The following is a 53562-nucleotide window of genomic DNA, read 5'->3' as shown; positions in this document are numbered from 1 at the left end:
CATTTGCAACATCGACATCGCTTTGGACCAAATACACCTCCAGCCTAACCCAAGTCCCATCTATGTCGGAAATGTTTGTCGAGCCGTAAAGTGTTGCATTTCCAGGAGCGGGATCATCTTGGATACTGTTTCTAATCCCACCATCAGTATCAGAAGGGCTTCCAAACCCTGTATACATTTCAGGGTATGTACCGTTGGAACCGTACTGAATCCAAGGCTTGTTTTGCCGTCTCCAATTCACTGAGGTTTTCTCGTGCCTCCACCAAAAGGTGAAGTACACTGTGGTAGCTGTTGAATTGAAATATTCCAGCGATGAATTGTATGTCCCATCTGTTTCAAAATCATGAAGACTCGATAGCACTGAAACGCCGCGAGAGATCGTGTTTGAATATCTTGGAACTTGAGTGCCACCGCCGACAAAATCATCCCACGCTGTACCCACTACAGGGTTATTTGGTTTTATATTCGAGCCATTAGTGCCGCTCTCGAAATCATCGTAGAGTAGCGGCGGCGCCGTGGCCTTTGTCCCAAAGCCGCTCCCCGAAATCGTAACGCTAGCACCGTGCGACCAGCCTCCAGAAGTAGATGAGATGGACGGCTGTGCCATCACGCTCTGAGCGAACAGCAAGATCGCCATTAAAAGAAAAACAATCATTGTGGTGCCACCGCTATCGCGATATGAGATACCCGCGACCCGCCTGTCCAGGACCATGACATTGTGGTCGTTGCCGCGCCGGGTTCTGTGCTGGAGCCATCCCTCACATCCCCAACGGACCCCTGATATCGTTCCGTTTGATCTGCGCCTACAGTAAGAGCCTCAGTAACTGACTGTCGATTTACCAGATCGAAAACCAAACCGCCTGATTGCGAGGTCACATTTGTAGATATGGATGTTGCACTAGCCGTTGTGTCGGAAGTGGATTGATGATCTTGAATAGGGGTCGTTTGGTGTGCGCCAGAAATCACATACACAACGACGTGACCGCCGCCATCGATTGCAGCGCTCCATGTCACCACCACGTCCGCCGTACCCCCAGGATTGATTGCATAGTAGGAGGTTGCGGCAACGAATCCAGCGCCAGGGGCCTCAGTCCTAATATGCGTGATTCCAGCCCCGTTATACGTGACTGACGATATCGTCTGCCCGCCGTTATTGCGCCATCCGGCCAATACGAGGATAAGATCGCCAGCGCCGGCGTTAACGCTCGATACTGTAATTGAGGTGCCCGTACCTGTGTTGCTGTACACGGCCACGTAAGATGCGCCGCCGCCCGCCGCCGGAAGACTCCCGGCCCCGAGCAAAAGCATGTCGGCCCGCGCGATGCAGCCGATCGAGAGAAGCGCTATGAGGATGAAAAGATTTTTCATTTGTAGGTGATAATCCATTTAATTTCGTTTGCCGCGACTTCCGCGACATCGGAATCCGCCGCCCCGGTGACCGTCCAGCAGGTCAACGCGGTCGAGAAGGCAATACCGGCCGGCCCAAAGTTCGTCGTAAATCCGGACCCGGCCGTGTTCCCCGGAATGGCCAGCCCGAGAAAGACGGTCGATGTTCCCGGGGTCGTATTGGCCGCCGTCAGATTCGCACATCGGATATAGCGCGCCGCGGCATTCGTGTTCGTCGCCGTGATCGAGAAGAGCCGGCCAGCCGTGGCCTTAATTTCCGTCTCATCCTCAGTCGTTCCGGCGGAGGTTTTGTAATTGACCGAGGCCCCGGTTTGATCGTCATCGATCAATTGGAGCGCGGTGATCATGGTTGATTGGTTTGCGGAGGTAGACGCCCCAGTCGGAAGCGCGGAGGAAACGATATCAACCTGCATTTCCGTACCGGAAACCGCCCCGGCCACGGTCGCAAGATGGGTGACCATCGTGTCGGAGTTGAAATCCTGGGTCCACAAAGCGCCTTCGGCGGTCGATCGCGGATTTGTCCAATCCCCTTCAACCTCGGTCAGAGCTGAAAGAGCATCGTCCCGTTCCATAACGAAGGTCGCGCCGGTCGGATCGGCCGGAGCCACCCCATTGACGGTATACTCGGTGCCACCCCCGCCCCCGGTCACCCGGAGAGCCCCGTTGGCATCCACTTGAAGGCCGGTCACATCGCCATCCGTCCCCGCAAGAGAGGCCGCAGAATCCTTTCGAACAACCAGCGCGAACGTCCCGGTCGCCGTCGCAGAAGCAACATCATCGATGTTGTACTGAGTACCCCCGCCTCCCCCGGTCACATGCAGAGCCCCGGTCGAATTGACACGAAGCTGAACGTAATCGCCTTCAACGGGTGTTAAGGCTGAAAGAGAATCGTCTCGAATCGCCAGGATCGCCACACCTGTATCGGTCCCGCCGGAAGCGCCGTCAACCGCTTTTCCGAGGTTTGTTGCCCCCGTTCCCGGAACAATCGAGGCTACATCCACATCCCCGATATTGTTATTTCCGGCCGCAATTGAAGCGATATCAACGTCGCCGATGTTGTTGTTACCGGCTGGAATGGCCGGCAAACGAGTCACATCGACGTCAAGCCCGTTGGTCGCATCCCCACCGATCAAGGCACCCGCGGCCGTCAGAACGGTCGCCTGAGCGCCATTTCTAAGAAACCAGGCGTTAACCGCATCGCCGTCAGCGCTTACCGAGGTCGGCGCCGCGGCCGAGGCGAAACCACCAACAAGGACAGGATCAATCCCGGAGGCCGAAGCATCATGGTCCGTGTTTCCAGTCACATAAACGCCATCGATCGTCGGCGTCAGAGGATTAGACCAGGCCACCCAAAGAGCTCCCCTGGAATCCACCCGGCAGCCGATCGCATCGTCTTCCACCGGAGTCAACGTAGCAAGGGCGTCGTCGCGCCGACACATCGCCAGCGTTCCGGTCGGGGTCGATCCGAGCGCGGAATCTTCGGCGAATTGCGTTCCCCCGCCCGCGCCGGTCACCGCAGCGTTGATCGACCCATCCGGATTGATCACCAGCGTCGGCCCTTTGTCGTCAGTGTCCCCGCCGACGATGCCGAAATAACCCCGCGCTTCTCGTTCCGGCGACTGGGAGAGCGCCTGAATTGGAATCAGCGCCAGGAGTAGCGCCAGAAACAAGATTTTCCGCATTGATGCCTCCGAAAAAGAAAAAGGCCCCTGAACGCTGTTCTGTTCAGAGGCCTTTTGTGAGGGTGCTCTTTAATTAAATTTTATCTGCTGCAATCTCTTCGAGGATTTTATTTTGGTTTCGATTTTACATGGGCATCGGGCTCACCTCCCCAGGGTTCATCTATTTCCTGTTTAACACCCGTAATCTTACCCTGCCGCGCGGCGATGCGCAACTGCCTTGCTCTTTTGGGATCTTTTGCCACTTCTTCGAGGAATTGAAGAACGACCCCGATCAGCCTTTTCGGATCTTCGCAGTAAGCGCCAGAATACGAAACGGTGAAGGTCACTCTACACCCCTTTTAAAGTCCACGAAGCACCTGAGGATTCTCATCCGACTCAAGTAAAAACCTTTTCTTGAATACCTGATATAGCTCTTCGAGCGTCATCGAAATATGGGACTCATAAAATTTTACTGTGATCATGTGATCCCATGGAATAATTTTGTCTTCTTCCATCAATACCCCTTCCGGCTACACTTCCCGGCGTGTCGCTTGCCGCACTTCGCGCATGTTTTTGACATGATAGCTCTCCTCGATTTTCTAGATTTAAGACAATCTTCATCTTCGTTATGAGCTTCTACCAAACACCCACAACGACATCTTTCCTCCCTGCGCCGAGAAAACTCCTTTTCGATCCGATCCCGTTCGCCAATCATCCCGTACCTCAAGCGGGCCGGACACCTGCGGAGTATCCGGCCCCTCATCGTCGGGGATTACTGAATCATTGCGCCGCTTCGCCCTGATTCACCCCATCTCGTCGCGGGGGTATACGTTCAATCCTTAAACTTTCCAGATCTTCAAGCTTCGCTGAGACATCCATAAGCAGACGCTTTTGTCGCTCATCCTCTTTGGTTTTGCACGACAAACAAAGGCCATACGTTAAATTCGAAACCATCTCCTCGCATTGTAAACAAATGCCGATGCTCGGGCCTTTTTCGTTTAAAGAAGGCATGTCAACCTCACTCTACGTAAACGCTCCCGGCGGCGGCGGAGTCCTCACCGATTGCACCGCGCCACCTGCAGGAACCATCGTTTGAGCCATCGAGGGGAGCGGAAGCACCGTCCGAACGTATTGTGCGATGGCAATCGACATACAGCGGTCGTCGTTCAATCCTTCCTGGGCCCCCATCGTTCCATCGTCTTTCAACACGAAACTCAGCATCTCCCCGAACGTCTCGGCGCACTGAATTCCATGCCTACCTTCTCGCAGTATAGTTACCAGAAAGTCGATGCACAAGTGTTTTGTTGCCTTTCCTGTCAACCACCCGTATCTCTTCCTGGGCTTACCAGGCGGCTCCGGAATCAGTTCGACATAAATCTGAGGGTATCGAAGATCGACCAGCTTCTTAACGGTTGTATAACCGTGATTGTTGCGCTCCGGCGCGATCCATGCGGTACAATAGCGGACCCCCAGCCAGTAGAGAATGTTGCCAAAAAGATCCGGATCGACCCGGCCGTGCCATTGCGCAACCTGCTTTCCGGTGAGATGGTCAACCACATCGGCAGAAGAAAAATCCCCATGAATCAATCCTTCCGCGACGTCAGCACCGATGACGTATCGCCGGCCCGGGATCGGCTCTTCCCAAACGCGCAGCATCCCGTCCGGCTTCGTGATCCATTGGCCGGTTGAAACCAGACAATCGTATCGCGCGATCGGCTTCGGCGCAGCCTTCTTAAGCGCATTGATCTTGATCGAGTCGAATATCGTTCGACCGGTCGCCAAGAACGCTTCTTCCGGCGTTGAAGGATACTCTTGCCAGAAGATCATCTCCGGCGTCTTTCCTAAATTCTCCCCGGTCGGATTACATTTGTTGGCGATCGTATATCGGCGCCAGTAAAGCTGATCATTATCGACCCCATGAAGCTTCGCGTATTCGACCTCTTCTTTCGTTCGAACGAAATCGGCCGGCGCCTTCATCCGGTATTCCGGGAAGATGAACCAGGGGAAGAAGACGGAGGTATAAACATCGTTCGGATCGGCGTCTTCGTTGATCTCGAATTTTAGGACCGGCTTGCCATTCTCGAGAACCGCATAATACCGGTAGCGCGCCGTCAAATAGCGATGATGGAAAGCGCCGCCGATGCCATAGGCGGTCGACTCGTAATAAATCTCGGTGTCCAAATCGTCCGGAACGGCCTGCAGCGCCGAGGTTAACAGATTGACCTGGGTGTGCGCCGGCCACTTTGACACCTCGGAAAGATGCAGATAGTGAATCCCTTGGCCGGACCCGAAGTGCTCCTTCTCCGCGGTGCCGACGCGAAACGCTGAATCCAGCCCATCGAATTGAAGCAGCCCCTTGTTGTTGTACTTCTCGGGAGGCTGAAAGAGTGGATCGACATGATCGTGAAACCGCTTCGTCATGTTGAAAAGCGTTTCGGTCGCTTCCGGTTCATGGGTCACCGTCGCAGCATACCGGTTTTCTCGAAGGGAGACTTTCCAGTAAAACCGCCCCTCGACATACGTCGACACTCCTTCGCGGCGGGCTTTTAGGACCACCACACGAACCAGGCGCCCCGCAGCGATGATTTCATTGACGATCCGATCGAGAAGGTCTTGGGCGACGTTAAACTTGAAGGAAATGAGCTTTCCCTTCTTCGTTTGAACCTTAAGACACTTCACCGCGTAGGTTCGGAAGACCGTAAAAAGCTCCCGCTCGATTTCTTCGGGGGTCGGCTCGGATTCTTTGACTTGAACGGTCATTAAGCAGCCACCCTTTTCATTTCTTCTTTCAGCCGTTGAAGCCGCTTGGCACAATACTCGGTCCCAAGAATGAACCGCCTTTCATGGCATCCAGACGAAAGACTTTTTCTTAAACGCTGAATAATTTTACGGTCAACTTTCTCAGCCTTCACATATGCCACCGCAAGATGCTCAAAACACGCAACCCGAACGACATACGAAAAGCAGGTTTCAGACGCATACTGATAAAGCTCGATGTTGCACTTCATCAATTACTCCTTGCTCTGAGCATTCACGGCCCACATTTCTGCCTCTTCGAGCTTCGTGATGACAAGAGACCGTTCGCGCGACTTCTTCTGGCTCTTAGAAAGGGCAGAGACCATTTCCTTGATGATGACTCTGATGTTGGTCAGATCGTCGCTAATCTCGATCGGGTGCTTTGGTTCGGTTATCTGATGTTCCATTTTTTCTCCTTTAAACTAAAAAAGGCCCCTTGAACACCGATCATGCGACCGGACATTCAAGGGGCCTTTGTGGGGGTACCCTCGTAAACTTACTTTATATCGCTCAGTCTCGTTCTGAGCTTCGGAATAATAACCTTTTGACCTGGTTTAATTTTCAAAATATACCGTTGATACATATGAACCTTAAAAATCTCATCAAACGCCTTTTCAAGGCTTTTTGGAAGCAGCGGCTTTTGGTTCATATGTCCTCAACACTCCAACCTTCAAAAGGTGGCGAAGGTATGAATCCCCGAACATCTTATTGTTTTCCGGTGTTCCATAAAAAGCCAGATCCCCGCCTACGATGCCGTGAACATCCTCAGCCATACAAACAAACTTTGCTTGGCGAGGAGTTAGATTGTTTTCTCGTAGAAAACTCAGGTACTGATTATGACAACCGGCGACGACATAGATCACCTATCAACCTCTCGATCCGGCATAGGGTTCTTTAACCCAACCCTCATACCAAGCTTTTTCATTTCAGTATCGTAGAAAAATTCTATCTTGTGCTCATGCACCGCCTCAATCGCCCGAAGAAAGAGAACGGTCAAGACGATCCCGCAGATGAATGAGATTAAAGAGAAAACGAAAACCCTCACTTCTTTTCCTCCTTCTTCGCCGCGGGCTTCGGAGCGTCCACCTCGCAAATACTCGGAAATCCAGCCAGCGCCCACTCGATCGTCACACGATACTTCGGATCGTTGACGGTCGGCTCTGTGATCGACTTCAACGTCCAGAATGGGCCCGGAGGCTGATTGTTTAAAAACTTTACGAGCTCTTCCCCGGTCGGATGCTTGTCGGCCGGAAACGTCCGCATGGTCGATCCGACACTCCAGCAAATTCGGGTTTCTTTAACAGTCTCAGGCTTCTTTTCCTCAGCTACTTTTTCTTCGGCGAAAACAGGAAGCGCGGCGAGAAAGATCAACACGGTCAAGACGAACAGAATTCTTTTCATGGATTCTCCTTTTGTGGGATTTTTAGTTTATCAAAAACAATCGTCCTCATATCGGATAAATGGCGTTCAGTCGCAGCAAGCTGGCCCACCGATCCTTGCCCACTGGACGGGCGAATACCAACCTTCCAAAGCTCATCCATAAGCAGTTGCGCCTCTCCGTCCTTGAGGCTGAGCGTAGGCGCTTCGACTCTTCTTCCAGCAACATAAGAATTAAACTCGATTGGCTTTCCAGTGGCCACGATCTGCCCATTAAAATCTTCCAGACCAACCAGCAGATCAATTCCAAAAATCGAAAAGCTCCTGTTCGCCTGAAACCTGATATGCTCGTTCATCCGGCCCTCTCTTCAACACCCATTTGCTTTCTCATAAACTTCTCGAAGCAATGCGCTTCGATCATGTTACGCATCTCGCTTACCACTCCGTCATAATCGGAATAAACGGTCGCATGTGCCCTGGTCCCATGCTTTGTGCAGGTAACAGAAATAATCTTAACTTGGGTCGCTCCAACATTGACCGGATCGGTGAAGACGCACGGCGTCACTCAGCCACCTCCTTGACCAACTTCTGACCCTTTCTCTCCTCGATACACGGAGGACACGCAAGCCGCTTATCATCGCGCTTCGACGTGTACGAAGATTCCCAAGGAACCTTGTTCCCACAGAAGCAACACGACGGAAACTTCTCGAAGCAGGCATGACAGTAAACCTTTCCGCCGGCGCGCAGGAAGTTTTCGAGGTTTTCAGCTTTGCAGGATGAACAGGTAGACGCGGAGATCGGCGGCTTTGAGGTTTGGGGGAGGGATTCACGGTCAGAACGATCAGCCCCATAAAATCTCGGCATCTCCTGACGGCTGAGACGATCGACCATTCTTCGGTAGTGTTCGTTCAGCACTTCGTTTACCCGTCTCGCCTCTTCCCGCGAAATAGACGTAGCGGGCCAAACCACCCTACCCTCTTCCGGGATCGGCTGCTCATCGAGAAGTCTTCGGGCTTCAAACGCCTCAGATACCACCGCCGGATACTCTTGCTCGAAGGATGGCCGCGGCCTGCTTTGCTCATCGCAAAGCCTTTTAAGGCGCTTCTTCACTCTACTCACGACAACACCCACACCACTGGTACGTTCAGACCAATGTAACCTAAAACTAAACCCCAAATTATGGACCGAGCATTTCGCCATTACCAAGAGATCCGGAGAAGGTTGAATATGGGGCTCGAATTCTATATCCTGCTCCGAAACCTCCACCTCACAGGTACGATAGCGCCTCTCAACCACGTAGATTTTTCTTTTTTCATGACAGAACCCGACATAACACCCATGAAAGCGAACAATCGGTCGAAACTGAACGGTATGGCTATTCGCGTTAACGCCAGGAGCGATCCCTCTCCCGATCGAATCATAATGCGCGCACACAACCCGTTGATGCTCCGGAACGCGAATCACATCATAATCCATGATATTCCCGTTCGGAGTTTCTCCGGCAAACAACTCTTCCCGGATTTCCCGCTCCCGTCGCTCCGCCTCAAGTCGCGCGCGTTCCTGGATGTAGTGATCCATCGCTGAACTCACCGAGTTAACCTCCGTTGGATTATGGCTCCAATCGACAATCCCCGACGCATTGACATCAACCTGAATTTCACCTTCCCCAGGATTGCCGACCCCTATGCTCACCTTACAATCCGGCGCGACGGTCGTTTTCGTGATGATCAAATAAGGGAAGACCTGTGAAATACGCATTTCGCAAAGCCTCCTAAACCATTCACTGACCACCCCGCCATCCCAATTTCCGCTACTCATCCGGCAGCCCCCGCTTTCGAAGCTCCGCGCGAGCCACAAGAACGACACTTAAAACGCTGTCCGCAAAAAAAGAGGAATGCCCAAGATGAAGACCGACACACTTAAACTTATCATTCTCGAAAACGTATTCGAGACCGGCCGGCCGCTTCTCCAGCCACCGCCACGCCTCGATCTCGGACATTCCAGTGATGGGTTTTAACTCGGCCCCCACAACCTTTTCACAAACCTTTGGCACGATCGCCCCCCCTCAAAAAATCGGCTTCACCTGAATATTGACACCATCAAGCTTAAATAATACCTCTTTTGGCTTAACCTCTTTGGCCCCCTCGATCACCCACTCACGCGGAATCGAAACGATCGTGCCGACGATCGGATGATCAACGAGGATTCCGTCGACGGTCAAAGAAACCACGGACGCCGGACCAACTTTGCCGAGGAGCGGAGAGTCAAAATAAATTTTGTCGCCTGGGAAGAGGATCACTTCACCTCCGTCGCGGTCGTATCGATCGCCATCTCTTCTTGCCGCCTCCAAAACGCGCGAATGCGTTCAGCATACGTTTCGCCTTCTCCCTCACCTTTGTCTTTATCCGGCAACCCATGAAGCGCCAGCGCCGTCTTGATATAATTTAAGCGCGTCGGCATGTCCGGGACTTCGGCATAGTTCTGAGTTTGCTCGCTCGCATCCTGCAACTCGTTCCCGCTTTTCGACTCTTCTCCGGTTTTCTGGATCGGAATCGCAACCAGCGCAACAACCTTCGTTGCGTCCGTTCCCTCCGAAATCTTTCTGAGCAATCGATCTATACCAAGGTTGTATTGTTCGAGAAGAACCGTGAGCGCCTGCTTTACTTCGGGCCGCTCCAGCCGGCGAGTGGCAAGCGTACAGAGGTTTTTCGTTTTCGTTTTCGGCGCAACAACGTACCCCGCATAGTCGGCCGCTTCCGTTTTCGTCTTCCCCGCCAGTCTCGCTTCGATCAAGCGGCGCTCCTTAATCGACAACTTCCCAAGAATGTCCTCGATCCGTTGCGCGCGCGTTCTTCGCTTTTTCGGCTTTTCTTTCGGCTTCTCAACCTTCGCTTTCCCCATACTCACACAGCGTACAAAATCCACAGTCGATGCGCAACAAAAACACGACCTTACTTTTTTACCAATCTTTTTTATTGACTTATATTGTAGTGCAATGGTATAAATACATCATAGAGAGTGAGCAACCAACAATGGAGGAGGAGAAAATGAAAAATACAGAGACGATGACGCAGAAAGAATTCCTGGAAACGCACGTGATCGACCACGTCACCGCACATACTATGGAGACAGACCGTCATGTCGTGACCTGCATGGAATGTGGCTTTTCGGTCCGCACCAGCAATCCCGAGAAATTCGCCGGGAGAGCGTGCAAAGCTTGATCCTTCCCCCTGCTCCTGATCTCGATCGGGGGCAGGCTTGAGGGATCAACCAAACGAGGGAGGGGGAGATGAAGAAGACGAAGAAATGGGAAAAATATGAATGCCACAGCACATCGTACGGCTACCCGGATACGGGGGCCGCGTACATCACAGACGCGGATGGAAAAATCGTTGCGGAGATCGACGCCGATGGGACTCTACATGGACGGCTTTCTAAGGCGGAGGTGGCGGCGATAGTAAACGCGAATCGGGGGCTGTCGTGGTCGGATGAGGACTTCCCCGTCGTCCTCCAGCGATACTTCACTTAGAGTAATTATCGAATTATCGATATCCGATAATTTGCCAAATCAAATCCCCGTCTCTCATCGTAGGGGCGGGGGAGAAACGGAGGTAAACTTGAAAAATGGCAAGAAAAAAGAGACCCAACCAAAACCCTACGCGATCAACATTCGCTTCGATGACGACATCTCGCGACCACTTCGGATTTACTCGATCGATTCCGATAAGTCCATCAATGAAATCACCAACGATGCCGTTCGAAAGCTACTGAAAGATTTAAACCTCATTCCGAAAAAAACAGGAGAATGAAATGGTAACTCAATCCCACAAAACACCTGAAATGATTCGCAATGGAGTCTTTGATTGCCAGGTCTGCGTCCCTAAAAATTGGAGCAACAAAAAAATAACTGAATTCGCCGAACGCGAAAGCCCCTGTGGCACAAAAGCAGGATGGACTATCCGCACAGACAAGCGGCTCCTCGCTGGAGATCCAGTACGAGCACAATGCAACGACAAAGACGATTTTATTCATGTCACGCTGGACGCATAACACATAATTACTCAGGAGATCGGCCGACGAACCCCCGCGCATACCCTTGGGCCTCCATGAGACAAAGAAACCCCTCTTGGCGAGATTCCAGGCGCGCAATCGTTTGACGCTGAGATTTCACATGATTCCTCAGCGACAACACCTCCTCGCAAATCCCGCGAACAGTTGGATTCTCGTGAGTTCTCGCCATTTCTTCAAGCTCAGGCGAGCTCGGCCATCGAGAAGAACTCGGCCGATTGGCGACCATCTCCGCCATCCCATCAATGGCTTTGATTGTTTCCTTCTTCACGTTCTTCGAAACATGAACGGTGACTTTTGTTTTATTCTTGCTTCCCTTCGCTTTCGGCATTTTATTCCTCCTTTTTTGGTTTATTATCGGGCTTTTTCTATAACCCATGATCCCACGGCTTATCCGAATACCGGCCGGTCACACGATCGTAAATCAAATCGACCACGCCGACCTTTCCGGTTTCCTTCGTTTTGATCTTCTGAATGTATATTTTCGTTATCTGAGTCGACCGCTCTTGAGCGACGTCGCGCCAAACGCACACCCCGCTATCGGCCTTATTTCTCCAATGAGCCGACCCTGAAATATCGTAAAGCGTCGGAACCGGATAATTCCCCTTCGAGTCCCGATTGAGTTTTTGCGGATGAGCGACGAGAAAGACATGAACGTTTGTTCGTCTCCTAAAACGTCGCAGCTTCGACAAACTCTGTGAAATGTATTCAGTCTCAGAAACCCCGTTCGATCGCTTGTGCTCCAACTCGTTCCACGGATCAATCAAAAGCCCATTGATTCCTTTTTGAGCGACCAAAATGCCGGCTTGCTCGATGATCCAATCCAACGTCGTATGCTTCTCGGAGGGCTCCAAGAAAAAAAACCTGCCCCTTAAGAATTCTTTCCCGGCCTCAACCCGAAGTTTATCCATTCGTTGGCTCGGCCCCTTCCCGAACGGCATTCCGACAAACTTCTCGATAAGGCCGACCGAATGACGATCTGGTTTACTCTCTGCGGAGAAAATAGCAAATTTCCATTGCTTGGCCGTGACAAGATTCACCATCAACGCATCGATAAACTCGCTCTTGCCGTGACCTGGGATGCCCGTAACGATGGTTATTTGACCTGGATGAACCGTGTAGTGCGGATCGAGAGTCTTCCACCCCGTTGACTCTCCCGGGGGGAGTCCTTCCTCGTACATGGAATCGATCCCATCGGATAAATCATCGATCTCCAAAACCTCCTTGGCGTTCTCTTCTTCGTCTTCGATAACAGGGCCGGCCGTTGGCGCCGCCGGCTCTTCCGCTTTCTTCGCGCGAGCAATCCCTTCCAGCCGGTAGATGCTCAACACGGTCCGCTCGATCTCATCATGCGGAAGAGGGGGATTGTTTTTCGTGTTCCAAACAAGAGCGAATTCCAACGCATCTTGATACGGGATGTTCTTCGCCAAGAAGCCCGTCATTCTCGCCAGCGTATCGTTTCGGCTCCCCAGCTGGGCCCCCTGGAAATAATCTGTGAACGTTCCAGGAGAAGATTTCCGCTCGCCATCTCGGAGAATCCACTTCGGAAGCGGAGGAAGATCTCTCGTTTCGCCTTCCCAGGAATACACCGCGCCAGACGGATGAATCGACGGAGGCGCCACAACAAAGCCCCCATCCCCTCGAAGATCGATCCCGGGAAGATCATCCCGCTTTTGGAAGTTTCCAACGCCGGGTTCATAGGCGTAGTAAAAATGGTACCCCTTTCCGGTCTTCACGGTCGGACAGGTCGGCAATCCCTTTTTGCTCGCAAGATCGATCGCGGCCGGCGAGTCACAATCGATCACTGTAATTCCGGATATCTTCCCGGTGACAATGCCGATGTTGTTTTCCCATTTAAACCAGGATTCAATTTCGTTTACGGTCGCCTGCCGCTCCTGATATTCCTTCCAGGAGATCAACGGCTTCTTCCCCTTCGCCTCCAGGGGGACCACAGACCAACCGCGGAGTAGGTATTTTTTAGCCTCTTCCAGAAACGCCACGGAGCACCCCTTTAATTTTCTTTCTCAACGACGGCTGGATATGTTGACAAACCAACCATTCCAAATACTGCCGATCATTCGCCACGACATCGGTCAGCTTCTTGCCTCGATACTTTCCAAACCACAACATCGGATCTCCACCCTGTGAGATGAATTTCACGTATCCGCCACACTCGGGGCAAGAGGCCTTGACGTGCGGACCGGATAAAGCCAGCTTCGCTTTTAATTCAGAAAAGATCGCGCCGCACCTCGAACAAGTTAATTCTTCCACTTCGCTCATAAAATCACCCGATCCTCCGTGAGCTCCCGCTGAACAGGCCGATTGTCGTATTTACCCTCGATCACCTTCACGATGTTCTCGGTCCCGTTTTTATCTTTCCCCAAAAACCAATCGTAGTCCGCCATGAATACTTTCCCACCTGGATCTCGAGGTGGACATTTCCCCAAAAGAAAATCAGATTTACCGATCCTCAAAAACACTTCTTTAATTTGCTCTAAGGTGTATTGCTTAAGCAGCGCCGCCTCCCTTTTCTTTCTTGAACCAGATTGCTTGACTTGAGGGAGGATGTCTTTGAAGGTTTGGTTCCAGAGTTCTGAAAGAGGTGAAAGAGACTGGCTGCCTATACTTATTCTCTCCTCTGTCTCTCCTCTCCTCTGGTCAAGCGGATTGCTATCATGTTGCAAGCTATCTGCTAGCAACATGCCACATTCATCGTAGCATTCGATAAATTTGAGTTTTATTAGTTCGTCGAGGTCAACATTTTTCTTTGCTTGAATGCGTTCTGATATCCATTTTTCATCTAGGGGTAAACGGTTATTGTGGCGACTCGCTAGCAACCAAATTAAAAGCAGGTGCGCTTTGCTAGCATCTTGCAAGCATCCAAATTCGTAGCTGTCTAGCAGTGTGTTGTGAAGCTTGATCCAAGGCGGATTCCTATCTTTGTAATGCTGAAATTTTTCGAAATTTACGACTCCAAAAGTAACCCCACGGCCAGTCTTTCCAACCGGCGACACCTTGCCGTTCTCCGACATGAATCTCCCCCCCCTATCCTCGTGATGCGATTTTTTGCCCGATTAAAAGCGATGCCGCTCCTTTGGTGATATTCGCCGGAAAAGGGATCCTCATCCGACGAAGAATATTCAATTGCGCGTCCGTCGCCGGCGCCGACTTCCACCCCGCATTTTGACGCAGCAGGTTCAGCGCGTCCGGCCAGAACTCCCGAACGTATCGATCGGCCGCCTGGAAGGCGCATCCCATGGACTTTTCCTTCTGGTCGACCATCAGACGGCCCTCATCGTGAATTGTGACCGTATAATGCCCCAGGATGTCTTTTTCGATCTTTGCCTCCCGGCCCGCGCCGCAGCTCATCGTCCAACCGCCGTATCGTGAAATCCATGTCAGTTTCGAGTTTTCCAATACCTCGTCGGAGAGTTTCGGAGGCGCAAAGAAATCGATCTCCTGGGATTGAATTTCGAGTTGATCGAGGTCGGTCAACGATTCCGGATCCACCGCGGTTTTGCTCATCGGGTGCTCTTTGATAAACGCCTTGATCTTCTTTTCTGCAGCGCGAACCTCTCCCCCTTTTAAATCCAGATTGGCCGGAAGCCCAAAGAGGGAGGGGATCGTCTTGACCGAATTCTTTGTGGAGTTGTCGACCAGATCGATCACCAGGCAATGAGTCTTTCCGGTTTCCGGGGAGAGACGAAGGCCGCGGCCGATGATTTGGGTGTAGAGCAGGGAGGATTTGGTCGGCCGCGCCTGGATAATCGCCTCCACGGTCGGCTCGTCGTACCCTTCGGTCAACACCATGCAGTTGACGATGACCTTGATCCGGCCGGCCGCAAAATCGGCGTAAATTTGAGGGCGCTCTTTCTCCACGTCGGTCGTTCCAATCACCGCCGCGGTCGGGATTCCGGCAGCAAGAAAAGTGTCCCTTAAAGCGATCGTGTGCGCCGTGTCAACGGCGAAGACCAGGCAGCGCTTTCCTTCGGCAAATTCCAAATAACTTTTGACGACAAGAGCGTTTCGATTGTCGTTGTTCACTGCTTCGGCGAGCTCGTTCTCTTGGAAATCGCCCATGCTCGATCGGACCCGGGAGAGGTCGGTGCTGGTCGACACCCGCCGACCCTTAATCTCGACCAACCACCCCTCATCGATCATCTCGCCGATGTCTTTGTGGTAAACGATCTCCTCGTAAATACCGCCCAGGCCGGCGCCGTCGCCCCGCTTCGGGGTGGCCGTGAATCCAACATGAAGAATGTCTTTGCGATCGGGAAGACCAAAATGCTCGTAGATGTTCTGATACGTCTTCGCAGCTGCATGGTGGCATTCATCGGTGATGATGATGCCGTACTGTTCGGGCCAGAAACGCCCCCGGCGCTTGGCGGCGCGCTCCGGGCCCAGGGTGGCGACCGAGGCGATCACCGCTTGCGCGAACGGGGTGGAGTAGTGATCAGCCTGTTCGATCTCAACGAACATCTCCGGATTGCTGGCGATGAATTTCCTCCGGGCCTGCCCGATAAGCTCATCACGATGGGCCAGGACGAGTGTCTTTCGTTTCTCCTCCAAATGCGAAGGGAGACGCGAAAATATGACCGTTTTACCCCCGCCGGTAGGCAAAGACACCAGTAACCGGTTTTTCCCCTCCTCTTTGGCCTTCCTAATGGCTTGGAGACATTCTTCCTGATAGGGGCGCAGAGGCAGTTTCGGCGGAGACGGGTTTTCGAATAGGGATAGATTCATTCCGCGTCTTCCTCCCATCCGTTTTCCGACCAAGTAACCTTTCCTTCGATGTCCGTCTCAAATTCCTCGCCGCAGAGACCGCACACCCAATCAATATGATCGGCATACTGAGCATCCGCTAATAACTCTTGTTTTTTCCGTGTCGCGCAAAGCGGATTGGGGCAACGCAAAGTTTTTAAAATGGCTTCCTTCCGGCCCCGATCTCGCTCCGCGATCGATTCTGGATCACCAAATTTGAGAGTCAAAGTAAAACCTCCTGGCGAAGCCGGTCGACGGTGACCTTGCAGAATTTCTCTTTGATCTCAATTCCGATGGCCCGATACCCCATGTCTTTCGCTGCCCTCAACGTCATGCCGGAGCCCATATAAGGATCAAAAATCAACGATCCAGGTTTTAGATCGAACAGGCCGATAATCCATTTAATTAGGGCGATCGGCTTCTGCGCCGGATGCAGCTTCCAGCCCCTCGAGAGATTCTCCTCCCCCTCGCGGATCAAACCCCGCCATTTTTGCCGGTGAATCCTCACCGCTCCCTCCAGGTTCGTCCAAATCAGCTCCGCGTCCGAATTATTGTCGGGGGGAGTGCCGCAGCGCTTATCCCACACCAGCCACTTGCTCGATCGAGGCAGCCGATCGGCGTAGTGATTCGCCCCGAAGAGCGCCAGCCTTCGAAAAAAGAGTAGCGAAGATGGATCAAACGGCTCGTCGTCTCCTACAATCGAACCCCATCCCCTGGAAGTTGCTGTTTTCGATTCCAGCGACGGCCGGCGTATCCCCTTTCGGTCGAAAACCGCCCCCATCCCATAAGGAGGATCGGTCAACACCAGATCGACGGTCGCCGGATCGATCAAGGGAAGGATCTCCCGGCAATCCCCGCAATAAATCTGAATCCCCGGCTCTTCGTAGTAGAGATACTTACCGAGCATCCGCCCCCGCCTCCCGAGTGAGCATCGCCATCGCCTGGCGGCCGATGAATTCTGAATAAGCCGGGGGGACCGCCTGGGTCATTGAGGATAGCGGCGCCCATTCCATCTCCATTAAGATCCTTGCCTCGCTTGCACTTGCTGTTCTAATTCTTTGGCCGAGACGTCCGGACGATCCGTGACCGTAAACACCGACCGCCTTCCCCCAGTGATTGCAGGATGGAACGAGGAATGAATTGAAATTAGTCTCAAAGATGCGATGCCGGCGGAGATATCTGTCACTATGACTCTTAAGTCCAAACATTGACCCACAGAGCATGAAATAATTTATGAGCGGTGCTCCAGGAACATTCTCGATGCAATATAAAGCACCCGATTTTATAAGCCGCTCCCGAATAGGCGGAATCAAATTAGGGTGATCTTTCCTGGCGCCCGGAAGAGACTTCATCGCGGAAAACGCCTGACATGGCGGGCTCGCCCAAATAAAGTCGTATCCCTCCAGCGGAAAGGTGAGCGCGTCGGCCTGAATGAACCGAAACGGATATCGCGGCTGAGGTTTGACATCGACCCCTGTCACCTCGAACCCCGCGCGATGCAATCCCATTGATGCGCCGCCAGCCCCACAGAAAAGATCAAGCGCCTTTTTCAATCGCCCCCGCCTCTTTCTTTAAAATCCACTCCCGGACGTCCCGCGCCGCCGCGATGTATTCAGGCGATGGGTCTTTCGTGATTTCCTGCCCCGGCCGATAGGTCGCCCATATCCGATCGCGCAACGTCTTTGGAAGCGCGAACCAGTGAGCCTTACAACCCCAAAACTTCGGGGGCACCTTGATCTTGCACCCAGGCCAATGACAGAAGTGTTTCGGGTGTAGGCGGTTCCACCTTTCGGTTGCAGCCTCTTCGGTATTCCCTTCCGTCTGAATCTTGCAGCGTTTGCATCTGACCACGGCCCGAGTGACCGTATCGTCTCCGTCAAGGTATCTGGTCATTTGGGGAGAAGATCCGCAGCTGCATTGGTTTGTTAACATTTCTCCCCTGCCTCCTTCTTCTCAGAGGTCCCTACTGCTTTATGCCAAAGCCGATTCCAGAGGTAGACATCATCCGGGCCGCCTTCCTCGATCAGAACACCATCTTTCGTCATAGCCACATAAAGATGCTTCTCTCCGGCTACATTCAGATGGGTCATGGTGATGACATTCCACTCGTCAAGCGGCTTCATCTTCCAGGGTGGATTAAAGTCTGCTGGTATCACTCCCCCGCCTCCTTCTTCTCGCTCTTCTGTGAAGCTTTTGTTATTATTCATCTCCATAACTTAAGCAGAGTTGACATTCGCATGGGCCATCCCATCCTTCGGGGTGCTCTTCGAGCAGTCGCGTAACGTCAAGGCATCCACGCGCCCATTCATCGCTGTACTGACCTGTTGACCTTCTCCCCCCTAGAAGGCCCTTAATCTCTTCATAGTCTTCCGGCTTCAGGTCAAGCCATGTCGAATCGCTGATTTCAAGATTCACAAAGCCGTCTTCCGGGTAGTCCCAAAGAATTGTTCCGACCGGATAAACAATTTCAGATAGGCAGTTTCCAATCGGAGAAATCACGATCTCCCTTAATAGTCTGACCTTTTTCATAAACACCCCGCCTCCATGCCGCATCTTGTGCAGTACCAAATATCTTCCTCGTCTGCTGGCTTAAAGTTGTGGGAGCATGTTCGCCTTTCCCTGAGAGGCCACTTTTTGAACCGCTTAAACTTCGGAAGCTTTGAGCATGTTCCGCAAAGATGATGCCTACCAGCCCTTACCTCTGCCTGATTTTTACAATCGGTCGGCCTTGGGTTTGTAAAGGCATCCTCGTTTAGGGTTGGGTTCCATTCACAGAGACTCATCCCCCCTCCTTCTCGGTCCGGGAGAGGGCAGAAATAAACCCACAATCGCATCTTTGGGGCCGCGTCTGCTGTCCATAGGCTCGGCAGCTCGGCAAGTGCCTGCCGTACTTTCTCAGCGCCCCCCACAGCGATTGACTCTTTTTGTGAAGCTCAAGATATTCCATCCCCTTTTGCGCCAACCTCTCCCCCAGCCCCTTATTTTCCTCCTGAGCCGCAGCGAGGGCGGAGAGGAGGGTTCTAACCTGTCCCAACGAGACAGGGTGGGCGCGGTATTTTGCGAAAGGATCTGACAGAATTTTTCTAATCTCCTCAATCTCCGGCTTCATGCTCACCTCACTGGGGTTATTGCAAAACATCGTAAATGTGAATCCAGAACTCCTTTTTAGTCCTGTTATTTCTAACCTTGATCCTCTCGTCGTATGTTCTAATGACCTTTCCCTCTTGCCTGTAGCCGCCCCTTTTCCATGATATCGAAGCGCCGATGGGAAAGTACTTTTCGATTGCATCATAAAGATCCCTATCCGCCGATCTTTGCTGATCCCTCAACCTTTTTATTGTCTCTAGGCCTCTCATCCCCTCTCCTCCCCGCCTATGGGTTACTTATTCAAACACCTCAATTTTCCATCGGTCTGCCGGCACATTTTTCTCGCACATAATTGCGATGAATCGAAACGGGTACATCTCCGCGGCCACCTTTATTTTTACCCTCGCGTCATCTTCCCAGTGGCCCTTCACTTCATGAATTTCAATCTGCCCGTCAGAGAGCATCACCGCAAAATCAGGTTCGTAAAAAGTCCTGTCGGCCAATCGCAATTTGATTGCTTCGAAGCGATGCCATAAGATTTCCCCCGCATTCTTCCGCAGCTCCAGAAAGTTTTCGTATGCCGCTTCGGCCTTGTTTCTCTTGCCGACCTTTTGCCTTCCGCGGGCTCGCCGATTAAATTTGATCATAAGCAGCCAGCCTCCCGCCCGCATCGCGTACAAACCCAAATATCTTCGTCCGACGGCTTCCATCTGTGATCGCACGATCCCGTCATTCTCGAAAGAGGGGTCCGCCTCCAAAGCCGCTTAAACTCCGGAAGCGCCGCGCACGAATCGCAGAGATGCCACTTGCCGGACGCCCCGACGCTGACCGTTGCTTCGTTTTTGCAATCACCCTCAGAAGGAGGAGTGGTTGCCGGCGCTTTCTTTTCGGGGTTGTATTCACAAAGGCTCATCCCATGCACCTCGCCCAAATATTGTCGAGCGTTTCCTGCTGCTTTTTAGAAAGCTGATCCGGATGATCTTGAATGCTTTCCAAAAAGTTAACCTCCCACTCGGTCAACTTCTCATCGCAACGGGAGAGAAGGATTTCTATGGCGTCCTCGTTTTCGCTCATTTTTTTATTTCGGCTTCAGATAAATTTCAGCCAGACACGGAGCAACGTCGAGGATCTTGCGAATGTCAGTCTTCCTGACCCCCGTAACTGCATCATGCAAAAGGAGAACGATAAGTTCTTTTTTAGCGCGGGATTTCCCGATTCGCTGAAAAGCCTCCGAGACCTTAATGATTTCCTCGACGACCAACTCAATCGGCTCCGGATTCTCTTCGTTCGTCTTGATCTTCACAATTTGCTCGTGCTTTTCCATTTGCGTGATCTCCACTCAACTCTCTTCAACTCTCTCCCGGCGGGGCCTAACGGTGTATTGATTGTCATCACCACACTCGACCACCGTTGTCCCTTATGGACGGCCCCGCCGGAACCTTCTAATAGTAATAATGGGTTCTTTGTCTGATGTAGAGCGGAAGAATGCCGAACAGGTACCATCCCTCCATCAAACACCGCAGCCCTTTATCGTTTGGCTTCGAGTACCACTTTTTATAGACGATCAACGCTTTACACCCTTCATCGGAATTCGCCGCAGGTCCGAGGTTGTCGGAATATGCGCACGATTATAGAGAACCACCGGATCGATCGACTCTCCGCAACAAAGACAGTTGAGCATCGTCAACGATCCATCGTCGGTATAAATTGTGACAGGATTCAAAAGATCTTTCTTGCATCTTGGACACAGCATAGCGACCCTCCCCCCGTTGGTTTGCTATTTCTCGCCCAATTGATAAATATGATCCAAAGCATTGGCAGCGTCTTCGAGGATCTTAACTTCCGCCCTCAATCGTTTTGCCGTCGCGCGAAGATACGCAGCCGATTCGACCAGGTGTTTCGGCCGGCCGTTTGCTTTCGGTGTTTCCGCCATCGGCTCAGACGGAATCACCTCTTCTTTCGATTTCGGTTCAGATGTTTTCTTCACGGAGATCTCCTTTTTCACGATTGGAATTTCGGAGCGGACCTCAACAACCTTCTTCTGGTGGTCCCACTCTTTTCCGCACCGGCAATGCTTCCAGATCCAGTCAAAATCCTCTTCAACGCACCAATTATCCGATCCGCATTTTGGACAGAGCATTTATGGCGCCACTCCATTACTTTTTATTCGCCCTATTTAAATGCTTGCGAAACATTAAAAGCATGACAATCATCTCTTTTTCTTCTGGAATGAGAACCCGGTGCGCCTCTTCCAATTCACCGTGAAGAGCAAGTACCATGTGGGGATTTGTTTCAAGATATTCGATAATATCTTTTAACAGCGCTTCCAGCCTTGCGGCCTTCCGTTTTCTGAGGCTGGTTTTTTCTGTTTCCATTTCTATCTTCCTTTAAATTTCCTCGGGGAGCGCCGGACGCGCGCAGGTAGCTGTGAAACCTGCCGAGAACCAAGAGCTACTCCGCTTGGCCGGCCCATTCCGGCCGCGCTAAGGCCTATCCCGGATTCGGCCCTCTTGGGGGCACCTCGTCCCCGATTTTGATTTGCAAAATCATCGTTTCACGCCTTCTGGAAACTCGCTCCACTCCCGGCCATCGAGGAGGCGGCCGGCGTCTTTCTTGCCGACGCGAGCGCTGGCGTTCGTCCAGTAGTGATCCGCCTCGTCCCATAGGTGGACCTTGGGCTCGCCCGGGTTCGTCCAGAAGATGCGCCCGACCCGTTCGGCATTGATATCGTCCAGAGTCGGTTGGCAGACCATTTTTGATTTGCGACAATCGAACTTGCCGCCTATCCACTCCCCCCATTGCTTAAAAAAGAACGGCACCCCTGCGGCGACGCACTGATCCCGGAGCGATCGAACCCAACCCGGATGACAGGGCCGGGCACCGGGGCCGGATTCTCCGCCGGCGACGACCCAATCGAGCGATCGTTCATCGCACCAGAGACCGTGGTCATGGTCTCGATCGTGCTCTTCTTTGGTGGCAATGCACTGGGGCCAAAGGTGAGGCTCAAGGTCGATCGGCCCCAAGAGCGGCTCCGCGCTGATCCCGCGATAGGCCGCGGGGATTCGCAGGATCTTCGGAATGCGCCGATCGGCCTCCTCCTGATTCTCTGTGGTGACGACGAGCATGACGTTTGGATAGCCGCTCCCCCAATCGGACGGAAGCCGATCGGGGATGTTCTGCGGCCGCTTCGTGAAGATCAAATAGAAGAGGTGAGGGGTGCGCCGGATGATGTCCCAGGCCTCCGCTCTCCAGTCGTCTGCCTCCCGGATGAACCAGTCGGACCAGCTGGCGGTGAAGACAATCTCCGGCTCGGTCCACTTGAGAGGGGCGTTGAAGGTTGGCGGCTTAGAGCGAACGACAACGTCTGGCTCCTGTCCGTACCGAATCTTCTCCCGGTACATATAACAATTGTCACAACCAGGACTCACTTTGTTGCATCCCTGCCAGGGGTTCCACGTTTTATCCGCAAACTCAATTCCAGTTTTCTCGCCCATTGGTGAAACTCCCGATTTTTATCCCTGTGACGTCAAGTGATACCCATTGCAGCCGGAACAACGGTAATAACGCTTCTCTCTTGCGTTCTTTCTTTTTTGTGCAGCCATGAGCCCCACCGCCGCTTCGACCTCATCCCTGAAAAAGCGCTTTGAACAGGCTGTGCGGCTTAACACCTTCGTCCCGTTGAATTCCAGATCGAAGAAGCCCAACTTGCCCTTGACCGGAACGCGATGGATCGATTTCACATCCTTGAAAATCCACGAGTACAGGCCGGGGAGGTAGATACATTGAGCCTCCGCTTCGTCTTCCGGGACCATCGGCCGGCACTCCACCAGGTTGGTAATGGCGAAGGAGTGACCGGCAAGCGGCCCTTTAGGACTCGCCGACGCGCACAGGATCAACGGGCCCCGGTACTTTGTCGCCCACGTCCGGGTTTCGATCGTCTTCCCCTCGTTTAGAATCCGAGTCGCCCACGGCTCTTTGATGCTGATCGCTTTCATTCGGCGTCTCCTCCATCGCCTCGATCAAACTGATGTACTGAATCTTTACCCGCCTGGGATCGGCCACCAAGGGGATCTCCATAAACACGCGAGACTCTTTCTGGAAAAACCGCTTCCGGATATCCAGAATTTCGTACCAGCTCGGTTGAGATCCGTTGTCATGGCCGACCTGAACTTTTCGCCAGAGCGTTCCCTCTTTCGGTCGCTCCATTGTCGCCATGATTTTCAGGCTGCGATAGGGAACCTCGAAGAGAAGGACCGCCGGGAAGAGAGGAAGCGGCTCTAAAAACTTTTCAGGAAGCGGGTGAACGATCAATTTTTCTTCGGGCATTTGTTTTTCCTCACGACAGAATTTTAAAAAGGAATTTCCCGATCACCGCGTAGAGATAAATCACTCCGAGGAAGAAGGCGACCCACAGGCCAAGCTCGTAAACCTCTTCGAGAAAGTGCTCCCAACATTTCGGACAGTGACGAGCGGAAGAGATCATTCACATAATCCATACTTAGATTCACAAGCCGGATGATCATTGAGCACCCGAAGGAGATCGGTTTGACGCCCGCCCCTGGATGTCTGCGCCCACAGAATCACATCATCGATAAAATTGATTTTCATTCCAGGAACGATTGGAGCAAAATAGGTAAAGCCGAGTTCCTTCTCGAAATCACGGATCTTCTCGATCATTTCCGGCCGCCGTTGAAGCCACAGGAGAATATCGTCCTTGCCGGAATTGACGCACGGCGCGCAGCCGACGCGGGAGAATCCCATCTGATAGAGCGGATTAAATATCCCGTCATGGCGCTTTACGAATTCAAAGCACATATTCTTAGGCCAATGGCAGATTGGATGATTCACGTAACAGTCAAAATAAGTGTCCCATTCTCTAAGCGGAGTGTTTTTCCGCTTCTCGCTTTCATCGCGCCGAACGCCGGTATATCGCTCATAGTCGCCGTCGGGAAGGTTTTCTTCCACCCATCGTTTTTGTGGAATAAGCTTTAATTTTTCAGTGCAAAATTGAGCCTTCCTGGAAGGTGCCCGGCCCTTGATCTCGCACATCAGCTTATAGGTCAATTTCGCGTTTCCGTCATATCCGCGTTTCTCGGCCCATCCTGGGGTTTCCCACATATCGGAGACTTTTGATTCGACCGTAATCACCGGATGAACTGTCATCGAATACTCCGCCACAAAGGCGGGGGTGATTGGATCTTCCCACCCGCCAGCATTGGAGAAGAGAAGAATCACGTCTTCCGCGGGATAACGATTGAGCACCCACCGCGCGGTTGCTTGTGAGTCGATTCCCCCTGAAAATCCGACGATGTGTTTCATTCAGCATCCCCTAAAACAGTGGAACCACCGCCGTTCCCTTCGCGGCGCCGTTGTTCGATCCGAAAATATCGGTCGCCGGCTTCGACCGCCCCTTGGCGAGGGTGTCCTTCGGCTTTGACTCCACGCCCGGGATGTTCAAAGACGCCTCTTCCATCTTCGCTCGATTGTTCAGATAGGTCATGTTCGCTTCGATCTTGATCGCCGCGCGCGGAACCTTCCCCTCGAAGACCGCCTTGATAAGCGCCTCCAAATCGACCACTTCGGCATGGTACGTCTGCTTCTCAACGCTTTGCAGCTTCGGCAGTGTCGGCGCAATTTCGACGTGAACCGATTGAACCGGCTTCGACTCGATCTTTATCGCCTCTTCCATGAGCGCCGCCGCTTGCTCCGGATCTCCCCCCTTTTCGACGGTTTCAGCCAACCTCAAAAGCTCTTCGGCCTCTTTCTGTTTCGCCTCCTTCGCCTGCTGATCTTTGAGTGCTTGAAGTCGGTTCCGTTCCTCCTCTTCCTTTTTCTTGACCCAGGCTTTGTAGGTGAGGATCTTCGCTTCGTAAATCTCTGTCGCTTGATCGCATGGGGCAGTCAATTCTTTGATAACTGCGATCACCTTCTTTTTCTCTTGCTCAAATCCGTCTCGGATCGGGTCAAGCTTCGAGAGAATGATTTTCTTTTTTTCCCGAATCCGGTTAAACTCTTGATCGGCAAAAACGAGGGCGTGATGATCAACCACTTGAAGCGCTTTCGCCGCTTCAACGATTCCGCTGATTTCTGTTCTGACTTCCTGTGCAATCAATTCCATTGTCATTTTCATACCTCATAGTTTTCGAATGCCGTCGCGGACCTGCCGGTTGAAGCAGGTCACCGCGGCGAGGGCAATGTTTAAATCGGTTTTATCCTCAAACGGCTCCATATGTGGACGTTCGCGTCCAATCCCATCAAGAGCGAACCGCTTTACCTGGAAGGGATAAATTTTCTTTCCTAAAAGTCGTTCGGAATTCTCACAAATCAGTTGAACGTAAAGGGCGGTCTGATACTTGGCACACGCCATGGCCTTCCCGCGTTTAAAATCGACCACAACATAGGCGTTATCGCCGAAGGTGCCGAAGGCATCGAGTGTGCCGCAAAAATCGTGGATACTGGAGTAAAACCGTCTTTCCGCAAGCGGCTTCCCCTCCAAATCGAAGAGGATCTTGAACCCTTTGAGTACCTTCCATTCCGCATAGGAGACGGCTTCCAGATAGACATCCAGGTCGGTATCATCGAAATCGAAGGTCTCCATGTTGATTTCGAAACAAGCAGCATGAAGGCGGATTCCTTTCTCTCTTCCTTCGTCGGTCCAGAACGAGTTCGGCTGGATAAAGCCGGTGCCCTCTAAAATCTGAGAGACACCGGCTTTTTGCTTATTCCCCAGCCAATACCGATGGAGTTCATCGATTGTTGGTTCGAGTGCCGTGGTCGGCATGGGACTCCTTAGAATGGAACCTTCGCAGCGCTTGAACCACCAGCGGCCGCCGCGGCCGGAACCTGAGCACCGCCTCCGACCATCGCCTTATACTCATCTGAACGCATGATTAAGGCTTTCACTCCGTCCGTCAGCGATTCAAATTTCTCCTGATTCCAATCGCCGATCCAGAAGGAGAAAGACGGGTTGACTTGCGCGGGAATAGTGATGCCGTCGGGAACGCCGGTAATCGCCCCAACCTTCACCCCCTCTTTTCCACCGCCTTTTGCGACAATGGAAAGCATGCAAGGTTTCGTGAGAAGCCGATTAATATCGAATGCCTTAAGCTCTTCTTCGGTAAAAGCGATTCCGCGCCAGGTTTCCAGGTCCTTTCGAAAATCGGCATTTTTGTGAAGAGATCGCGTCCAAAATTTACTTACAACAAACGGCCGACCGTCCTGCATCAGTTTTGTGGGAAGTTCAAAAGACACGATCATCTTCCGTTTTTTCGTTGGTTCCCCCATGTATTCTCCGCGTTGTGTTCCAATGTCTACAATCTTGAAACACCGTCCAAGGGTTGTACACACCGGCGGATGTTCGAAATCTCCGCTATCATCAATACTGACTGTGCTTGCTGTTGACATTTTCATTCCTCCTTTTGGTTGTTTACCTGCTAAACTTCTCCAGCCATTCTCCGTTCGAATCGACCAATTCGATCTCTCCGGATTCGAGCAATCCAGCTTGCAGGCTAAACTCCATTGCTGCCTCGTACACGTCCGTTCCACAGTAAAGCGGCTCGGACGTGCCTCCGGCCAGTCGAACAATCGCGTAGGAAACCCCCTTGCTGACCATCCAAGCGGCCGGAATCTTCATGTCGGTGACCCGACCAAAGAAGTCTGAACGGGCTCCATCACGACAGGCTTCGGCGCTTTCTTCCTGCCGTCGATCGGACATTCCTTTTCGATCAAAGCCGGAGCCCCCTCAACAATCACAAAATATTTTCCTTTCCCATCTACACAGATCGGACATTTTCCCCGTTTCTTTCTTGGCATTGCCCCCCTCCTATTTGATTTTCTTGAACAACTTTCCCTTGATTTTTGAAAAGAAAAATTTCCCGGCCGACGGCGACGACTTGAAATCTTCATACTCCTGGGGAGTAAAATCGGGATAGTCGTAAACACCACCGCCTTTAAGCTCAATGCGAAGCGTTTGTGTCTCCGGATCGTACCCACGCGCCGCGATATTGGTCGATTCAACCGGTTCCATTTGAAAAGATGTTTCACTCATCTGGTTTTCCCTTTTCCATAAAAGTTTCGTTCACCTCCGCCGGATCTCCGCTCATCCCGAGAAGCCCCTTAACAAACTCGGAAGCATTCTCGTGGTTCACCTTCCCTTGGGCGACCGCATCGACAAACCGGAGCGCATTGTTACCGTCAAGATTTCGTGGCATGGTTCAATCAAACCTCACAAATTTAGGTGTCCCATTCGGATAAAACTCGAAAACATTCTGAGATGGATCTTGAAGGTTCACCACCTGGATCGCCCTCGATAATTCCAAAAGCCCACCATTGCAAATGGTGTATCCCTTCTTGACGTACTTCTGAACCCGTTGCAGGGTGGAGAGGGGATAGGGAAGCTTGTTGATCACCAGTTTTTTGGAAGCCAAATCCATAAAGAAAGTTGGATGGTGGTAGACCTTCTCGTGATCGACCGCCGCACACGCGACGGTAAAATCGAAGGCTTCAATCGTTTTTGCGGGATCTTCGAAGTAATGAGAAGAGATAAGCTGAATCGTGTGGCCCTTAAAGTTAAAATTCATCACCCGGCCATCATCGAATGTGGGATTCCCGGCCTTCGCCTTCATGACCAAGACGGCGATATCAAAAGCGAGATGATCCGGGAAAAACACGTCAATGTCCGAAGTTGTTCTTCCGATCGAGAAGTAATCCCGCACCGCTCCGCCGGCGACCCAACAGTAAACCCCAAGATCATCGAGAATGACGGCCTTGAAGTAAGACACCGCTTGTTCGAATTGTGGAATCATGAATTTCCTCCCGGACCGTCTTCAAGTTTTTCCATCAACCAATCGATCCCGATCATCAACAACATTCCTGCAATCATCCCCGCGAGAAAAACAAAGTAGGTCCGCATGACCGGCCAGACCATCAGAGAGATACCGGTGAAGATGAACACGACCGCCAGCCAGAAAGCGAATATCTCAATCGGAGACATCCGAAGCTGGTACCGTGTTACATGAGCACCTAGGAAGAACGGTTGTTTTTTCATCGCCAGATTCCTCCGATGGTGAAGCGGTTCATGGGCTGCCCATAGGTCGGCAGATCCTCATCCACCTGATACTTGTAGTCATCGATGATCGTCAGGGCGATTTCGGCAATCTTGATCTGCTCTTCGAATTGAGCCTTCCCACCCTCAACGCTCCGGATCTGCGCTTCGAGCGACTGAATAAAAATGTTCTCCTGGGATTTCTTCTTGTGGGAAATTCGCTTCATGGCAGATTGGTATTTTCTGATCTGATTTTCCCCTCTCTTAATCTCACCCTTGAATTTCGAAATGTTGTTATGGACCCTCTCTTTCATCACGCTGAAAATGTCGGTGTGATTCTCGTCTACCTGCTCGATCACCTGAGAGAAGAGGTTCATCACCGCATGAACCGCCATATCCCGCGGCGTCTTCATGTTCCTCATGGCGTCCGGATCTTCGCCGGCGTCGTACCGCTTCCGCTTCTCTTCATCAATGAGGATGTCGTAGGCTTTTGTTAACTCGCCAAACTTCTCCGCCGCCTTCGGATCGTCCGGGTTATGATCCGGATGAACCTGCTTCGACTTCTTCCGATAGGCTTTTTTGATCTCTTCCGGGGTCGCTGTTTTTTCCACTTCGAGCTCTTCGTAGAGGGTCATGGTTATTTCCACAGAAAGAAGGTTTTGCGGATTGAGCGGGGCACGAGTCGGGCGAGGTCGTCACTCCCCTTCCCTTCTCGTGTCCCTGGGCTATTGTTGACCTCACTGTGGGAGCCAGGTAGCCCTATGAGGTTCAGGTTTCCACATCTGGATGACGGGTCCATGTGGTTATCTCCCCCCTCAATCCGCAAAACACTTTTCATCTTCGTCCCACCGCTGCCATCGGCACACCGCGCCGATCGGCTTCATCCCCCGGATACGTTCTCTTGTGCAGCCAAATTCGAAACCGTTCTTCGATGATCCGGACCGGGGAAGACTTCCCGGTGCCAACTTTTATAAACTCCCCCTCACCCCCAGGAACGGTGATCCGGCGAAGAATCTTGCGCTTGATGAAGTACCGAAGAGTGGCGGGTTTATAAAGCCCGTCAGTTAGTTCAGCCGCCTCCTCGATTGTCAATTTCTTCATGGCCGCACCTTTTCCGCTTCTTTAACCAGACCGATCTTTTTTAAATCCACTTCTCCGACAATTTTGACTTTCTTACATCGGAACTTCCCGTCTGTTCCGGTCGGAATCGCGGCGATATCTTTTGCTGTAAATTCGGCTATTAGAATCTTGTACCCTTCTCTCCATTCCTTCATGCACCAATCGAGCGTGGCAAGATTAATCCCGGCTCCGCAATGCTTGTTCGGATCTGTGTTCGCTTTTTTCTCTGAATATTCACCGTCCATCTCGTATTTGATCCCGCCGTTGTATGGCCCCTCACCATCGGCATTAACGAGTTTGTAGGCCCTAATCTTTCCGGGTTGATCCAACAACATCAAAAGAGGAGTACAAAGAAACGGGGAAAGGTTTTTCGCATAGCTGAGGTCCGCAGAGCTGAGGTCCGCAGAGCTGAGGTCCGCAGAGCTGAGGTCCGCAGAGCTGAGGTCCGCAGAGCGGAGGTCCGCAGAGCTGAGGTCCGCAGAGCTGAGGTCCGCATAGCTGAGGTCCGCAGAGCTGAGGTCCGCAGAGCGGAGGTCCGCATAGCTGAGGTCCGCAGAGCTGAGGTCCGCAGAGCGGAGGTTCGCATAGCTGAGGTTCGCATAGCGGAGGTCCGCATAGCGGAGGTTCGCAGAGCGGAGGTCCGCATAGCGGAGGTTCGCCCTTGCTTTAAGGGCCGCCTCAACAGCCAGCCTCCATGATTCCGTTTCAATCGAAAATAGTACCGAGCCGTCCCATCGTGATTTAATCTCGAATTTCATTGCCTCTATCCCCCACTCACCGCGTATCGGTTGTTATCTTTTTCACGCTCGTCGCCTCTCGTATGCCACCTGTCCGACAAAACCACGGCGCCGCTCCATAGGTGTCAGACGCTCGTCCGAAAATGTCTTACTCGACGTGGATCGAACGTGCATGTTAGAGATAAACCCTTGAAGCATTTTTTTCATTTCGGATAAAACGTATTCGGCTTCGGTGATTTTGGATTGAAGTTCAGGAAGAAGTATCAGCGCTTCGGGACCCTTTCGAAGCGCATCAGATTTTTGGATGGACAGCGCTTTACAGGCGTTGGCGAGAATTTGTTGTTCAGCGCCATTGAAGCGCGCCGTCTCGCGGGGTCCGTAGATTTCATCGTTGGAGTGCATTTAGGCGGCCTCCTCCAATTCCGGCCAGAGGGTCTTGACCTTCTTTCCTACAAGCTCGGCGACCGTGTTCATGATCGCTTCCGCTTTTGGGCCGGAAAGAAGTTTGCCGGAGATCACTTTCATGAAGGTCTGATACTTGACCGTCATTTTCAGCTTTTTCTCGACGGCTTCGTGCAGCTGCTTGTATTCGAATATTTCGACAGCCACCATCGCCTTAAATACTCTTTCGTTCGAGGTTTTTGTCTTTTTGGTTTGCAAAGACTTTCCCAATTTGCTACCCTCCATCTATTTCTCTATTTTGTAGATAAAACTGTTTGATGAACTGACTATATTCTAAATTGAGAATGTTGTCAACAAAAATCTTTCTTTTTTTAGAAAGTTTTTATTGTGCAGATTATTCAAGGGCTTACAGAAAGGCTAAAACTTCTTATCGCTGAAAAGTTCAAAGGAAAGCCGGGTAGACTCGCGCGTCTTGCCGGGATAAGCCCAGGAACTTTTCAGCGGTATATCGATGGAAGCAGCATCCCAGGAGGGGAAACTCTTTTTAAAATCCACGAAGCATCAGGGGTTTCGATTGATTGGCTTCTACTTGGAAAGGAGGTGACGCCCGAGGCAATCGACACGGAGGTCAAAGAGATCGCGGATCTCGTCTCGGAAAAAGGAAGGCGGGAAGAGTGGCTATCCTACGGCCGATATCTCGCCACAGGTGAAAAACAGATCACGCTTAGTCCGAATTTTTTGATGTTGCTTGAGAAGGTCCCACCAAATCAGCGACCGGAGGTAATAAGCGGATGGATAGAACAAGCGAAAAGAGCAGAAGAAGCGTTACGTTTGAGGGGTTTCGGACAGCCACAGCCCACCCCTCAGAAATCGAATCAGCCGAAGAAAGACAACGAAAAGAAGGCTCGATAAACCAACTTATCGAATTGGCCTCCTTTCTAAAGGCAGACGAGCTTGACCTATCTGTTGACCAGCTTCGACAAGATTTATTAAGGGCATATACATACTCCGGAAAAGTCTTTATTTCTTCAAGGTTTTTCTCATACGGTCCGGAAGCAAAAATTATCCAGTTTCCAAACACTCAAAAACAAAGACAATATACTGATGCAGAATACGCACTCCTAGAATCTCCGTACAATCGCCTTACGGAAATCTCCGATTTTTTCATGGTGGATATTATGAAGCAACCCATAAATATACGTAGGATGACGCTCGAAGCCTACGACATCATCCGGGGAGCCCGCCGGCGGGAGCCGCATGGAGGGAAAAGATGAGGTGGCAGGTTTTTGCGAATCCAAACTTTTACTAAGGGGAGGATGATATGCGTAAAGTGGTTTTTATTCTTGTGTCGATTATCACTGGGTGCGTCACCTCTGAATGGAATACAAGGGTAGAGAGAATCAGCAATTACCATAATGAATTAGCTTCCTCTGGTATACCGGAAGCGGTAAAGCAGATAAAGTATTGGGAAAGAGTTAAAGAGGAATTTCCGGAGCACAACGAAACACTGACCGGCTATATCGAGCTTTTAACCACTTTTGCTGAACGCGGAAAGGGCGGCAAATTTCTTTCAGAAGACCAGGCTTTGGCAAATGGGTTCGCCCAGCGTTTTTGGGATATTGCTTATGCTAGATATGAACTTAGGGAAGAAAGTAATAGGTATTCAACCAGAGACAATGGCCGGGCACTCATGGAGGCATCTGGAATGTTTCTCCAAATGCAGCAGCAACAACAAAGATCTTACGACGATTTAAATCGCTCCATCCGAGAAAGCGGGCCGATAAATTGCTATACCAAGCAGTGGCATCCAGACGGCATAATTCACACAACCTGTGACTGAGTAAATGGCCTACCTCGTCCTCAATCATCATGGTTTTCTCTCGATCCGCTTCCGCGTGAAGGTCGCCGGTAAGCTGATCCAGTGTTGCGAGGGAACGAAGATCCGCGCGAAGAAATCCGGCGACACCTTCATCCCCGACGATCCTCGCGCGTTCGAAGCGCTCGAGAAGTGGGTCCGCGATATCACCCATGAGATCGATGCCGGGGAGTTTTCCTATCTTCGCCACTTCCCCCAGGGGAACAAGGCAAAGCTGTTTAAACCGGGGGGCCCGCGGGTCTTCCGGGATCACGCCGAGGAGTGGCTGAAAAAGAAAGCGCCGCCCGAGCTGCGTCTCTCCACCCATCAATCCTATACCTCGATCACAAACTTTTACCTGATTCCGCTCTTCGGAGACTCCCCCCTTTTCCAGTTTTCAGAGAGTGTCGACCGGATTACCGAAGCGCTCAAGAAAAAGCTCGTTGACCAGAAGGCTTCTCCCAGGACGATGAAGTACACCTTTGTCGTTCTTCGAATGATGTTGAAGACGGCAAAGATCGACTTCCCGATTCCCCGCTTCTCAGGGGCCAACCGGCGCCGTCCGTTGGCCTTCTGTACCGAGGCCGAAAGAGACCTGTATCTTTGTACAGTAGATCCGTTTTACGAACCCTGGTTCTTTATCCAGTTTCACACCGGAATGCGGCCGTCCGAGCAGCTTGCGCTCCGGGAGAAGAATTTCGATTTTGCTTACAAGAGGATCGAGGTTTACAATGCGATCGTCCGCGGCGAGGAGGGGCCGACCAAAACGGACGGCGGACAGCGAACCATCGACATGGAGCCGGGGGTCGAAGCTGCCCTTTTTCGATGGATGAAGATTCGAAAGAAGATCAAAGCCGACCACGATCTTTTTTTCTGCCGGCCGAACGGTTTACCCCTCGATCAGGAATATCTCTCAAAACACGTCTGGCACAAATGGATGAAGAAAGCGGATCTCCGCCGGCGGGAGATGTATTCCACCCGGCACACCTTCGCCACCATCGCACTCACTCAGGGACGCTCCCCGGCCTGGGTCGCACAAACGATGGGGGACCGGATCGAGACAGTCTTAAAAAACTACTTTCACTTCCTGCCGGACCTGGGAAAAGTGGTGAACCGTTCACCACAACCCGATAAAAGACACCCATAAACCCAAAAGGTTTTTCGATATATTGTGGTCGAATTGATTGAAAATCTACAGGTAGTACGAGGGTTTAAAGAAAATTGGACGAAGAAGACTCTTAATCAGCGGGTCGAAGGTTCAAGTCCTTCACGGCTCACCAGATTTTAAACTACTTCGCCGGGCATCCTTCCATATAATAAGGGTGCCCGGCGATTTTATGATCCGGCCGTTTTCCTCCTGTTTCGGACCGCTGGAACGAACATTGATCTTTGGAGGTAAGGATGGTTTTTAGATGGTTCTTCGCCCTGCTCGCACTGATCTCTTTTCCCCTGACGGCGCACGCCCGGGAGGAGCCGTCGATCCGCTCGCTCCTGGAAGCGCTCAAGATCCCCTTTTCCGAGGAAGCGTTCCTCGAAGAAGTCCGGAAAGGAAATTCCGAAACGGTCTCCTTGTTTCTGGAAGGGGGGATGGGTCCGAACGTCCTTGATTCGAACGGCCGGTCGGCGCTGGTTTGGGCGGCGGGAAACGGACACGCGGCGATTGTGAAGCTGCTGCTTCAAAACAAGGCCGATCTTTGCGGCGGCGGCTCGCAATCCCCTTTGCTCTGGGCGGCCGCCAACGGCCGGCGGGAGGCCGTCGCGGCGTTGCTCGGGTCCGGCGCGCGGGCGTGCGAGCAAGATAAAACACGGATGACCTCGGTGGTGGCCGCCGCGCAGAACGGCTACGTCGATACGGTCGAGTTATTTCTGGAGGAAACCGCCGACGTCACCGAGGCGGAGAAGACCTCCGCGCTGGAGCGGGCCGCCGCCAACGGCCATCTCGACGTCATTCACCTGCTGCTCCACCACGGGGTCGCCGCCGATGCGAAGACGGCGCCTGAATTCAATCCGGTCGGAAGCGCCGCCTTCCGGGGCCACACGGAGATCGTGAAATTTTTCCTTGATCGCGGCGCCGATCCCAACGGCCCGGTCCCGGTCTACGGCGCCCCGCTCGGCGCCGCCGCGGGCGGGGGCCATCTGCAAACCGCCAAGCTGCTGCTGGAGCGCGGGGCGACGCCGACGGCGACGGCCCTTCGGTCGGCGGCCCAAGGAGGGCATCTGGAGATCGCCCGGTTGTTGCTGGATAAAGGGGTCGATGTCAACGCCGTCGACGCCGACAAGACACCGTTGATCGCCGCGATCGCCGGAAGAAAAACAAACATGCTGCCGTTGTTGATCGAACGGGGGGCCGATTTAAACGCCGGCGTCGGGTTCGTGGAGCCGCCGCTCCTTCTCGCCGCGCAATCGAGCGAGGCGGAGATGGTCCGGCTGCTCCTCAAAGGGGGGGCGAACCGCGACGTCCGGGGAAGAGACGGGCGCACCGCGCTGATGTGGGCGGCGATCAGCGGGCAATTGGAGATCGCCCGGGCCCTTGTTGAAGGGGGCGCCGATGTCCGCGCCAAAGACCAGATGGGGAGAACCGCGCAGGTCTATGCAAAAGAGCGGGGATTTGCGGAGGTGGTAAGGCTGCTGATGGAGGCGGAGAAGAAGAAGGCAATTACGGATTAGAAATAATTTGTCCCTCCCCTTCTCGAAGCGCCATCATCCCGGCGATGAACAAGACCGTCGAGGCGAAGGCCGAAAGCATGCAGTAGGGGCAGATTGCTTTGATCACGAAGAGCTGAAGATAGACGAACCAGACCGAGGCGACAAAGCCGACGGCGGTAAAGCCGGCGGTCATCCGGAGGATTCCGGGGCGGCGTGTGTCGAGGTAGGCGATGACCGAGAGAAAAACGGCGAGATAGTAGACGGCCCCCAGCAGCGCGAGCGGGACCCCGGCAATGGTAGCGTATTCGCTGGTGGTCACCGTCTCGCACCCGCCGAAGCGCCCGCAGGGGGGCGGGGCGCCGAGATAATGCTTGGCGGTCAGATACGCGGCGTCGACAAAGCCGATCAGGCTCGCCGCCAGCAGCAGGGCGACGATGATCCGCTTAGGAGGCATCGGTCATCGCTTTCTCGATCAGATTCTTGAATGGATTGTAGCCGCGCGGGTTTTGGATTTTTACCCCGTTGAGAAAAAAGGTCGGCGTCCCATCGACCCCCAGCCGGTCGCCGGAGCGTCGGTCGGCTTCGACCGCCTGCCGGACCTCTTTCGAATCGAGATCGGCTTCAAAGCGTTCCATGTCGAGTCCGAGCTCCCGCGCGTAGCCGACAAAGAGCGGCCGGGCGCTTCCGACCTTCTCGGACCAATCCTTCTGCTGATTGAAAATCAGGTCGTGCATCTGCCAGAACTTTCCCTGCTTCCCGGCCGCCTCCGCCGCCTGTGCGGCCAACTCCGCATGGGCGTGGAAGCCCAACGGATAGTGGCGGTAGACGATCCGGAGCCGGTCATTGAATTCGCTGTTCAGCTCTTTGAGCAGAGGATAGTAGGTCCCGCAGGAGGGGCATTGAAAGTCGCTGTATTCGACCAGCGTCACGGGGGCATTCGGATTCCCTTTGATCCACTCGTCTTGTGAAATCTCGGTGAGGGTTGCATCGGGGCGGCCCGCCACTTCGCCCGATGGCGGCGCCGCGATCCAGACGACGCCGATCACCACCGCCATCACGCCGGCGATCACCGATGTCCAGAGCGCCATCCGGGAGCGGGCCCGTTGCGCCTTGCGTTCTTCTTTAGACACCCGCGCTTTTTCTTTTTGCTTTTTGTTTGCCATTCCTTCCCCTTTATTTCAGTTCCTAACTCTTCATTCCTAATCGACTGATTGCCTCTTCCAGATTCCTAATTGAACGATTCCTAATTGATCATTGGTCCAGTATACCCCAGGTTTTTTTGTTCTTAAAGTGGGCCATGACGGGGTGAAATGTTCCGGGTTTTGACTGATAGGCGCTCGGCTTTAGAAATATTTAAGGCTTAGGGACAATGAGTGCCATCTATTTCCTTGCGCTTTTCTTTCCGATTTTCTATATTAAACCATTCGTTTCATCCCCCAGAGAAATACCAGGAGCGGCAAATCCCATTATGACGAAACCTGAAGAGCAGGCGCGTCAGCGGATCGACGCCACTTTGAGGGCCGCGGGATGGTTGGTGCAACGCCGCGATCAGGTCAACTTGTATGCGGGCCCGGGCATTGCGGTCCGAGAATTCCCTTTGGCTTCGGGTTATGGATTTGCCGATTATCTTCTGTATGTCGACGGGAAAGCAGCCGGCGTGATCGAGGCGAAGAAAGAAGGGAGCACCCTCACCGGCGTCGAAATTCAATCGGCGAAGTACAGCGAGGGCCTTCCCGCCGGTCTCCCGGCGCATTGTCGGCCGCTCCCATTTCTCTACCAAAGTACCGGAATCGAGACCCGCTTCACGAACGGCCTCGACCCGCAGCCACGCTCTCGCCCGATCTTTGCCTTTCACCGGCCGGAGACGCTCGCCGCATGGTTGACCCAGGAGAAAAAAGATCCATTTCAAAAACGGGCTGACCAGCATGGAAACAGTCTCGCCGCCGAACCTGCTGCAGCCGAACAGATTGAAACATTTCTCTCGCGCGTTCAGGAGATGCCGCCGCTGATCACCGACGGCCTCTGGCCCGCGCAGATCAAGGCGATTGAGAATCTGGAGCGCTCGCTCAAAGAAAATCGCCCCCGCGCCCTCATCCAGATGGCGACCGGCTCCGGAAAGACCTTCACCGCCATCACCTTTATCTACCGCCTCATCAAGTTTGCCGGGGCGCGGCGCATCCTCTTCCTGGTCGATCGGGGCAACCTCGGCGATCAGACCCTCAAAGAGTTCCAGCAGTATGTCTCGCCCTACAACAACTTTAAATTTACGGAAGAGTTCATCGTCCAGCGGTTAGCCAACAATACCCTCGACACCACCGCCCGAGTCTGCATCAGCACCATCCAGCGCCTCTACTCGATGCTCAAGGGAAGAGAGCTTTCGGAAGAGGATGAAGAAACCTCGGTCGCCGGACTGGAGCGGATCTTCAAGAAACCGGAGCCGATCGAATACAATCCGGCGATCCCCATCGAGACGTTCGACATCATCGTCACCGACGAATGCCATCGGTCGATCTACAACCTCTGGGCGCAGGTGCTCGAATATTTCGACGCCTACCTCATCGGCCTCACCGCCACGCCGAACAAACAGACCTTCGGCTTCTTCCACCAGAATCTCGTGATGGAGTATCCCCACGAGCAGGCGGTCGCCGATGGGGTCAACGTCAACTACGATGTCTACCGCATCCGCACCGCGATTTCCTCGGCGGGGTCGAAGGTGGAAGCGGGCTATTATGTCGAGAAGCGCGAGCGCGAGACGCGCAAGACCCGGTGGGAGCAGTTGGAGGATGACTTCGCCTACAACCCCGACCAGCTCGACCGCGATGTGGTCGCCCCCGATCAGATCCGGACGATCGTCAAAGCCTTCAAGGAAAAGCTCTTCACTGACATCTTCCCCGGCCGGACCGAAGTTCCGAAGACGCTGATCTTCGCCAAGGATGACAACCACGCCGAGGAGATCGTGAAGATCGTCCGCGAAGAGTTCGGCAAAGGGAACGAATTCGCCCAGAAGATCACTTACCGGACCACCGGCGAGACGCCGAAAAATCTCATCAAAGCTTTTCGGAACAGCTATCAGCCTCGAATCGCCGTGACGGTCGATATGATCGCCACCGGCACCGATATCAAGCCGGTCGAGATCGTCTTCTTCTTTCGCGCGGTGAAGTCCCGCTCCTTCTTCGAGCAGATGAAGGGGCGCGGCGTCCGGATCATTTCGCCCGACGAGCTGAAGCAGGTCACGCCGGACGCGACGCTCAAAGATCACTTCGTGATCGTCGATGCGGTCGGGGTCTGCGAGCAGGACAAAACCGATTCGCGTCCGATGGAGAAGAAGCCGAGCGTCTCATTCGAGAAGCTCCTCCAGGCGGTCGCCTTCGGCAATACCGAGGAGGATGTTCTCACCAGCATCGCCGCGCGCCTCGCGCGGATGGAGCACCGCCTCAGCGTCGATGATCAAAAACAGATCGCTCAAGCAAGCGGCGGCCTCACGGCGCAAGCGCTCAGCCACCGGCTGGTCGAGGCGGTCGACCCCGACCGCCACATCGAACAGGCGCGGATCGATTGCGGTCTTTCCGCCGACCAACCGCCCGATGAAGAAGCGGTTCGCGCGGCGGCGGAGCGGCTTCTCAAAGAGGCGGTCCAACCTTTCTATGATCCGAAGCTCCGGGGGTTGCTGGTTGAGATTAAAAAGAAAAACGAGATCACGATCGATCACGTCAGCCAGGACAAAGTGATTGAAGCCGGGTTTTCTCTGGCGGCGCTCGATCGGGCCAAAGGGATCGTCCAGAGTTTTGAGAAGTTCATCCAAGAGCACAAAGACGAAATCACCGCCCTGCAAATTCTCTACAGCAAGCCGTACAAACAGCGCCTTACCTTCGAGGCGATCAAGGAACTCGCCGCCGCGATTGAGAGGCCGCCCTATCTCTGGAACGAATCGCAGCTCTGGCAGGCGTATGCCGCGTTGGAGAAATCAAAGGTGAAAGGGGCGAGCGGCAAGCGCATTCTCACCGATCTTGTTTCCCTCGTCCGCTTCGCTATCCATGAAGATCGAGAACTCGTTCCATTCCCGGAGCGGGTCAATGCCAACTTCAATGCCTGGATGGCTAGTCAAGAGCGTGGCGGGAAGAAGTTCACGGCGGAGCAGCGGCATTGGCTGGAGATGATTCGGGATCATATCGCTGCGAACCTGAGCATCGAAGCGGAGGATTTCGACTATGCGCCCTTTGCGCAGGAGGGCGGGTTGGGGAAGGTTTATCAGGTGTTTGGTGACGAATTGAATACGATTATTGAAGAATTGAATGGGACGTTGGCAGCGTGAAAACAATTCCTTTTGGTATTCCCAATAATTGGACTTGGGCAACGATGGGAGATATTGCCGACGTCGTTGGAGGGGGCACGCCTCGGACAAATAATCCGGAAAATTTCGAGGGTGGTGCAATCCCCTGGATTACACCCGCAGATCTTTCGGGCTACACGGCAAAATATATTAGTCATGGAGAGCGCTTTATTACAGAAAGGGGTCTTAAATCTTCTTCCGCACGTATGGTGCCTTCAGGCACCGTCTTGTTCACGTCACGCGCACCTGTCGGGTACGTCGCAATCGCAAGTAATGAAGTCTCTACGAATCAGGGCTTTAAGAGCTTTGTTCTAAAGACCAAGGATATTCTGCCTGATTACGTCTATTGGTGGTTAAAAGGGAATAAAGATCTTGCTGAGAGTTTCGCAAGCGGAACTACATTCTTAGAACTGTCCGGCTCAAAAGCAAAACAGATTCCAATTCCTATTGCACCTTATGATCAACAAAAGTACATCGTCGCGGAGATCGAAAAGCAATTCTCTCGCCTCGATGAAGCCGTCGCCAACCTCAAGCGGGTCAAGGCCAACCTCAAGCGCTACAAAGCCGCCGTCCTCAAAGCCGCCGTCGAAGGCAAACTCACCGAGCAGTGGCGTAAAGAGCACCCGGATGTGGAACCCGCAAGCAAGCTTTTGGAGCGGATTATTGCGGAAAAGAGTTATGTGAAAAAATACCAGCTAACCATGAAGGACAAAAAGAAGGAATCACCAAATAATGAATGGAAAGAGCAATTTGACGGAACGGAGCCTCCGGATGTTTCAACTTTTAGTCCTCTTCCTGAAAATTGGTGCTGGGCACAAGTAGGGGATATAGGGCATGTCCAATTGGGTCGTCAGAGGGCGCCTAAATATCATTCAGGCCACAACATGCGTCCTTATTTGCGAGTACAGAATGTATTCGAAGATCGTATCGATCTAGAAGATGTAATGGAAATGGACTTCTCCCCTAGAGATTTCGAGAAATTTAAGTTGGAACCTGGAGATATTTTATTGAACGAGGGCCAGAGCCCTGAGCTACTTGGCAGACCAGCAATTTATCGGGGAGAGCTTCCAGGTGCATGCTTCACGAATACCCTCATTCGATTTCGTCCTCACATTTTGTTGGGATCAGAATACCCCATGTTAGTATTCCGGTCTTATATGCGGTCTGGTCGGTTTACCCGGATAGGAACAATTACAACGAATATTGCACATCTAAGCGCAGGTCGTTTTGCTAAAGTTGAATTTCCCGTCCCTCCAGCTGAGGAGATAAAGAAAATTGTCAATGAGGCTGCACGGCAATTATCTGCAATCGATGTGTTTGAGAAGGAGACGGAGCAGGCTCTAACCCGGTCCAATCGCCTTCGACAATCCGTCCTTAAGAAAGTATTTTCGGGTGGGCTCATACATGTGACTAGTTGAGGAGCAACCATGAATCACGTTACTCAAAAACGCGAATCCTCGATGCTCGACGGCACACCAGACAAACGATTGTTCTGGTCAATCATTAGTGATTATGATATTCAAACTGCCTTATGCGAGCTCATCGACAATGCACTTGATTTATGGAGAGCTACCAGCCCACGTGACGCACTGATTATAGACATTACCCTTGATCCGGATCGGCAGCTAATTTGCGTTAAAGATAATGCCGGTGGGGTCTCCAAAGAAAATTTGCGGGTACTCATTGCCCCAGGAAGCAGTAGTAACAGTCCTGATTCTGAGACAATTGGTATTTTCGGAGTTGGAAGTAAGCGGGCGGTTGTAGCATTAGCCGAGAACACAATAATCAAGACTCATAAAAAGGGAGATAAAACTTATCAAATTGACGTTACTAAGGACTGGCTTGAATCGCCGGATTGGGAGATCCCAGCATATGAGATCCCCGATATCCAAGAAGGTGTAACTTCAATTGACTTATCTGCGCTTCGTAAAACATTTAGCGCTTCAGATGTCGAACTTTTCAAACAACACCTTGGCGAGACGTATAAATGGTTTCTTCAAATGGAAACCTGCTCCATTTCCCTTAACGGCGAGTCTGTGAAGCCAATAGATTTTGAGAATTGGACGTTTCCACCTGGGTACTCGCCTCAGCAAGTTACCTCCGAGGTGGAGTTGCCAGGCTTAGGAAAGGTTGCAGTTGCGATTACTGCTGGATTAATTTCCGATCGCGATCCTGTATTAGACAACTATGGCGTGTACTTCTACTGTAACCAACGTTTAATTGTCAAGGAACTTAAAGCTCGAGAGGTTGGCTACTTTGTAGCGTCGGAAGCAGGTGTGCCTCATCCGGATGCCTCCCTCTGTCGTGTAATCGTACGCCTGAATGGAAAAGCAAAGCTAATGCCATGGAATAGTAGTAAGACTGGTATTAATTTTAGTCATCCTCTATTCCAAGCGATTCGACCCTGCTTGATTCAATTAGTAAGCCACTTTAGCTCGCTCTCACGTCGTCTTAAGAACGACTGGGAAGAGGCAGTATTCAAGTTTACCCAAGGTCAGGTTCAGATAATAAGTGGGGCATTGGTTCCCCAAGGAAAGAGACTAATTTTACCACCCCTTCCTAAGGTAAACACTCCCCATGTCGAAGCCCTGAAAGCAAAAAATGAAACGAAGATAGCCAATCAACCTTGGACATTAGGCTTGGTAGAATCAGTTGCTGCGGTCACTATTCTGTTCCGCCAAAAGCTCGAAACAAAAAACCGAATTGCCCTGATACTCCTCGATAGCAACTTTGAGATAGCTTTAAAAGAATTCATTGTACATCGCGATGACCTGTTTCCTCCAAAGGAGTACACAGATTCAAAAATAAAACAATTATTTGCCTACAGACCGGACGTGATCTCTGAAGTATCAAAGAAGGTGACCATACCAGCAACACTCCTAGTCAAGGTGAAGCACTATTATAGTCTAAGGAATAAACTTATCCACGAGAGAGCTACTGTTGAAATCACGAATACGGATGTTGCCAACTACAGCGGCACGATTAGAGAAATTTTAAAAATCCTTTTTGATTTGGATTTGTGAGGTGCCGATGTTTAAGTTTCTAAAACCAGTTCAAGCTATTGCTTCTAGGGTGGATGAATGAGTGCCATCGTTCAAAAACTCTGGAACTACTGCAATGTCCTGCGCGACGATGGAATGAGCTATGGCGATTATGTCGAGCAGTTGATCTACCTGCTCTTCCTCAAAATGGCCGATGAGCGGACGAAGCCTCCCTACCATCAGCCGAGCTCCGTCCCGGAGAAGTTTAGCTGGCCGACTCTGCTCAAGAAAGACGGCGATCAACTGTTCGATCACTACCGCCACGTTCTTGAAGAGCTTGGCAAAGAAAAGGGCCTGCTGGGGCTGATCTTTGGAAAATCCCAAAACAAGTTCCAAACACCTGCGCGATTGGAGCGGCTCATTAAAGATTTGATCGATCGGGAGAACTGGTCGGCGATGAGCGCCGATGTGAAAGGAGATGCTTACGAAGGGCTGCTGGAGAAGAATGCACAAGACATCAAATCGGGCGCTGGTCAATACTTTACCCCGCGGCCATTAATCAAAGCGATGGTCGATGCCGTTGCTCCCGAACCGGATGAAACGGTCTGTGATCCGGCCTGCGGCACGGGCGGGTTTTTGCTGGCAGCGCACGATTACCTGCTTCATCACAATCCCAACCTCACGAAGACAGAGAAGAAAAGACTCAAAGGAGAAATCTTCAAAGGCTGGGAAATCGTCCACGGCGCGGCGCGGGTCTGCGCGATGAATCTGCTGCTTCACGGCATCGGAAGTGAGCAGAATATGCCGATTGTTGTCGGTGACGCCCTGGCGAAAGATCCGGGAGAACGCTTCGATATCGTCCTCACCAATCCTCCTTTCGGAAAGAAAAGCAGTATCACCGTGGTCGGCGCGGAAGGGGAAGTCTCCAAGGAAAAAGAAACGTACGAGCGGGATGACTTTTGGGCGACGACCTCCAACAAGCAACTCAACTTCCTCCAGCATGTGAAGTCGCTTCTCAAGCAAAACGGACGCGCCGCAATCGTCGTTCCCGATAACGTGTTGTTCGAAGGGGGCGCCGGTGAGACGATCCGCCGCAAGCTGCTCCACGAGTGCGAGGTCCACACGCTGCTGCGCCTCCCCACCGGTCTTTTCTATGCTCAAGGGGTGAAAGCGAACGTCCTCTTCTTCGACAAGAAGCCCGGAAGCGAAACGCCCTGGACAAAAAAGCTCTGGATCTATGATCTGCGGACCAACATGCACTTCACTCTCAAGACCAATCCGCTGAAGCGTGAAGACCTAGACGAATTCGTCACCTGCTACAACCCGAAGAACCGCCATCACCGCAAGCCAACCTGGTCCGAGAAGAATCCGAGCGGCCGCTGGCGCGCCTACGGCTATGACGAACTCGTCAGCCGCGACAAGGCGAGCCTCGACATCTTCTGGCTCAAAGACGAAACCCTCGAAGCCTCCGAAAACCTCCCCGAACCGGGCGTGATTGCGCAAGAGATTGTTGAAGATCTTGAAGCTGCCTTGGAGCAGTTCAGGCTGATTGCAAGCGATTTGAACAGCGAGGTTACAGAGGAGAGCCCGAAGTAAAAGGGACCTTTTGCTCCCGGTACGGGAGTAGTGCGGTGGTAGCGTAATAGCTTCCCAAGCTCTCGATCGGTCGGGATAAGTCTGCTCTTGGCTCATGTAGGAGGAGTTCATAAAAAAAGTGTTTCTGCGGAGACAAATGATTGTATATGGTCGGGCAAGTCGCTGGTTATTCAGATTTATTCTCATCGGAACCTTTCTTTTAATCATCAACAAAACCGCTTTTGCAGAGGAACCGCCGCAGAGCAAAATATATCCCTTTCGGCTCGGCGTGGGACTGGGCGTCCCCTACGGCGTGCTCGGATTTAATCTGAGTTTCCGCGTGAATGATTTGGTGGAGGCAAGCGGCGGATACGGCTCTGCAGGCGACGGATTTAAGGGCTGGGCCGTCGGAGGAAGGATCTATCCCTTTCCAGAGCTAAAAAGGTTCCGGCCCCGGCTGGCGGCCTTTTATGGCGTGATCGGAAGGGTAACAACAACTACGGACAACACCAAGAGGACAATTGATGTTTTCGAAGGATTCGCCCTTGGGGGCGGATTCGAATGGAAATTCTTCTCGCGTCACAGCCTCGATCTCGACCTGTTTTACGCCACCGGTGAACCACCAGCTAAGTATGGTTTTGAAAACGATAGGTTTTTTATCATTTCCTTCGGATATGGCTATCACTTTTAGTTGGAAGCTGCCGCCGATCAAAATTTCATTGACAAAGAAAAACAAAAAAGACTACCCTGTCCTTAATTCCCAGTTTTAATGTTTCAACAAAGCCGGTGTTTCATCACTTCTCATTGGAGGAACAAGCGATGAAAAAAGTGGTTCTCATGTCACTCGGAGCGGGCGTGCTTGTCGCAGGCGGGATCGGAATGAGTTGTTTATTCAACTCCGCCGCGGACAACGCGATGCAGATGGCTTACTCGGGGAGCAATCCGGCGATGGCCCGGACGGCCTCCATCGAAAAGGTCTCCGTCCAGTTCATGAAAGAAGACGGCGATTGCCCCAAGGCCGCGTCGAAAAAAGTCCTTCAAGTCCTCCTCTCCGTCCCCGGCGTGGTGGAAGCCTCGGTCGATCCGGACCAGCTTCTGGCGGCGGTGACCGTAGAGAAAGGAGCGGTCCCTGTGTCCTCCCTAAAAAGCGCGATTGAACAAGCCGGGTTTATGACCCTATAACCGGTCTCACGCCGAGCGACGATCCATTTTATTTCAAGGCCCCGTGCCAGGAGTGAAACTCCTCACGGGGCCTTGATGTTTTGGGAATTGAAATCCAAGAGCAAAGCGCCCGGCTCCCCACATTTTCGTTGAATCAATTTAAAAAAAGCGATACCCTTAGGGACTCCTTTCACCGTTTTTGATGAAGCATTCAAAATGACCCCGGAAAAAATTAAAAACCGCAAAGCCGTCCCACTATCGATCACGCTGATCCTCCTCGCCCTCTCCGCGGCAACCACCCTACCCGGCTGCGCCACCCCCTGCAACCCCGCCGACCTTTCAAATCCATGCCGCCCCCTGGCCGATCATTCCCGCGACGCCTACGAATGGCTTGTGAAAGGAACCGCCCTCGAAAACAACGGCCAGGATGAAGAGGCGCTCGGAGCGTTCGAGCGGGCCATCCGCTACAAACACGACTATGCGGAGGCCTGGCGCAGCAAAGGGGTTCTCCTCCACAAAATAGGCGACGAGCAAAAAGCGCTGGACGCGTTCGAGCAGGCGGTCGAGATCAAACCCCATTTCATTGAAGCCTGGTATGGCAAAGGGATCTCCCTCGGCCGTCTAGATCGGGAGGAAGAAGCGGCCGCATCGTTTGAACGGGCCGCCGGCCTCGCCCCCGAATCGCCGGAAGGCTGGTATTTTAAAGGGCTCTCATTGAGCCGCCTGGGAGGAAATGAGGCGGCCGTGAGCGCGTTCGAGCAGGCCCTCGCGCTCAACCCGTTTTACACCGAAGCGCTGCTCCGGAAAGGGATCGCCCTCAACAGGTTGGGCCGGGACAGCGAAGCGCTCGCCGCCCATGAACAGGCCCTCATCGTAAATCTCTTCAATGTAGAGGCCTGGTACCACAAAGCCCTCTCCCTGGCGCGATTGGGCCGGGAGGAAGAGGCGCTGAAAGCGTTTGAAGAAACCCTGAGGCTGAAGCCCGATGATCCCGAAGCGTGGCTCGAAAAAGGAAATATGCTCGCCCGCATGGGCCGGGAGCCGGAAGCGCTGGAGGCATTTAATCAAGCGATCACCCTCCATCCGCGGCTCGACCGGGCCTGGTTCGGGAAAGGAGGATCGCTCAGCCGATCGGGCCGGGACCAAGCGGCGCTCGACGCGTTCGAGCAGGCGCTTCAACTCAATCCGGCGCATTCGGAAGCCTGGTTCGGGAAAGGGGTCTCCCTCGGACGGTTGGGCCGGCATGAGGAGGCCCTGGCCGCCGCAGAGGAAACACTCAAACGAAACGGCGAACATGTCTCGGCCTGGCATCACAAAGGGGTGACGCTGAGTCAATTACGCCGGGATCAAGAAGCGTTGACCGCGCTTGAGAAAACCCTTCATCTCGATCCCGAACATGGAGACGCCTGGTTCAGCAAAGGAAACGTCCTCGCGAGATTAGGCCGGCATGAAGAAGCGTCGGCCGCTTACAATCACGCCGTCACATTCAAACCTGATTTTTTTGAGGGATGGTACGCGAAGGGCCTTTCCATCGTCAACTTGGATCAAGCGAAAGAAGCGCTGGTCGCTTTCGAGAAGGCGATCGCGCTCAAACCCGATCATCCCGAAGGGTGGTTCGGCAAAGGGGTTGCGCTGGAACGATTAGGCCGGGACCCGGAAGCGCTGGCCGCTTTTGATGAGGCGATTCGGCTCAAAAGTGAATACGCGGAAGCCCGGCATCGGAAAGGACTCGTCCTTGAGAAAATAAATTTATTCGAGGAAGCGCTGAAGGCCTATGAGCAGGCCCTCAGACACGCCGCCGATCGTTCGGAGATCTGGTACAGTCAAGGGGCCCTCCTGGAGCGGCTCGGCCGTCACCGGAAGAGCCTCGCCTCCTTTGAAACATTCCTCCAGCTCAACCCGGACGAAACGGAGCTCTGGCAACAAAAGGGAACGACACTAATCAAATTGGGACGGGTTGAAGAGGCGCTGAAATTAACAGAGAAGATCGCCGCCGTCACACCGGAGACGCCGGAGGTCTGGCGGTTGAAAGGGGTTGCCCTGGAGCGGCTCGGCCGTCTGGAAGAGGCGTTGAAAGCGAACGAGAAGGCGATCACGCTGAAGCCCGGCTTCCAAGAGGCCTGGTACAACAAAGGGATTGTCCTCGAAAAATTAGGACGCACCCAGACAGCCCTGGAAGCGTATGAAAAAATGATTGCCTTTGCGCCCAACGATCCCGATCCCTGGTTTAGAAAAGGACTTCTCCTGGAGCGTCTAAAAAGAGATGACGAAGCGCTCGCCGCGTATGATCGGGCCGCCTCCCTCAATCAGAACCTCTCCGGTCCCTGGTATCAGAAAGGGCTCGTTCTTGCCAGATTAGGCCGTCATGAAGCGGCGCTGGCGGCGTACGAGAAGGCCCTTGCACTGTTTCCTGAAAACGCGGAATCCTGGGTCAGCGCGGGGATCTCCCTGGAAGAGTTGGGCCGGGACGACGCGGCGTTGAAGGCGTATGAGAAGGCCCTCTCCCTGAAGCCCGATTTTCAAAAAGCCTGGCAATACAAAGGCCATATCCTTCAAAGACTCGGCCGCTTCAGAGAAGCGGTCGAAGCGTTCCGGAAGGTCCAGACGTTCGGATTGGCAAACGCGCAGGAGCGGCGCATCCAATAACGGCAAGGAGAGACCAAGCCGCTTTAATCGCGGCTTGATCTACCGCTCCTGAGCTCCATCTCACCCGGGCACCTTGGTCTTCGGCCGGATCTCTTCGGAGAGGCTCTTTCGAACCCCCTCCGGCCCCGCATCCTCCAGATACTTCCAATCCGGATGACCCTCACCCGAAAGAGGTTCGTCCTCCGAGCCCCCGGGCGGCTTCGCCGCCGCCACAATCCAGGCCCAGACGAAATTCACAAAGACCAGGGCAATCAACGTCGGAAGCCCATATTCCAGAAATCCCTGATTCATCTTTTCCTCCCTTTTCTTAAAGTGGCCGATCTCTCCCTCCGGGAGAGGGCGAATCGATTCGCCACCCTCAGCATCCCATCTCCAGGCAACAACGGGATCAAATTCAGATCAATTTTCGGTTAAACCACAGAGGCGGAATATCAACCGTTGGAACGAAAAGAGGATGGGAAATCGGAGGAGGCCGCGGGAGGCCTCTCCTGAACGGCCTGCCGCAAAGCGTCGATCACCTTTTGGAGGAGATCGGCCGGTCGGTAGGGTTTCTGAAGAAAGGAGACATCGGTGAAATCCAAGGAGTGATCGGCGCGATGGCCGCTGGAGATAATGACTTTCAGATTCGGTTCGATTTGGCGAAGTTGGTGCAACACCTCTCCCCCCGAGAGGTAGGGCATCGTCAGGTCGAGGATCACCAGATCGATCTCTTGCTTTTTTCGAACGAACAGCTCGACCGCTTCCCGGCCGTCTTCCGCCGTCAGAACCCGATACCCTTCGTGTTCCAGAACGGCGCGTCCGAGTGTTCGAATCGCCTCCTCATCGTCGACGACAAGAATGGTTTTCCCTTCGTCCGCGGGAGGCTTCTCGGCAAGGGGGGAAGCGGGGATCGAACGGACCCCTTTTTCGGTCCGGGGAAAATAAACAGAGAAGGTGGTTCCTTCCCCCTTGACGCTCTGCATCTCGATCCAGCCTTGATGCGCGGCGACGATTCCGTAGACGGCCGACAGCCCCAACCCGGTCCCCCGCCCGACCTTCTTGGTGGTGAAGAAGGGCTCGAAGATCCGGTGGCGGATCTCCTCATCGATTCCGACGCCGTTGTCGGCGATGCGGAGACAGACATGTTTCCCCGTCCGGGCGTTCGGGTGGACCTGGCGGTGCGCCCCATCGACCTGAACGTTCCCGACATGGATCGAAATGCGCGGCTCCCAGTCGGCCGGCGCCGGGGAGCCGCTGTTTTTCTCCATCCGCTCCAGCAGGGCGTCGCGCGCGTTGACGCAGAGATTCATGATCAGCTGGTTCATCTGTCCCGCGTCGGCCAATACGGGCCAGAGATCGTCGTCCACCCCCGTCTCCATCCGAATCCGGCGATCGATCGCTTGCCGGAAAAGGCGGGCGACCTTCTCCACCTCCTCCCCCACATGCCGCGGCTGCCGGTCGATCGGGCTCCGCCGGCTGAACGAGAGGAGCTGCTGCGTCAGCCCGGCGGCCCGCCAGCCGGCCGCATGGGCCGTGTCAAGCAGGCTGTACGCTTCGCTCTCGGGAGGAATCTGCTCGCGCGCCAGCTCCAGGCTGACGGTGATCGCCGTCAGCAGGTTGTTGAATTCATGGGCGACCCCGCCGGTGAGCTGGCCGACCGCCTCCAGCTTGTGGACGTGTCGGAGCTGCGCTTCAAGTTGCTTCCGCTCGGTGACGTCTCGAAAGCTCCAGACCCTCCCGACATTCTCCCCTCCGATCCGCTGCGGTTTCGAATAACGCTCGAAGACCCTTCCATCTTTGAATTCCAACAAGTCATCGCTCTCCTTGTCCGATTGCTGAGAGAGCTCCCGCACTTTTTTCAAGAATCCTTCGGGGTCCTTCAGCTGATCGAGCAGATGGGCCAGCGCCTGATCGTCCTCTCGGAGGGCGACGATGTCGCCTGGAACATTCCACATCTGGATAAACTTTTGGTTGAATCGTTCAATTTTTCCCTCTTGATCGACGACGAGAATGCCGTCGGCGGTCGACTCCAACGTCGCGCTGAGCAGGGAGAAGGTCTTCTTCAGCTTTTCCTCGGCGCGTCTGCGGTCGGTTTCGTCTTTGAGGGTGACGACGGCGCCGACGACCTGATCCTGCTCCAGGATCGGGTTGCTCGCGCAGTCGACCCAAACAGGTGCGCCGTCCCGGCGCAAAACCACCTTATCCGTGCCGGAACCCGCCCCCCCGCGATCGGGAGGGAGGTCCGGCGCATCCTGCAGAATGCGCTCGACCGGCTGCCCGACAAGCGTCTCCAGAGAATAGCCGGTCATCTTCGCCGCCGCCGGATTTGCAAAAGTGACCGTCCCTTTCAGATCCAATCCGATGATCGCTTCGCCCGCGGAGTTGAGCACCAGATCGACGCGGGCCCGCGCCTGCTCGCTGATCCGCCAGTTGACGAGGAGGACGACACTTTCGCTCAAGACAAAGCCGGCATGGATGACGGCCCATTTCCAGGGATGAACGAATGCGTCGGGATGATTGTATACCATCGTGGGGACGAACTGGCCGGTGAGCCCATGTTCCACGACCACGAAGAGGATCGCAAGAAGGTAGGGAACCCAATCTTGATAGAGTGAAATGACGGCGAGCATGACGAAGAAGTGGAAGTGGGCCTCGATGTAGCCCCCCGAGAACTGAACGAGGATGGCGGAAGAGGTGATGAGGGCCAGACTGGCGGCCGCCGATCGGGCGCTGCGGCTGATCTTGCCCCAGGTCGCTGCAAGCGCGACGGCGGCGATCACCCCCCCCTCGGCAAAACTTTGAACGACCCCGAACCCCTGATAAACCCCGAAAAGGGGAAGCCCCGCCGCGTGAAGCCATGTCAAAAGCAGGATCGCTCTATGTCGAACCCTCCACTCCTCCTCCGGGAGAGCGCGCCCTTTAGGAAGAACCTTCTTGATGATGTCAACGAGCCGACCGGCTTCGGACGGCCCGCGCTCAGAGAGCATTTTCCTTCTCCGAAGAATAAGTATCCGATACGAAATATTCGACCACCGACCCATCGAACCGGATCGGCTTCCTCCACATCCTACCCAAACATATATTAGGGTATTCTGCTGAGGAAACCCTACCACAATCAGAAAAAAGATTCAATGGGAATATGCAGGCGTATTTTCCTTGAGGATGAACGGGAAAGAGAGATCAAGCCCGCTTCATTGAAAACCGGGGAGCGAACGAATCTTCACTCGATTGAGATAAAACAGCGAGGAATTGAGGAATTCGATGAGGCTATTCTCGTCGGATCACTGATTGACGGTCTGGAGATTTGTGGTATACAGGCTATTGTCGATGATCATCAAACTCCCATACATCTATATCATCCTGGCATTGATGACCGGGGCGGTCTGGACGCCGGCTCAGGCCGTCGCCGCCGAAGAGCCGATCTCTTTTTCGCCCCTCTCCTTTTCAACGGACGCTTCCTTGAGAGATCCTTCTCTTTTTGAGAAATACCTGGCCGACCCTTCGGATCAGGTCAAGCTGGCAAAGTACCTCGCGCTTCTGCCGCCGCTTTTGAAAGACCGATCCCAAACGCTGCAACTGGATCGGCGGGGGTTTGAGGAAAACAATCCGCTCCTCGGCCGCCGCCCCTCCCAAACCAAGATCAACAGCTACTTTTTGGTTTTCGCCCTCTCCCTCTTCGCCGCCTCTTATCTGCCGGAGCCGTTTGCCTCCTCCCTTCTCGACACGGTCCGTTTCCAGGAAGAGATCGTCGCCTACGAAAACGAGCGCCTCTTCGACCGGGAAGTCCGCGTCGACGCCGCCCCGATCGCCTTCATGTTCACGATTCTTTATTAAGACCCGCTTCCAAACCGCGGACGATCCAAACAGAAAACCCCTTGTAAACAGGCCGGACCTGATTCAAGGGGTTTTCGTGTGATGCAGACAATCGTCTTGATAATCGGCTTTAAATCATTACTAAGGGACCGGACCGTCCACGGTGATCGTGCCGGTGGTCGGCCCCCCGGCTCCTCCTCCGCCGCCACCCCCCCCGCCGCCGCCCATCGAAGCGGCGGCGCCGAGGACCACGGCGCCGGCGACGGTCCAGACCCACGGTTTCTTGTACCACGGCCGGTCGTCCCCTTGAAACCGCTCCCACATGGAGGGGGACTGGACCGCAACGAAGGCGGGAGAGAGATCGGGCGGCCGGAGGGTTTGGACCCGATTCCCCGCCCGGTCCGCCGCCTCCAAATAATATTCGATGCCGGGATCCTGCGCCGCCTCGCCCGGAATCGTCGCCCGATAATGATCATTCGCGTCGGGGATCATTTCGAGCGTCCGGTAGCTCCGCTCCCCCTTCGATCGGAAAAAGAGGCGGACGTCGGCCACCCCCGATTCCGGATCGGTGACCGTCGCGACAATTTCAATCTCCTCCCCGCCGCGGAAAAGGCCGAGGGGCCGTGCATGCAGGATCTTCGGGGCGACCAGATCGATTTCCGGCGCCTCCTGCGCGAGCAAAAGGAAGGGGTGGAGCAAAAACCCATAAAACGCCGCCGAGACGAGGAGGAGCGGAGCCACGCTCCGACGATGCAGATCTTTTTCCTTTATTATTCCCAAATGATTTTTCCCCATGTTTCATTCTCATTGCCCGGAAAGGGAAGACGGACCCGCGCCGTCGCCCAGGCCGCGCCGGGAACCACGCGGTTTCCCTGCGCATCGACCAAGCTTTTGATCATGAAGCGGGCCGCCACGACCCGGTCGTCCCCGTCCCGATCGGCCTCTTCCAACGTCATTTCCAGCTGAACGCTCCGGTAGTTTTCGAACAGGAGCCGAAAGAACTCCTCCCGCGGCGCCGGCATCTCGGAGAGCGCCCGCATCTCGTCAAGATCTTTCTCCTCCCACGCCTCCTTCAGCCATTCGAAGCGCCGCTGCGCTTCCTTCAGGGTCGGCTTCGGAAGAATCGCCCGCATGAAAAGCGGACGGAGCGCTTCTCCTTTCACCGTCCGGTTCCCCGACACGTTTTCGGCGACCAGATAATATTCCAACCCTTCCGGACCGACCTCCAACCGGGGGATCGAAAGCCGATAGACCCCCTTCTTTTCATCTCCCCTCAGTTTTTCAAAGGAGAGGCTCTGATACGCTTCCTCCCCTTTTTTCCGATAGAAGAGGCGCACCGATCGGACCCCCGCTTCATCGGCGACGACCGCCGACATTTCAATTTCCTGAAGCGCCATAATGGGAAAGGGGGGGATGTAATCAAGACGCGGCGCCACGACATCGATCAGCTGGGCGGAAACGGAAGGCGCCATTGAAAAGAGGAAGAGACCGAGGAGGAGCGCGCCCCAGCTGAAAACATTCTCTCTTTTTTCGATTTGATCTTTTATTTTCAAGAGGGTCTTTCTTCTAACATTCAACGTTTGCGATAAGACGCGATAAGAGAGGAGAGGGGGTGCCGACCGATCAGAATCCCAACCGATCTTTCCACACCTCAGCCGATGAGAAAGACGGATGAACCAGGGCATGAAAGAAAATACCCCTACACCGGTCGATCTGTCAATAAAATTATCTATTTTCTCCGCCGTCCTGTCCGGCAAGAAGGTTTTTATCCACTGATTGTCGGCGGCGTCCCTCGACGGCAAATGAAGACCTCCGCCTCGGGATGATCGATGATCTGAAACCCGGCGCTCCGAAGCATCGCCTCCGCGCAGGCGCGGTTCGGAATCCACCAATTCGTCGGATCGTTCGCGTATCGTTTTTCGATAAAATACATCCGCGGGAAAGCCGGATCGTCGAAGATCCCCTCCTCGCTGAAGGGGTAATCTTCTTCAAGCAGCCCATTCTCCGCGCTGCCGCGGCACATTGTCTGGAAGACGAGGAGATCCCCGACGACATGTTCGTAAAGAAGATCGAGCGCCAGGAGCGGATGCCGGAGATGATAGAGCACCCCCATGAAGA

General features: G+C 53.4%; 70 protein-coding genes and 2 pseudogenes (2 of these 72 only partly in view). 16 read left to right on the top strand and 56 right to left on the bottom strand.

The window, feature by feature from the left end; all coding sequences use genetic code 11:
- From MNODULE_RS03920 to MNODULE_RS03860, 13 genes are all read right to left on the bottom strand, one after another.
- Positions 1–655: the 5' portion of a hypothetical protein gene (locus MNODULE_RS03920; RefSeq protein ID WP_168058168.1), read on the bottom strand. Its footprint begins 503 nt before the window's first position; 655 of the gene's 1158 nt are visible here — the first part of the coding sequence; it begins with the start codon at positions 653–655; its stop codon lies beyond the left edge, outside the window.
- 709 nt (positions 656–1364) lie between these two features.
- On the bottom strand, positions 1365–3089 hold the full coding sequence (locus MNODULE_RS03915) for an autotransporter outer membrane beta-barrel domain-containing protein (protein ID WP_168058167.1): 1725 nt from the start codon (positions 3087–3089) through the stop codon (positions 1365–1367).
- 107 nt (positions 3090–3196) lie between these two features.
- The gene (locus MNODULE_RS03910; RefSeq protein ID WP_168058166.1) at positions 3197–3415 is read right to left on the bottom strand and encodes a hypothetical protein; all 219 of its coding nucleotides are present in this window, start codon (positions 3413–3415) and stop codon (positions 3197–3199) included.
- 676 nt (positions 3416–4091) lie between these two features.
- Entirely contained in the window at positions 4092–5828 is a 1737-nt protein-coding gene (locus MNODULE_RS03905; protein WP_168058165.1) for a terminase large subunit, read from the bottom strand.
- Positions 5828–6076, bottom strand: coding sequence for a hypothetical protein (locus tag MNODULE_RS03900; protein WP_168058164.1), 249 nt, complete (start codon positions 6074–6076; stop codon positions 5828–5830). Before MNODULE_RS03900 ends, MNODULE_RS03905 begins: the two co-directional genes overlap by 1 nt.
- A gap of 3 nt (positions 6077–6079) precedes the next feature.
- Positions 6080–6271: an Acb2/Tad1 domain-containing protein gene (locus MNODULE_RS03895; protein WP_168058163.1), complete on the bottom strand. Its 192-nt coding sequence runs from the start codon at positions 6269–6271 to the stop codon at positions 6080–6082.
- Positions 6272–6478: 207 nt separating this feature from the next.
- Entirely contained in the window at positions 6479–6727 is a 249-nt protein-coding gene (locus tag MNODULE_RS03890; RefSeq protein WP_168058162.1) for a hypothetical protein, read from the bottom strand.
- Between the two features lie 178 nt (positions 6728–6905).
- On the bottom strand, positions 6906–7265 hold the full coding sequence (locus MNODULE_RS03885; protein WP_168058161.1) for a hypothetical protein: 360 nt from the start codon (positions 7263–7265) through the stop codon (positions 6906–6908).
- A complete protein-coding gene (locus MNODULE_RS03880) occupies positions 7262–7597 on the bottom strand; it encodes a hypothetical protein (RefSeq protein ID WP_168058160.1) in 336 nt (111 codons plus the stop codon). The genes MNODULE_RS03885 and MNODULE_RS03880 overlap by 4 nt, the downstream gene beginning before the upstream one ends.
- Before the next feature lie 205 nt (positions 7598–7802).
- Positions 7803–8999 carry a hypothetical protein gene (locus tag MNODULE_RS03875; protein ID WP_168058159.1) on the bottom strand — a complete coding sequence of 399 codons (1197 nt, stop codon included), beginning with the start codon at positions 8997–8999 and terminating at the stop codon, positions 7803–7805.
- A gap of 52 nt (positions 9000–9051) precedes the next feature.
- Entirely contained in the window at positions 9052–9294 is a 243-nt protein-coding gene (locus MNODULE_RS03870; RefSeq protein WP_168058158.1) for a hypothetical protein, read from the bottom strand.
- A gap of 12 nt (positions 9295–9306) precedes the next feature.
- A complete protein-coding gene (locus tag MNODULE_RS03865; protein ID WP_168058157.1) occupies positions 9307–9540 on the bottom strand; it encodes a hypothetical protein in 234 nt (77 codons plus the stop codon).
- Positions 9537–10148: a hypothetical protein gene (locus tag MNODULE_RS03860; RefSeq protein WP_168058156.1), complete on the bottom strand. Its 612-nt coding sequence runs from the start codon at positions 10146–10148 to the stop codon at positions 9537–9539. The genes MNODULE_RS03865 and MNODULE_RS03860 overlap by 4 nt, the downstream gene beginning before the upstream one ends.
- A 140-nt stretch (positions 10149–10288) precedes the next feature.
- Between MNODULE_RS03860 and MNODULE_RS03855 the strand changes: the two genes are divergently transcribed.
- The 4 genes from MNODULE_RS03855 (at position 10289) to MNODULE_RS03840 (ending at position 11291) form a co-directional block, all read left to right on the top strand.
- Positions 10289–10462, top strand: coding sequence for a hypothetical protein (locus MNODULE_RS03855; RefSeq protein ID WP_168058155.1), 174 nt, complete (start codon positions 10289–10291; stop codon positions 10460–10462).
- 68 nt (positions 10463–10530) lie between these two features.
- Entirely contained in the window at positions 10531–10770 is a 240-nt protein-coding gene (locus MNODULE_RS03850; RefSeq protein ID WP_168058154.1) for a hypothetical protein, read from the top strand.
- An 88-nt stretch (positions 10771–10858) separates the two neighbouring features.
- Complete coding sequence (locus MNODULE_RS03845; protein WP_168058153.1) at positions 10859–11050, top strand: hypothetical protein; 192 nt, start codon at positions 10859–10861, stop codon at positions 11048–11050.
- 1 nt (position 11051) lies between these two features.
- A complete protein-coding gene (locus tag MNODULE_RS03840; protein WP_168058152.1) occupies positions 11052–11291 on the top strand; it encodes a hypothetical protein in 240 nt (79 codons plus the stop codon).
- Between the two features lie 7 nt (positions 11292–11298).
- Here MNODULE_RS03840 and MNODULE_RS03835 read toward each other — a convergent pair whose 3' ends face one another.
- The 36 genes and pseudogenes from MNODULE_RS03835 to MNODULE_RS03665 form a co-directional block, all read right to left on the bottom strand.
- Positions 11299–11640, bottom strand: a complete 342-nt coding sequence (locus MNODULE_RS03835; protein ID WP_168058151.1) for a hypothetical protein — start codon at positions 11638–11640, stop codon at positions 11299–11301.
- Positions 11641–11677: 37 nt separating this feature from the next.
- Positions 11678–13309 (bottom strand): bifunctional DNA primase/polymerase, encoded by a 1632-nt coding sequence (locus MNODULE_RS03830; protein WP_168058150.1) that lies wholly within the window; start codon positions 13307–13309, stop codon positions 11678–11680.
- Positions 13287–13589 (bottom strand): exodeoxyribonuclease X C-terminal domain-containing protein, encoded by a 303-nt coding sequence (locus MNODULE_RS03825; RefSeq protein ID WP_168058149.1) that lies wholly within the window; start codon positions 13587–13589, stop codon positions 13287–13289. Before MNODULE_RS03825 ends, MNODULE_RS03830 begins: the two co-directional genes overlap by 23 nt.
- On the bottom strand, positions 13586–14341 hold the full coding sequence (locus MNODULE_RS03820; RefSeq protein WP_168058148.1) for a hypothetical protein: 756 nt from the start codon (positions 14339–14341) through the stop codon (positions 13586–13588). Before MNODULE_RS03820 ends, MNODULE_RS03825 begins: the two co-directional genes overlap by 4 nt.
- Before the next feature lie 13 nt (positions 14342–14354).
- Positions 14355–16052 (bottom strand): DEAD/DEAH box helicase, encoded by a 1698-nt coding sequence (locus MNODULE_RS03815; RefSeq protein ID WP_168058147.1) that lies wholly within the window; start codon positions 16050–16052, stop codon positions 14355–14357.
- On the bottom strand, positions 16049–16297 hold the full coding sequence (locus tag MNODULE_RS03810) for a hypothetical protein (protein WP_168058146.1): 249 nt from the start codon (positions 16295–16297) through the stop codon (positions 16049–16051). The genes MNODULE_RS03815 and MNODULE_RS03810 overlap by 4 nt, the downstream gene beginning before the upstream one ends.
- The gene (locus tag MNODULE_RS03805; protein WP_168058145.1) at positions 16294–16977 is read right to left on the bottom strand and encodes a DNA-methyltransferase; all 684 of its coding nucleotides are present in this window, start codon (positions 16975–16977) and stop codon (positions 16294–16296) included. The genes MNODULE_RS03810 and MNODULE_RS03805 overlap by 4 nt, the downstream gene beginning before the upstream one ends.
- Positions 16967–17089 (bottom strand): hypothetical protein, encoded by a 123-nt coding sequence (locus tag MNODULE_RS24995; protein WP_272953220.1) that lies wholly within the window; start codon positions 17087–17089, stop codon positions 16967–16969. The genes MNODULE_RS03805 and MNODULE_RS24995 overlap by 11 nt, the downstream gene beginning before the upstream one ends.
- 285 nt (positions 17090–17374) lie before the next feature.
- Positions 17375–17578 (bottom strand): annotated as a pseudogene (locus tag MNODULE_RS25400) (DNA cytosine methyltransferase); the annotation flags it as partial.
- Between the two features lie 28 nt (positions 17579–17606).
- Positions 17607–17801 carry a hypothetical protein gene (locus tag MNODULE_RS03795; protein ID WP_181070918.1) on the bottom strand — a complete coding sequence of 65 codons (195 nt, stop codon included), beginning with the start codon at positions 17799–17801 and terminating at the stop codon, positions 17607–17609.
- A gap of 194 nt (positions 17802–17995) precedes the next feature.
- A complete protein-coding gene (locus MNODULE_RS03790; protein WP_168058143.1) occupies positions 17996–18277 on the bottom strand; it encodes a hypothetical protein in 282 nt (93 codons plus the stop codon).
- Positions 18270–18599 carry a hypothetical protein gene (locus MNODULE_RS03785; RefSeq protein ID WP_168058142.1) on the bottom strand — a complete coding sequence of 110 codons (330 nt, stop codon included), beginning with the start codon at positions 18597–18599 and terminating at the stop codon, positions 18270–18272. The genes MNODULE_RS03790 and MNODULE_RS03785 overlap by 8 nt, the downstream gene beginning before the upstream one ends.
- Before the next feature lie 250 nt (positions 18600–18849).
- The gene (locus tag MNODULE_RS03780) at positions 18850–19179 is read right to left on the bottom strand and encodes a hypothetical protein (protein WP_168058141.1); all 330 of its coding nucleotides are present in this window, start codon (positions 19177–19179) and stop codon (positions 18850–18852) included.
- A gap of 16 nt (positions 19180–19195) precedes the next feature.
- On the bottom strand, positions 19196–19426 hold the full coding sequence (locus MNODULE_RS03775) for a hypothetical protein (protein ID WP_168058140.1): 231 nt from the start codon (positions 19424–19426) through the stop codon (positions 19196–19198).
- 27 nt (positions 19427–19453) lie between these two features.
- Positions 19454–19804 (bottom strand): DUF1064 domain-containing protein, encoded by a 351-nt coding sequence (locus MNODULE_RS03770; protein WP_181070916.1) that lies wholly within the window; start codon positions 19802–19804, stop codon positions 19454–19456.
- Between the two features lie 262 nt (positions 19805–20066).
- Positions 20067–20231: a hypothetical protein gene (locus tag MNODULE_RS03765; protein ID WP_168058139.1), complete on the bottom strand. Its 165-nt coding sequence runs from the start codon at positions 20229–20231 to the stop codon at positions 20067–20069.
- Positions 20232–20235: 4 nt separating this feature from the next.
- The gene (locus tag MNODULE_RS03760) at positions 20236–20481 is read right to left on the bottom strand and encodes a hypothetical protein (protein ID WP_168058138.1); all 246 of its coding nucleotides are present in this window, start codon (positions 20479–20481) and stop codon (positions 20236–20238) included.
- A gap of 453 nt (positions 20482–20934) precedes the next feature.
- Positions 20935–21144 carry a hypothetical protein gene (locus tag MNODULE_RS03755; protein ID WP_168058137.1) on the bottom strand — a complete coding sequence of 70 codons (210 nt, stop codon included), beginning with the start codon at positions 21142–21144 and terminating at the stop codon, positions 20935–20937.
- 169 nt (positions 21145–21313) lie between these two features.
- Positions 21314–21532 (bottom strand): hypothetical protein, encoded by a 219-nt coding sequence (locus tag MNODULE_RS03750; protein ID WP_168058136.1) that lies wholly within the window; start codon positions 21530–21532, stop codon positions 21314–21316.
- Positions 21533–21703: 171 nt separating this feature from the next.
- Positions 21704–22651, bottom strand: a complete 948-nt coding sequence (locus MNODULE_RS03745; RefSeq protein WP_168058135.1) for a DUF5131 family protein — start codon at positions 22649–22651, stop codon at positions 21704–21706.
- A gap of 18 nt (positions 22652–22669) precedes the next feature.
- The gene (locus MNODULE_RS03740; protein WP_168058134.1) at positions 22670–23152 is read right to left on the bottom strand and encodes an ASCH domain-containing protein; all 483 of its coding nucleotides are present in this window, start codon (positions 23150–23152) and stop codon (positions 22670–22672) included.
- 341 nt (positions 23153–23493) lie between these two features.
- Positions 23494–23640, bottom strand: coding sequence for a hypothetical protein (locus MNODULE_RS03735; RefSeq protein ID WP_168058133.1), 147 nt, complete (start codon positions 23638–23640; stop codon positions 23494–23496).
- On the bottom strand, positions 23637–24476 hold the full coding sequence (locus tag MNODULE_RS03730) for a phosphoadenosine phosphosulfate reductase family protein (RefSeq protein ID WP_168058132.1): 840 nt from the start codon (positions 24474–24476) through the stop codon (positions 23637–23639). The genes MNODULE_RS03735 and MNODULE_RS03730 overlap by 4 nt, the downstream gene beginning before the upstream one ends.
- Positions 24477–24486: 10 nt before the next feature.
- A complete protein-coding gene (locus tag MNODULE_RS03725) occupies positions 24487–25281 on the bottom strand; it encodes a hypothetical protein (RefSeq protein ID WP_168058131.1) in 795 nt (264 codons plus the stop codon).
- 9 nt (positions 25282–25290) lie between these two features.
- Entirely contained in the window at positions 25291–25938 is a 648-nt protein-coding gene (locus MNODULE_RS03720) for a hypothetical protein (protein ID WP_168058130.1), read from the bottom strand.
- A gap of 8 nt (positions 25939–25946) precedes the next feature.
- Positions 25947–26561: a phage replication initiation protein, NGO0469 family gene (locus MNODULE_RS03715; protein ID WP_168058129.1), complete on the bottom strand. Its 615-nt coding sequence runs from the start codon at positions 26559–26561 to the stop codon at positions 25947–25949.
- Positions 26562–26583: 22 nt separating this feature from the next.
- On the bottom strand, positions 26584–26871 hold the full coding sequence (locus MNODULE_RS03710; protein ID WP_168058128.1) for a hypothetical protein: 288 nt from the start codon (positions 26869–26871) through the stop codon (positions 26584–26586).
- A 108-nt stretch (positions 26872–26979) separates the two neighbouring features.
- Positions 26980–27204 (bottom strand): KTSC domain-containing protein, encoded by a 225-nt coding sequence (locus tag MNODULE_RS03705; RefSeq protein ID WP_168058127.1) that lies wholly within the window; start codon positions 27202–27204, stop codon positions 26980–26982.
- Positions 27197–27367: a hypothetical protein gene (locus MNODULE_RS03700; RefSeq protein ID WP_168058126.1), complete on the bottom strand. Its 171-nt coding sequence runs from the start codon at positions 27365–27367 to the stop codon at positions 27197–27199. Before MNODULE_RS03700 ends, MNODULE_RS03705 begins: the two co-directional genes overlap by 8 nt.
- A gap of 3 nt (positions 27368–27370) precedes the next feature.
- Entirely contained in the window at positions 27371–27961 is a 591-nt protein-coding gene (locus MNODULE_RS03695) for a Gabija anti-defense Gad2 family protein (protein ID WP_168058125.1), read from the bottom strand.
- Positions 27958–28203 (bottom strand): hypothetical protein, encoded by a 246-nt coding sequence (locus MNODULE_RS03690; protein ID WP_168058124.1) that lies wholly within the window; start codon positions 28201–28203, stop codon positions 27958–27960. The genes MNODULE_RS03695 and MNODULE_RS03690 overlap by 4 nt, the downstream gene beginning before the upstream one ends.
- Before the next feature lie 440 nt (positions 28204–28643).
- Positions 28644–28835: pseudogene (locus tag MNODULE_RS25395) on the bottom strand (DnaJ domain-containing protein); the annotation flags it as partial.
- Positions 28836–29034: 199 nt separating this feature from the next.
- A complete protein-coding gene (locus MNODULE_RS03680) occupies positions 29035–29301 on the bottom strand; it encodes a hypothetical protein (protein WP_168058122.1) in 267 nt (88 codons plus the stop codon).
- On the bottom strand, positions 29298–30077 hold the full coding sequence (locus MNODULE_RS03675; RefSeq protein ID WP_168058121.1) for a pentapeptide repeat-containing protein: 780 nt from the start codon (positions 30075–30077) through the stop codon (positions 29298–29300). Before MNODULE_RS03675 ends, MNODULE_RS03680 begins: the two co-directional genes overlap by 4 nt.
- Before the next feature lie 42 nt (positions 30078–30119).
- Positions 30120–30458, bottom strand: coding sequence for a hypothetical protein (locus tag MNODULE_RS03670; protein WP_168058120.1), 339 nt, complete (start codon positions 30456–30458; stop codon positions 30120–30122).
- On the bottom strand, positions 30459–30728 hold the full coding sequence (locus MNODULE_RS03665) for a hypothetical protein (protein ID WP_168058119.1): 270 nt from the start codon (positions 30726–30728) through the stop codon (positions 30459–30461).
- 117 nt (positions 30729–30845) lie between these two features.
- Here MNODULE_RS03665 and MNODULE_RS03660 point away from each other — a divergent pair, with 117 nt between their 5' ends.
- The 4 genes from MNODULE_RS03660 (at position 30846) to MNODULE_RS03645 (ending at position 34980) form a co-directional block, all read left to right on the top strand.
- The gene (locus MNODULE_RS03660; protein WP_168058118.1) at positions 30846–31370 is read left to right on the top strand and encodes a helix-turn-helix domain-containing protein; all 525 of its coding nucleotides are present in this window, start codon (positions 30846–30848) and stop codon (positions 31368–31370) included.
- A 409-nt stretch (positions 31371–31779) separates the two neighbouring features.
- Positions 31780–32298 carry a hypothetical protein gene (locus tag MNODULE_RS03655; RefSeq protein WP_168058117.1) on the top strand — a complete coding sequence of 173 codons (519 nt, stop codon included), beginning with the start codon at positions 31780–31782 and terminating at the stop codon, positions 32296–32298.
- Between the two features lie 4 nt (positions 32299–32302).
- A complete protein-coding gene (locus MNODULE_RS03650; RefSeq protein WP_168058116.1) occupies positions 32303–33460 on the top strand; it encodes a site-specific integrase in 1158 nt (385 codons plus the stop codon).
- 254 nt (positions 33461–33714) lie between these two features.
- The gene (locus MNODULE_RS03645; RefSeq protein WP_168058115.1) at positions 33715–34980 is read left to right on the top strand and encodes an ankyrin repeat domain-containing protein; all 1266 of its coding nucleotides are present in this window, start codon (positions 33715–33717) and stop codon (positions 34978–34980) included.
- Here the strand turns inward: MNODULE_RS03645 and MNODULE_RS03640 are convergent.
- Positions 34970–35413, bottom strand: coding sequence for a vitamin K epoxide reductase family protein (locus MNODULE_RS03640; protein ID WP_168058114.1), 444 nt, complete (start codon positions 35411–35413; stop codon positions 34970–34972). The two genes, MNODULE_RS03645 and MNODULE_RS03640, sit on opposite strands and share 11 nt — an antisense overlap.
- Positions 35403–36122, bottom strand: a complete 720-nt coding sequence (locus MNODULE_RS03635; protein ID WP_168058113.1) for a DsbA family protein — start codon at positions 36120–36122, stop codon at positions 35403–35405. The genes MNODULE_RS03640 and MNODULE_RS03635 overlap by 11 nt, the downstream gene beginning before the upstream one ends.
- A 305-nt stretch (positions 36123–36427) precedes the next feature.
- Here MNODULE_RS03635 and MNODULE_RS03630 point away from each other — a divergent pair, with 305 nt between their 5' ends.
- The 7 genes from MNODULE_RS03630 (at position 36428) to MNODULE_RS03600 (ending at position 47652) form a co-directional block, all read left to right on the top strand.
- On the top strand, positions 36428–39271 hold the full coding sequence (locus MNODULE_RS03630) for a type I restriction endonuclease subunit R (RefSeq protein ID WP_168058112.1): 2844 nt from the start codon (positions 36428–36430) through the stop codon (positions 39269–39271).
- Complete coding sequence (locus MNODULE_RS03625; RefSeq protein WP_168058111.1) at positions 39268–40707, top strand: restriction endonuclease subunit S; 1440 nt, start codon at positions 39268–39270, stop codon at positions 40705–40707. The genes MNODULE_RS03630 and MNODULE_RS03625 overlap by 4 nt, the downstream gene beginning before the upstream one ends.
- Positions 40708–40716: 9 nt before the next feature.
- On the top strand, positions 40717–42312 hold the full coding sequence (locus MNODULE_RS03620; RefSeq protein WP_168058110.1) for an ATP-binding protein: 1596 nt from the start codon (positions 40717–40719) through the stop codon (positions 42310–42312).
- 57 nt (positions 42313–42369) lie between these two features.
- Complete coding sequence (locus tag MNODULE_RS03615; RefSeq protein ID WP_168058109.1) at positions 42370–43866, top strand: type I restriction-modification system subunit M; 1497 nt, start codon at positions 42370–42372, stop codon at positions 43864–43866.
- A gap of 136 nt (positions 43867–44002) precedes the next feature.
- Positions 44003–44536, top strand: a complete 534-nt coding sequence (locus MNODULE_RS03610; protein WP_168058108.1) for a hypothetical protein — start codon at positions 44003–44005, stop codon at positions 44534–44536.
- 128 nt (positions 44537–44664) lie between these two features.
- A complete protein-coding gene (locus MNODULE_RS03605) occupies positions 44665–45027 on the top strand; it encodes a heavy-metal-associated domain-containing protein (RefSeq protein WP_168058107.1) in 363 nt (120 codons plus the stop codon).
- A gap of 195 nt (positions 45028–45222) precedes the next feature.
- Positions 45223–47652 (top strand): tetratricopeptide repeat protein, encoded by a 2430-nt coding sequence (locus MNODULE_RS03600; protein ID WP_168058106.1) that lies wholly within the window; start codon positions 45223–45225, stop codon positions 47650–47652.
- A gap of 60 nt (positions 47653–47712) precedes the next feature.
- Here the strand turns inward: MNODULE_RS03600 and MNODULE_RS03595 are convergent, their stop codons facing one another.
- Both MNODULE_RS03595 and MNODULE_RS03590 read right to left on the bottom strand, forming a co-directional pair.
- A complete protein-coding gene (locus tag MNODULE_RS03595) occupies positions 47713–47943 on the bottom strand; it encodes a hypothetical protein (protein WP_168058105.1) in 231 nt (76 codons plus the stop codon).
- Between the two features lie 140 nt (positions 47944–48083).
- Positions 48084–50618 carry a hybrid sensor histidine kinase/response regulator gene (locus tag MNODULE_RS03590; protein WP_168058104.1) on the bottom strand — a complete coding sequence of 845 codons (2535 nt, stop codon included), beginning with the start codon at positions 50616–50618 and terminating at the stop codon, positions 48084–48086.
- Positions 50619–50958: 340 nt separating this feature from the next.
- Here MNODULE_RS03590 and MNODULE_RS03585 point away from each other — a divergent pair, with 340 nt between their 5' ends.
- Entirely contained in the window at positions 50959–51465 is a 507-nt protein-coding gene (locus MNODULE_RS03585; RefSeq protein WP_168058103.1) for a hypothetical protein, read from the top strand.
- Positions 51466–51585: 120 nt separating this feature from the next.
- Here MNODULE_RS03585 and MNODULE_RS03580 read toward each other — a convergent pair whose 3' ends face one another.
- The 3 genes from MNODULE_RS03580 to MNODULE_RS03570 all read right to left on the bottom strand — a co-directional run.
- A complete protein-coding gene (locus MNODULE_RS03580; RefSeq protein WP_168058102.1) occupies positions 51586–52224 on the bottom strand; it encodes a hypothetical protein in 639 nt (212 codons plus the stop codon).
- Entirely contained in the window at positions 52215–52997 is a 783-nt protein-coding gene (locus tag MNODULE_RS03575) for a Tim44 domain-containing protein (protein ID WP_168058101.1), read from the bottom strand. The genes MNODULE_RS03580 and MNODULE_RS03575 overlap by 10 nt, the downstream gene beginning before the upstream one ends.
- Positions 52998–53209: 212 nt before the next feature.
- Positions 53210–53562: the final stretch of a TIGR04290 family methyltransferase gene (locus tag MNODULE_RS03570; protein WP_168058100.1), read on the bottom strand. 403 nt of this gene lie beyond the right edge of the window; only the last 353 of its 756 coding nucleotides appear in the window; its start codon lies off the right edge, out of view; its stop codon occupies positions 53210–53212.

The sequence above is a fragment of the Candidatus Manganitrophus noduliformans genome (genome assembly GCF_012184425.1).
GTDB classification, from domain to species: Bacteria; Nitrospirota; Nitrospiria; order SBBL01; family Manganitrophaceae; genus Manganitrophus; species Manganitrophus noduliformans.
This window is presented reverse-complemented; position numbering and strand designations above follow the sequence as displayed.

What these genes read in the sequence shown, in the direction of transcription:
- MNODULE_RS03915 (WP_168058167.1), bottom strand. Translation starts at nt 3,089, where the DNA reads ATGCGGAAAATCTTGTTTCTGGCGCTACTCCTGGCGCTGATTCCAATT.
- MNODULE_RS03905 (WP_168058165.1), bottom strand. Translation starts at nt 5,828, where the DNA reads ATGACCGTTCAAGTCAAAGAATCCGAGCCGACCCCCGAAGAAATCGAG.
- MNODULE_RS03900 (WP_168058164.1), bottom strand. Translation starts at nt 6,076, where the DNA reads ATGAAGTGCAACATCGAGCTTTATCAGTATGCGTCTGAAACCTGCTTT.
- MNODULE_RS03895 (WP_168058163.1), bottom strand. Translation starts at nt 6,271, where the DNA reads ATGGAACATCAGATAACCGAACCAAAGCACCCGATCGAGATTAGCGAC.
- MNODULE_RS03885 (WP_168058161.1), bottom strand. Translation starts at nt 7,265, where the DNA reads ATGAAAAGAATTCTGTTCGTCTTGACCGTGTTGATCTTTCTCGCCGCG.
- MNODULE_RS03880 (WP_168058160.1), bottom strand. Translation starts at nt 7,597, where the DNA reads ATGAACGAGCATATCAGGTTTCAGGCGAACAGGAGCTTTTCGATTTTT.
- MNODULE_RS03875 (WP_168058159.1), bottom strand. Translation starts at nt 8,999, where the DNA reads ATGCGTATTTCACAGGTCTTCCCTTATTTGATCATCACGAAAACGACC.
- MNODULE_RS03855 (WP_168058155.1), top strand. Translation starts at nt 10,289, where the DNA reads ATGAAAAATACAGAGACGATGACGCAGAAAGAATTCCTGGAAACGCAC.
- MNODULE_RS03850 (WP_168058154.1), top strand. Translation starts at nt 10,531, where the DNA reads ATGAAGAAGACGAAGAAATGGGAAAAATATGAATGCCACAGCACATCG.
- MNODULE_RS03840 (WP_168058152.1), top strand. Translation starts at nt 11,052, where the DNA reads ATGGTAACTCAATCCCACAAAACACCTGAAATGATTCGCAATGGAGTC.
- MNODULE_RS03835 (WP_168058151.1), bottom strand. Translation starts at nt 11,640, where the DNA reads ATGCCGAAAGCGAAGGGAAGCAAGAATAAAACAAAAGTCACCGTTCAT.
- MNODULE_RS03825 (WP_168058149.1), bottom strand. Translation starts at nt 13,589, where the DNA reads ATGAGCGAAGTGGAAGAATTAACTTGTTCGAGGTGCGGCGCGATCTTT.
- MNODULE_RS03820 (WP_168058148.1), bottom strand. Translation starts at nt 14,341, where the DNA reads ATGTCGGAGAACGGCAAGGTGTCGCCGGTTGGAAAGACTGGCCGTGGG.
- MNODULE_RS03815 (WP_168058147.1), bottom strand. Translation starts at nt 16,052, where the DNA reads ATGAATCTATCCCTATTCGAAAACCCGTCTCCGCCGAAACTGCCTCTG.
- MNODULE_RS03805 (WP_168058145.1), bottom strand. Translation starts at nt 16,977, where the DNA reads ATGCTCGGTAAGTATCTCTACTACGAAGAGCCGGGGATTCAGATTTAT.
- MNODULE_RS24995 (WP_272953220.1), bottom strand. Translation starts at nt 17,089, where the DNA reads ATGGAGATGGAATGGGCGCCGCTATCCTCAATGACCCAGGCGGTCCCC.
- MNODULE_RS03790 (WP_168058143.1), bottom strand. Translation starts at nt 18,277, where the DNA reads ATGAATAATAACAAAAGCTTCACAGAAGAGCGAGAAGAAGGAGGCGGG.
- MNODULE_RS03785 (WP_168058142.1), bottom strand. Translation starts at nt 18,599, where the DNA reads ATGAAAAAGGTCAGACTATTAAGGGAGATCGTGATTTCTCCGATTGGA.
- MNODULE_RS03780 (WP_168058141.1), bottom strand. Translation starts at nt 19,179, where the DNA reads ATGAAGCCGGAGATTGAGGAGATTAGAAAAATTCTGTCAGATCCTTTC.
- MNODULE_RS03775 (WP_168058140.1), bottom strand. Translation starts at nt 19,426, where the DNA reads ATGAGAGGCCTAGAGACAATAAAAAGGTTGAGGGATCAGCAAAGATCG.
- MNODULE_RS03770 (WP_181070916.1), bottom strand. Translation starts at nt 19,804, where the DNA reads ATGATCAAATTTAATCGGCGAGCCCGCGGAAGGCAAAAGGTCGGCAAG.
- MNODULE_RS03765 (WP_168058139.1), bottom strand. Translation starts at nt 20,231, where the DNA reads ATGAGCGAAAACGAGGACGCCATAGAAATCCTTCTCTCCCGTTGCGAT.
- MNODULE_RS03760 (WP_168058138.1), bottom strand. Translation starts at nt 20,481, where the DNA reads ATGGAAAAGCACGAGCAAATTGTGAAGATCAAGACGAACGAAGAGAAT.
- MNODULE_RS03750 (WP_168058136.1), bottom strand. Translation starts at nt 21,532, where the DNA reads ATGGAAACAGAAAAAACCAGCCTCAGAAAACGGAAGGCCGCAAGGCTG.
- MNODULE_RS03745 (WP_168058135.1), bottom strand. Translation starts at nt 22,651, where the DNA reads ATGGGCGAGAAAACTGGAATTGAGTTTGCGGATAAAACGTGGAACCCC.
- MNODULE_RS03740 (WP_168058134.1), bottom strand. Translation starts at nt 23,152, where the DNA reads ATGAAAGCGATCAGCATCAAAGAGCCGTGGGCGACTCGGATTCTAAAC.
- MNODULE_RS03735 (WP_168058133.1), bottom strand. Translation starts at nt 23,640, where the DNA reads ATGATCTCTTCCGCTCGTCACTGTCCGAAATGTTGGGAGCACTTTCTC.
- MNODULE_RS03730 (WP_168058132.1), bottom strand. Translation starts at nt 24,476, where the DNA reads ATGAAACACATCGTCGGATTTTCAGGGGGAATCGACTCACAAGCAACC.
- MNODULE_RS03725 (WP_168058131.1), bottom strand. Translation starts at nt 25,281, where the DNA reads ATGACAATGGAATTGATTGCACAGGAAGTCAGAACAGAAATCAGCGGA.
- MNODULE_RS03720 (WP_168058130.1), bottom strand. Translation starts at nt 25,938, where the DNA reads ATGCCGACCACGGCACTCGAACCAACAATCGATGAACTCCATCGGTAT.
- MNODULE_RS03715 (WP_168058129.1), bottom strand. Translation starts at nt 26,561, where the DNA reads ATGTCAACAGCAAGCACAGTCAGTATTGATGATAGCGGAGATTTCGAA.
- MNODULE_RS03710 (WP_168058128.1), bottom strand. Translation starts at nt 26,871, where the DNA reads ATGTCCGATCGACGGCAGGAAGAAAGCGCCGAAGCCTGTCGTGATGGA.
- MNODULE_RS03705 (WP_168058127.1), bottom strand. Translation starts at nt 27,204, where the DNA reads ATGAGTGAAACATCTTTTCAAATGGAACCGGTTGAATCGACCAATATC.
- MNODULE_RS03700 (WP_168058126.1), bottom strand. Translation starts at nt 27,367, where the DNA reads ATGCCACGAAATCTTGACGGTAACAATGCGCTCCGGTTTGTCGATGCG.
- MNODULE_RS03695 (WP_168058125.1), bottom strand. Translation starts at nt 27,961, where the DNA reads ATGATTCCACAATTCGAACAAGCGGTGTCTTACTTCAAGGCCGTCATT.
- MNODULE_RS03690 (WP_168058124.1), bottom strand. Translation starts at nt 28,203, where the DNA reads ATGAAAAAACAACCGTTCTTCCTAGGTGCTCATGTAACACGGTACCAG.
- MNODULE_RS03680 (WP_168058122.1), bottom strand. Translation starts at nt 29,301, where the DNA reads ATGAAGAAATTGACAATCGAGGAGGCGGCTGAACTAACTGACGGGCTT.
- MNODULE_RS03675 (WP_168058121.1), bottom strand. Translation starts at nt 30,077, where the DNA reads ATGAAATTCGAGATTAAATCACGATGGGACGGCTCGGTACTATTTTCG.
- MNODULE_RS03670 (WP_168058120.1), bottom strand. Translation starts at nt 30,458, where the DNA reads ATGCACTCCAACGATGAAATCTACGGACCCCGCGAGACGGCGCGCTTC.
- MNODULE_RS03655 (WP_168058117.1), top strand. Translation starts at nt 31,780, where the DNA reads ATGCGTAAAGTGGTTTTTATTCTTGTGTCGATTATCACTGGGTGCGTC.
- MNODULE_RS03650 (WP_168058116.1), top strand. Translation starts at nt 32,303, where the DNA reads ATGGCCTACCTCGTCCTCAATCATCATGGTTTTCTCTCGATCCGCTTC.
- MNODULE_RS03645 (WP_168058115.1), top strand. Translation starts at nt 33,715, where the DNA reads ATGGTTTTTAGATGGTTCTTCGCCCTGCTCGCACTGATCTCTTTTCCC.
- MNODULE_RS03640 (WP_168058114.1), bottom strand. Translation starts at nt 35,413, where the DNA reads ATGCCTCCTAAGCGGATCATCGTCGCCCTGCTGCTGGCGGCGAGCCTG.
- MNODULE_RS03635 (WP_168058113.1), bottom strand. Translation starts at nt 36,122, where the DNA reads ATGGCAAACAAAAAGCAAAAAGAAAAAGCGCGGGTGTCTAAAGAAGAA.
- MNODULE_RS03630 (WP_168058112.1), top strand. Translation starts at nt 36,428, where the DNA reads ATGACGAAACCTGAAGAGCAGGCGCGTCAGCGGATCGACGCCACTTTG.
- MNODULE_RS03620 (WP_168058110.1), top strand. Translation starts at nt 40,717, where the DNA reads ATGAATCACGTTACTCAAAAACGCGAATCCTCGATGCTCGACGGCACA.
- MNODULE_RS03615 (WP_168058109.1), top strand. Translation starts at nt 42,370, where the DNA reads ATGAGTGCCATCGTTCAAAAACTCTGGAACTACTGCAATGTCCTGCGC.
- MNODULE_RS03610 (WP_168058108.1), top strand. Translation starts at nt 44,003, where the DNA reads ATGATTGTATATGGTCGGGCAAGTCGCTGGTTATTCAGATTTATTCTC.
- MNODULE_RS03605 (WP_168058107.1), top strand. Translation starts at nt 44,665, where the DNA reads ATGAAAAAAGTGGTTCTCATGTCACTCGGAGCGGGCGTGCTTGTCGCA.
- MNODULE_RS03600 (WP_168058106.1), top strand. Translation starts at nt 45,223, where the DNA reads ATGACCCCGGAAAAAATTAAAAACCGCAAAGCCGTCCCACTATCGATC.
- MNODULE_RS03595 (WP_168058105.1), bottom strand. Translation starts at nt 47,943, where the DNA reads ATGAATCAGGGATTTCTGGAATATGGGCTTCCGACGTTGATTGCCCTG.
- MNODULE_RS03590 (WP_168058104.1), bottom strand. Translation starts at nt 50,618, where the DNA reads ATGCTCTCTGAGCGCGGGCCGTCCGAAGCCGGTCGGCTCGTTGACATC.
- MNODULE_RS03585 (WP_168058103.1), top strand. Translation starts at nt 50,959, where the DNA reads ATGATCATCAAACTCCCATACATCTATATCATCCTGGCATTGATGACC.